Origin of the sequence: Shewanella hanedai (genome assembly GCF_007197645.1) — a bacterium.
In the GTDB taxonomy this organism is placed as follows: Bacteria; Pseudomonadota; Gammaproteobacteria; order Enterobacterales; family Shewanellaceae; genus Shewanella; species Shewanella hanedai.
Genome location: NZ_VKGK01000012.1, coordinates 56,768 through 114,438 on the forward strand (window position 1 = coordinate 56,768; position 57,671 = coordinate 114,438).

The 57,671-nt window shown below is 42.3% G+C and carries 52 protein-coding genes (2 of these 52 running past the window's edge); 41 read left to right on the top strand and 11 right to left on the bottom strand.

Translation table 11 applies throughout. The features are described from left to right. The 4 genes from FN961_RS11540 to FN961_RS11555 all read left to right on the top strand — a co-directional run. On the top strand, positions 1–369 hold the final stretch of the coding sequence (locus FN961_RS11540; RefSeq protein WP_144040326.1) for a DUF2804 domain-containing protein. Its footprint begins 699 nt before the window's first position; the window shows 369 of its 1,068 coding nt (coding positions 700–1,068); the start codon falls outside the window, past its left edge; the stop codon is at positions 367–369. 58 nt (positions 370–427) lie between these two features. Continuing rightward, entirely contained in the window at positions 428–1,288 is an 861-nt protein-coding gene (locus FN961_RS11545) for a sterol desaturase family protein (RefSeq protein ID WP_144040327.1), read from the top strand. Positions 1,289–1,414: 126 nt separating this feature from the next. Continuing rightward, entirely contained in the window at positions 1,415–2,431 is a 1,017-nt protein-coding gene (locus tag FN961_RS11550) for an adenosine deaminase (RefSeq protein WP_144040328.1), read from the top strand. Positions 2,432–3,060: 629 nt separating this feature from the next. Beyond that, the gene (locus tag FN961_RS11555; protein WP_144040329.1) at positions 3,061–3,624 is read left to right on the top strand and encodes a porin family protein; all 564 of its coding nucleotides are present in this window, start codon (positions 3,061–3,063) and stop codon (positions 3,622–3,624) included. A gap of 133 nt (positions 3,625–3,757) precedes the next feature. On the opposite strand, the gene FN961_RS11560 is transcribed toward FN961_RS11555, so the two are convergent. Further along, positions 3,758–5,005, bottom strand: a complete 1,248-nt coding sequence (locus FN961_RS11560; protein WP_144040330.1) for a methyltransferase — start codon at positions 5,003–5,005, stop codon at positions 3,758–3,760. 96 nt (positions 5,006–5,101) lie between these two features. Between FN961_RS11560 and FN961_RS11565 the strand changes: the two genes are divergently transcribed. From FN961_RS11565 to dinB, 20 genes are all read left to right on the top strand, one after another. After that, entirely contained in the window at positions 5,102–5,740 is a 639-nt protein-coding gene (locus tag FN961_RS11565) for an alpha-ketoglutarate-dependent dioxygenase AlkB family protein (RefSeq protein WP_144040331.1), read from the top strand. A gap of 107 nt (positions 5,741–5,847) precedes the next feature. After that, on the top strand, positions 5,848–6,351 hold the full coding sequence (locus FN961_RS11570) for an ACT domain-containing protein (protein ID WP_144040332.1): 504 nt from the start codon (positions 5,848–5,850) through the stop codon (positions 6,349–6,351). Between the two features lie 86 nt (positions 6,352–6,437). Beyond that, entirely contained in the window at positions 6,438–6,737 is a 300-nt protein-coding gene (locus FN961_RS11575) for a BolA family protein (RefSeq protein WP_144040333.1), read from the top strand. 198 nt (positions 6,738–6,935) lie between these two features. Next, on the top strand, positions 6,936–7,460 hold the full coding sequence (locus tag FN961_RS11580; RefSeq protein WP_144040334.1) for a TRAP transporter small permease subunit: 525 nt from the start codon (positions 6,936–6,938) through the stop codon (positions 7,458–7,460). After that, positions 7,460–8,824, top strand: coding sequence for a TRAP transporter large permease (locus FN961_RS11585; protein WP_144040335.1), 1,365 nt, complete (start codon positions 7,460–7,462; stop codon positions 8,822–8,824). Before FN961_RS11580 ends, FN961_RS11585 begins: the two co-directional genes overlap by 1 nt. A 77-nt stretch (positions 8,825–8,901) precedes the next feature. Next, a complete protein-coding gene (locus FN961_RS11590) occupies positions 8,902–9,993 on the top strand; it encodes a TRAP transporter substrate-binding protein (protein ID WP_185972777.1) in 1,092 nt (363 codons plus the stop codon). 145 nt (positions 9,994–10,138) lie between these two features. After that, positions 10,139–10,648 carry an S-ribosylhomocysteine lyase gene (gene luxS / locus FN961_RS11595; RefSeq protein WP_144040336.1) on the top strand — a complete coding sequence of 170 codons (510 nt, stop codon included), beginning with the start codon at positions 10,139–10,141 and terminating at the stop codon, positions 10,646–10,648. 531 nt (positions 10,649–11,179) lie between these two features. Then, on the top strand, positions 11,180–12,514 hold the full coding sequence (locus tag FN961_RS11600; RefSeq protein WP_144040337.1) for a Na(+)-translocating NADH-quinone reductase subunit A: 1,335 nt from the start codon (positions 11,180–11,182) through the stop codon (positions 12,512–12,514). Then, a complete protein-coding gene (locus FN961_RS11605; RefSeq protein ID WP_144040338.1) occupies positions 12,514–13,716 on the top strand; it encodes an NADH:ubiquinone reductase (Na(+)-transporting) subunit B in 1,203 nt (400 codons plus the stop codon). Before FN961_RS11600 ends, FN961_RS11605 begins: the two co-directional genes overlap by 1 nt. Further along, positions 13,709–14,506, top strand: a complete 798-nt coding sequence (locus FN961_RS11610) for a Na(+)-translocating NADH-quinone reductase subunit C (RefSeq protein ID WP_144040339.1) — start codon at positions 13,709–13,711, stop codon at positions 14,504–14,506. Before FN961_RS11605 ends, FN961_RS11610 begins: the two co-directional genes overlap by 8 nt. Continuing rightward, entirely contained in the window at positions 14,506–15,138 is a 633-nt protein-coding gene (locus FN961_RS11615; RefSeq protein WP_144040340.1) for an NADH:ubiquinone reductase (Na(+)-transporting) subunit D, read from the top strand. The genes FN961_RS11610 and FN961_RS11615 overlap by 1 nt, the downstream gene beginning before the upstream one ends. Positions 15,139–15,143: 5 nt before the next feature. Next, positions 15,144–15,752 (top strand): NADH:ubiquinone reductase (Na(+)-transporting) subunit E, encoded by a 609-nt coding sequence (gene nqrE, locus FN961_RS11620; RefSeq protein WP_144040341.1) that lies wholly within the window; start codon positions 15,144–15,146, stop codon positions 15,750–15,752. Positions 15,753–15,797: 45 nt separating this feature from the next. Then, positions 15,798–17,045: an NADH:ubiquinone reductase (Na(+)-transporting) subunit F gene (nqrF, locus tag FN961_RS11625; RefSeq protein WP_144040342.1), complete on the top strand. Its 1,248-nt coding sequence runs from the start codon at positions 15,798–15,800 to the stop codon at positions 17,043–17,045. Positions 17,046–17,172: 127 nt separating this feature from the next. Next, entirely contained in the window at positions 17,173–18,189 is a 1,017-nt protein-coding gene (locus FN961_RS11630; RefSeq protein WP_144040343.1) for an FAD:protein FMN transferase, read from the top strand. A 343-nt stretch (positions 18,190–18,532) separates the two neighbouring features. Next, positions 18,533–18,757: a (Na+)-NQR maturation NqrM gene (gene nqrM, locus FN961_RS11635; protein WP_144040396.1), complete on the top strand. Its 225-nt coding sequence runs from the start codon at positions 18,533–18,535 to the stop codon at positions 18,755–18,757. A 418-nt stretch (positions 18,758–19,175) separates the two neighbouring features. Continuing rightward, the gene (locus FN961_RS11640; RefSeq protein WP_185972778.1) at positions 19,176–20,060 is read left to right on the top strand and encodes a GGDEF domain-containing protein; all 885 of its coding nucleotides are present in this window, start codon (positions 19,176–19,178) and stop codon (positions 20,058–20,060) included. Positions 20,061–20,458: 398 nt separating this feature from the next. After that, the gene (bfr, locus tag FN961_RS11645; protein ID WP_144040345.1) at positions 20,459–20,929 is read left to right on the top strand and encodes a bacterioferritin; all 471 of its coding nucleotides are present in this window, start codon (positions 20,459–20,461) and stop codon (positions 20,927–20,929) included. Between the two features lie 9 nt (positions 20,930–20,938). Then, positions 20,939–21,406, top strand: a complete 468-nt coding sequence (gene bfr / locus FN961_RS11650) for a bacterioferritin (RefSeq protein WP_144040346.1) — start codon at positions 20,939–20,941, stop codon at positions 21,404–21,406. A 205-nt stretch (positions 21,407–21,611) separates the two neighbouring features. Then, positions 21,612–21,800 (top strand): hypothetical protein, encoded by a 189-nt coding sequence (locus tag FN961_RS11655; protein ID WP_144040347.1) that lies wholly within the window; start codon positions 21,612–21,614, stop codon positions 21,798–21,800. A gap of 215 nt (positions 21,801–22,015) precedes the next feature. Further along, the gene (gene dinB, locus FN961_RS11660) at positions 22,016–23,098 is read left to right on the top strand and encodes a DNA polymerase IV (RefSeq protein ID WP_144040348.1); all 1,083 of its coding nucleotides are present in this window, start codon (positions 22,016–22,018) and stop codon (positions 23,096–23,098) included. 43 nt (positions 23,099–23,141) lie between these two features. Here the strand turns inward: dinB and FN961_RS11665 are convergent, their stop codons facing one another. Then, a complete protein-coding gene (locus tag FN961_RS11665) occupies positions 23,142–24,602 on the bottom strand; it encodes an aminoacyl-histidine dipeptidase (protein ID WP_144040349.1) in 1,461 nt (486 codons plus the stop codon). A gap of 356 nt (positions 24,603–24,958) precedes the next feature. Between FN961_RS11665 and FN961_RS11670 the strand changes: the two genes are divergently transcribed. The 4 genes from FN961_RS11670 (at position 24,959) to FN961_RS11685 (ending at position 31,840) form a co-directional block, all read left to right on the top strand. Further along, the gene (locus tag FN961_RS11670) at positions 24,959–26,494 is read left to right on the top strand and encodes a M17 family metallopeptidase (protein WP_144040350.1); all 1,536 of its coding nucleotides are present in this window, start codon (positions 24,959–24,961) and stop codon (positions 26,492–26,494) included. A 1,375-nt stretch (positions 26,495–27,869) separates the two neighbouring features. Further along, the gene (locus FN961_RS11675) at positions 27,870–29,159 is read left to right on the top strand and encodes an NCS2 family permease (protein WP_144040351.1); all 1,290 of its coding nucleotides are present in this window, start codon (positions 27,870–27,872) and stop codon (positions 29,157–29,159) included. Positions 29,160–29,381: 222 nt separating this feature from the next. Continuing rightward, positions 29,382–30,500, top strand: coding sequence for a glutamate 5-kinase (gene proB, locus FN961_RS11680; protein ID WP_144040352.1), 1,119 nt, complete (start codon positions 29,382–29,384; stop codon positions 30,498–30,500). Between the two features lie 65 nt (positions 30,501–30,565). Then, the gene (locus tag FN961_RS11685) at positions 30,566–31,840 is read left to right on the top strand and encodes a glutamate-5-semialdehyde dehydrogenase (RefSeq protein WP_144040353.1); all 1,275 of its coding nucleotides are present in this window, start codon (positions 30,566–30,568) and stop codon (positions 31,838–31,840) included. Between the two features lie 111 nt (positions 31,841–31,951). Here FN961_RS11685 and FN961_RS11690 read toward each other — a convergent pair whose 3' ends face one another. Next, complete coding sequence (locus FN961_RS11690; RefSeq protein WP_144040354.1) at positions 31,952–32,233, bottom strand: hypothetical protein; 282 nt, start codon at positions 32,231–32,233, stop codon at positions 31,952–31,954. A gap of 283 nt (positions 32,234–32,516) precedes the next feature. Between FN961_RS11690 and bla the strand changes: the two genes are divergently transcribed. Then, positions 32,517–33,338, top strand: a complete 822-nt coding sequence (gene bla, locus FN961_RS11695) for a subclass B1 metallo-beta-lactamase (RefSeq protein ID WP_144040355.1) — start codon at positions 32,517–32,519, stop codon at positions 33,336–33,338. 77 nt (positions 33,339–33,415) lie between these two features. On the opposite strand, the gene FN961_RS11700 is transcribed toward bla, so the two are convergent. The 6 genes from FN961_RS11700 to FN961_RS11725 form a co-directional block, all read right to left on the bottom strand. Next, positions 33,416–33,703: a hypothetical protein gene (locus FN961_RS11700; RefSeq protein WP_144040356.1), complete on the bottom strand. Its 288-nt coding sequence runs from the start codon at positions 33,701–33,703 to the stop codon at positions 33,416–33,418. A gap of 177 nt (positions 33,704–33,880) precedes the next feature. Beyond that, positions 33,881–35,857 carry a S1 family peptidase gene (locus FN961_RS11705; protein WP_144040357.1) on the bottom strand — a complete coding sequence of 659 codons (1,977 nt, stop codon included), beginning with the start codon at positions 35,855–35,857 and terminating at the stop codon, positions 33,881–33,883. A gap of 64 nt (positions 35,858–35,921) precedes the next feature. Continuing rightward, a complete protein-coding gene (locus FN961_RS11710; RefSeq protein ID WP_144040358.1) occupies positions 35,922–36,128 on the bottom strand; it encodes a helix-turn-helix domain-containing protein in 207 nt (68 codons plus the stop codon). Positions 36,129–36,144: 16 nt separating this feature from the next. Continuing rightward, positions 36,145–36,867, bottom strand: a complete 723-nt coding sequence (locus tag FN961_RS11715) for a hypothetical protein (RefSeq protein ID WP_144040359.1) — start codon at positions 36,865–36,867, stop codon at positions 36,145–36,147. Between the two features lie 711 nt (positions 36,868–37,578). Beyond that, positions 37,579–38,928, bottom strand: coding sequence for a methyl-accepting chemotaxis protein (locus tag FN961_RS11720; RefSeq protein ID WP_144040360.1), 1,350 nt, complete (start codon positions 38,926–38,928; stop codon positions 37,579–37,581). A 39-nt stretch (positions 38,929–38,967) separates the two neighbouring features. Continuing rightward, positions 38,968–39,687 carry an MCP four helix bundle domain-containing protein gene (locus FN961_RS11725; RefSeq protein ID WP_185972779.1) on the bottom strand — a complete coding sequence of 240 codons (720 nt, stop codon included), beginning with the start codon at positions 39,685–39,687 and terminating at the stop codon, positions 38,968–38,970. A 443-nt stretch (positions 39,688–40,130) separates the two neighbouring features. Between FN961_RS11725 and FN961_RS11730 the strand changes: the two genes are divergently transcribed. After that, positions 40,131–40,796 (top strand): hypothetical protein, encoded by a 666-nt coding sequence (locus FN961_RS11730; protein WP_144040362.1) that lies wholly within the window; start codon positions 40,131–40,133, stop codon positions 40,794–40,796. Positions 40,797–40,876: 80 nt separating this feature from the next. On the opposite strand, the gene FN961_RS11735 is transcribed toward FN961_RS11730, so the two are convergent. Continuing rightward, positions 40,877–41,797: a DMT family transporter gene (locus FN961_RS11735; protein ID WP_144040363.1), complete on the bottom strand. Its 921-nt coding sequence runs from the start codon at positions 41,795–41,797 to the stop codon at positions 40,877–40,879. A 350-nt stretch (positions 41,798–42,147) separates the two neighbouring features. Between FN961_RS11735 and dnaK the strand changes: the two genes are divergently transcribed. The 8 genes from dnaK (at position 42,148) to FN961_RS11775 (ending at position 55,066) form a co-directional block, all read left to right on the top strand. Then, complete coding sequence (dnaK, locus tag FN961_RS11740) at positions 42,148–44,061, top strand: molecular chaperone DnaK (RefSeq protein WP_144040364.1); 1,914 nt, start codon at positions 42,148–42,150, stop codon at positions 44,059–44,061. A 112-nt stretch (positions 44,062–44,173) separates the two neighbouring features. Next, complete coding sequence (gene dnaJ / locus FN961_RS11745) at positions 44,174–45,304, top strand: molecular chaperone DnaJ (RefSeq protein ID WP_144040365.1); 1,131 nt, start codon at positions 44,174–44,176, stop codon at positions 45,302–45,304. Between the two features lie 324 nt (positions 45,305–45,628). Then, positions 45,629–46,429: a M48 family metallopeptidase gene (locus tag FN961_RS11750; RefSeq protein ID WP_144040366.1), complete on the top strand. Its 801-nt coding sequence runs from the start codon at positions 45,629–45,631 to the stop codon at positions 46,427–46,429. Positions 46,430–46,512: 83 nt separating this feature from the next. Further along, positions 46,513–47,130, top strand: coding sequence for a BamJ family beta-barrel-assembly machinery protein (gene bamJ, locus FN961_RS11755; protein ID WP_144040367.1), 618 nt, complete (start codon positions 46,513–46,515; stop codon positions 47,128–47,130). Positions 47,131–47,224: 94 nt separating this feature from the next. Further along, entirely contained in the window at positions 47,225–48,037 is an 813-nt protein-coding gene (gene dapB / locus FN961_RS11760) for a 4-hydroxy-tetrahydrodipicolinate reductase (protein ID WP_144040368.1), read from the top strand. Between the two features lie 176 nt (positions 48,038–48,213). Further along, positions 48,214–49,371 (top strand): glutamine-hydrolyzing carbamoyl-phosphate synthase small subunit, encoded by a 1,158-nt coding sequence (gene carA, locus FN961_RS11765; protein WP_144040369.1) that lies wholly within the window; start codon positions 48,214–48,216, stop codon positions 49,369–49,371. A 19-nt stretch (positions 49,372–49,390) separates the two neighbouring features. Next, the gene (gene carB / locus FN961_RS11770; protein ID WP_144040370.1) at positions 49,391–52,609 is read left to right on the top strand and encodes a carbamoyl-phosphate synthase large subunit; all 3,219 of its coding nucleotides are present in this window, start codon (positions 49,391–49,393) and stop codon (positions 52,607–52,609) included. Positions 52,610–52,747: 138 nt separating this feature from the next. Further along, the gene (locus tag FN961_RS11775; RefSeq protein WP_144040371.1) at positions 52,748–55,066 is read left to right on the top strand and encodes a methyl-accepting chemotaxis protein; all 2,319 of its coding nucleotides are present in this window, start codon (positions 52,748–52,750) and stop codon (positions 55,064–55,066) included. 114 nt (positions 55,067–55,180) lie between these two features. On the opposite strand, the gene FN961_RS11780 is transcribed toward FN961_RS11775, so the two are convergent. After that, positions 55,181–55,834: a TorF family putative porin gene (locus FN961_RS11780; protein ID WP_185972780.1), complete on the bottom strand. Its 654-nt coding sequence runs from the start codon at positions 55,832–55,834 to the stop codon at positions 55,181–55,183. A 422-nt stretch (positions 55,835–56,256) separates the two neighbouring features. Between FN961_RS11780 and greA the strand changes: the two genes are divergently transcribed. The 3 genes from greA to secD form a co-directional block, all read left to right on the top strand. Beyond that, positions 56,257–56,733, top strand: coding sequence for a transcription elongation factor GreA (gene greA / locus FN961_RS11785; RefSeq protein ID WP_144040373.1), 477 nt, complete (start codon positions 56,257–56,259; stop codon positions 56,731–56,733). Between the two features lie 208 nt (positions 56,734–56,941). After that, on the top strand, positions 56,942–57,433 hold the full coding sequence (locus FN961_RS11790; protein ID WP_144040374.1) for a hypothetical protein: 492 nt from the start codon (positions 56,942–56,944) through the stop codon (positions 57,431–57,433). A gap of 188 nt (positions 57,434–57,621) precedes the next feature. After that, positions 57,622–57,671 carry the start of a protein translocase subunit SecD gene (gene secD / locus FN961_RS11795; RefSeq protein WP_144040375.1) on the top strand. Its footprint extends 1,765 nt past the window's final position, so only the first 50 of its 1,815 coding nucleotides appear in the window; the start codon lies at positions 57,622–57,624; its stop codon lies beyond the right edge, outside the window.

The following is a 57,671-nucleotide window of genomic DNA, read 5'->3' on the forward strand; positions in this document are numbered from 1 at the left end:
GACAAAGGCGTTATCGGATTAAACTTAGCGGCAGGGGTTAATGAAACTGGCTGTAATGAGAACGTATTTTGGGTTAACGGAGAGCGGCATTTACTCGGGCCAGTGCATTTTGACTTTGCCAGATCACGTGGCGACAAAGAGGGAAGTAAGCAGGGGCAATTGTGGCGAATATATTCTGATAATGGCCAAATCGATCTCTCCTTTAAGTCACTGAACTGCCGTCAAGAAAAGCTCAATTTACTTTTGCTAAAAAGTAACTTTAGGCAGTATATCGGGCGCTACTCAGGTTATATCATCGACAATTCAGGCGTTAAGCATACGCTGGATAAAGTGTTGGGCTTAACGGAAGATCACTTTGCTCGTTGGTGATATACCCAAACCTATCTCTGAATAACAATAATAACAACACGTAGATTAGGAACTGGATATGGATTTCAATGCGCTTATTGCTCACCCAGAATTATTACTCATTGGGTTAGCGCCGCTTTTTTTTATCAGCATTTTATTGGAATGGTATTTAGGAGATCGGCGAAACAAGTTACCTGCCAATGCAAAATATCGTTTGCCTGAGGTCCTGTGTAATCTCTCTCTTGCAGGGTTACATCAAGGGGCTGATATTCTCACTGGTTTACTTATCGCTAAGGTGTACTTGCTCTTTTTTGGTTGGCATCTCTTTGATATCAAAATGGGGCTTTTTACCTTCATACTGCTTATGGTCGCACAGGACTTTTGTTATTACTGGTTTCATCGAGCCAGCCATCGGATCCGTTGGATGTGGGCTGCGCATGTGGCTCACCATAGTTCAGAAACCATGAATTTTAGCACTGCATTTCGTCAGTCTCTAATGTATCCGCTCGCAGGTATGTGGGTATTTTGGCTACCTTTGGTAGTGCTTGGTTTCGACCCTAATTGGGTTGTATTCGTCGTTTTACTCAATCTTGGTTTGCAATTTTTTGTTCATACGCAGGCGGTTAAATCATTGGGTCCTTTAGAATATATCTTCAACACTCCCTCACATCATAGGGTTCATCATGGTCGCAATCCGCAATATATCGATAAGAATTATGCAGGTGTGCTGATCATCTGGGACAAGATGTTTGGTACTTATGCCAAAGAGGAGGAGACGGTTGAGTATGGGATCACTAAACCTGTAAACAGCTTTAATCCCTTAGTCGTCACCTTTAGCGAGTGGCGAGATATGTTCAGAGAAGCGTTCGCATCGAGGCTTACTTTAAAGCAACGGTGGGGTTGTTTGTTTTCACCACCTCAGACTCGAGATCGTGATTAATTTGTTACCTACTTTCTGTTTTAAGTGATATATAAAGTGGAGTTTTGGCTGGGCAAAGTTAACTTTTTCAATATGATAAGGTGTGCTAAGGTTGATACTCCAATGTAATCATATAAGAGGTTGACTATGAAAGCATTTATTTCAGAATTGCCCAAAGTGGAATTACATCTTCATATTGAAGGAACCTTAGAGCCTGAGTTGATGTTTGAATTGGCGCGCCGTAATAAGGTGGACATTCCTTTCGATACCCCAGAGGCTGTGAGGGCCGCCTATGATTTTCATAATCTGCAGTCATTTCTAGATATTTATTATCAAGGTGCAAATGTGCTCATTCATGAGCAGGACTTTTTTGACCTGACTTGGGCATATTTACTGCGTTGTCAGCAAGACAATGTGATGCACACTGAGATCTTTTTCGATCCACAGACCCATACAGATAGAGGGGTCCATTTCAGCACTGTCGTTAATGGGATTCAAATGGCGTTGTCGCAAGCTGAAAAGGAACTTGGGATCAGCAGCCAGTTGATCATGTGCTTCCTGCGTCACCTGGATGAAGACGCCGCTTTTTCTACCTTGGAAATGGCCTTGCCTTATAAAGATAAAATAGTGGGCATAGGCTTAGATTCTTCAGAGCAGGGAAATCCACCAGAGAAGTTCAAACGGGTTTTTGAGAGGGCGTTGGAATATGGTTTTTTGACTGTAGCCCATGCAGGCGAAGAGGGGCCAGCTCAGAATATTTATGATGCTATGGACATGCTCAAAGTAAGCCGTATCGATCATGGGGTCAGTTGTTCTCAAGATGCAACTCTGATGAATAGATTAGCCACAAGCCAGCTGCCATTGACTGTTTGCCCTCTGTCAAATACTCGTCTTAAAGTGTTTGATAGCATGGAGCAACACAATATAGCAGCGCTTTTGCATCATGGCCTGTGTGTCACCATTAATTCTGACGATCCTGCGTATTTTGGCGGCTATATGACCGATAATTTTAATGCTGTAGCTGAGGCATTACCATTAACTAGATCTGAGCTGACACAATTTACCCTTAACGCCATCGAAGCGAGTTTTATCAATGATGATGCTAAAGCAGTAATGAGAGAACGAACTCAGGCCTACCTTACAGCCAATCAGGATGTTGAGTAGAGAGATCCTTGTAAGCTTACAATTATGTGAAGTTTGCAGTCGTATAATTCGTTAATTCTAGGTAAGTAAAGAGTTCTATTCGGCTTTGTTGGTAGAGCTTTGTAACTCGTTAATGACTTCAAGTTAGCTAGGCTTTGAATGAAGGCTAATTACATTTCTGTTTAAGCCCCGTTAATTTGGTATTTGGTTGGTGTAGTCCATATCTTCATGGTCATTTATAGCCTGCTGCTTGCTAATTTACTGCTATTTACTGCGAATATATTCCTATACGCTCTGCTGTTTTTAGTAAATTAGAAGTTAAACAATTGGTTTAACTTGTTTAACACAGCAAGCTTCAATGCCGTAAAGGATAGGAGTCCGATGAACAACCCTGCGTCTGGTTCAAAGAGTATCATTTTGCGAGATCCCATCCTGAAACCAAAGTCCGCTACGATACCCCCTTTTAGAGGTTTGCTCATCATTTAAATACTTAATGTTAGTTCATACAGCTCTAATACAGCTTCTTACTATATTGTTGTTGATTATGTTGCTAACTTGAGAGGGTAATGTAATCTTTGCCCTCTTTGATAATTGATGTTTAGTTTTTTACAGTGAGTTAAATTTTATTATAGAAATATAGGGAAATGATCATGAGAAAAGCATTGTTGGTGGCTATTAGCCTGTTAAGCGCTGGAGCTTACGCCGGTGAATCAAATCATGTTGTAGGTGGAAGTATCGGCTACGGGGTTCAGGATTTTGAATCCAATGACGGCAAGGAGTTTAGTGTTGGAGATAGCTTTGCGAGTGATATCTATTATCGATATATGCTAAATGAGAACTTTGGTATTGAAGCCGGGTTGATGGCTGGTACCGGTGGTGTAGCAAGTGCAATATCTGGCATTTTTGCCAGTGTTGATAACATTAGCTACAAAGGTGCTCGAGCGGTTGTATATGGACAAGTTCCGCTTTCGGAAAGCAATCATCTCTACGCTAAAGCCGGCATGAGCGCGAACCAACTAAACTATGATGTTTCAGGTTTTTTTAGTAGTGATGTAATAAAGAGTATTGAAAGTGATGGCAGCGACTTTTATGGCGCTGTGGGCTGGGGGATTCGTTTTCAATCCGGGCTAGGGTTGAACATAGAATATCAATATGTACCGGTTCAAGAGCTCAAAGTACAAATTTTCAGTATCGGTATGAGTTACCGCTTTTAATCTAGCGAAATATGCAACATAGCCTTCGAATGAAGGCTGGTTACATCTTATCGTTCAGTTCATTGGTATTCAGCCCGCAAACTAAATACCAACTTAATGAAACCCTAGAACTTAGAACTTGTTATTCAACAAGCTACTTTTTGGCACCATAAAGTGAACTTTGTGGGTGTGGCTCACTTGCTACCATTTCTGCTTCTGTCGTATGAGTCTCAAAAGGCTCGGCTTTCTTGCTGATTTTTTGTGCTTGCAAGATAACGAATTTTCCGTTTGATGCCACCGTGGTACAATTTTTAAAGATGCGTTGCAGCTTCACGTGGTATGCCAAGTGACGATTACCAACGACATGTAAAATGCCGCCATTTTTAAGCGAACGCCATGATTGGAGGAACATCTGCCAAGCGATATGATCGGTGATGGCTTCGCCTTGATGGAAAGGCGGATTACATAAGATTAGATCCGGACGTACGCCATCATCCAAGTGGGTTAAACAATCATCCCAGCCAAATGTCGCTTGTTGACCGACTAAGCCATCAGTGTCTAGCTTATTGAGTTGCCAGTTTTGTTTGGCTGATTCAATCGCCATTTCTGAATCGTCAACGAAGTGAATATAAGCCTCTGGAAATAGCTGTTTTGCGTGTAAACCTAATATGCCATTTCCGCAGCCTAAATCGATAATCGATTTGAAATTACCTTTAGGCATGTTTTCCAGCATAATTTCAGCGCCGATATCCAGTTTATTCGCAGCGAATACATTGCTTAGATTACGTATTTCTAGGTTTAACTTAGGAACTGACCATTGAACTTCATTAGGCAAGCTTCGCACTTTACCATCGCTGACACAGGTGATCACACGGGTCTTTTTCCAGGTTAAACTCGCACTGGCTGAGCCTAGGTGTTTGCTAATTAACTCAAGTACAGACTTATTAATTGATTTGGCTTTGGCACTGATGAGCACTTGTGTGTTTACTGGAAGAACTTGAGATAGACGATTAAGCTGGTGGGCAAAATAGGTTAAGTTCTTCGGTAGCTTCATTAGTACAAGTTCAATTTTACTAGGTAGGTCATCACGGCTGTTAAGCCACTCAATGGCTTCGCTAGGGAGCTTATTTGTAGCCAGATTTTGCTGGATGCCTAATTGACTGGTTTTGGCATCGGTTTCAACCATTAGTGGCCAAGCTGGATCCATAGAGCGAAGGCAAGTGGTTAATGCACCAAAATTGTCATTGAGGATTGCCGTTGTAACAGACACTTGTTCAGTCTCTTTAAGATGTTTTATCAGGTGCTCATCGGCAGCATCCCATGCCTGTAAGTTTGATTCCTGATCTTTAGGGTAGCGTGCTAGTTCTAGCTCGATATCCGCGACTGAAAATTGTGTTGTCATATGCCAAAATGTACCAATAAAATAAGGGCACGCATTATCGCAGATCTACCTGACAAGATATATAAGTTAAAGGGTGTACGTCTATTGGAGAGAATAATGAAGCAACAAGGCTTAGGTTTTGAGTCATTTGAGGCGTTATCTCATGACGCTGGTTCTCAAGGTATTCAAGCGCCGGTTCAGTTGATCTCTGGTTATCTAAATGCTGACCAGCAGGCGGCTTTGCTCAATGAAGTGGACACTTACCCATTAACCCGTCCTGAAATTCATGTTTATGGTCAAAATCACGCTATCCCGCGGACACAAGCTTGGTTTGGAGATTCTGGTTGTGATTACCTTTATTCAGGTCTATTTGTTAAGGCGCTATCTTGGCCTAAATATGCAGGCAAGCTAAGAGAAAAGCTGCGTCGTGATTTTGGTATAACAGCGAATGGGGTGCTGGTGAATCGATATGCTAATGGCCAAGATTCAATGGGCTGGCACTGTGATGATGAGCCTGAAATCCTTGCCTGCAGTGATATTGCTTCTATTAGTATTGGTGCTAGTCGCGACTTTGTTATTCGACACAAAGCAAGTCAGCAACAGTATCGGATACCTCTTCATAGCGGTGATCTACTTATCATGCATGCCCCCATGCAAGATGAGTGGGAACATTGTGTACCTAAGCGGTTGAAAGTGTTGGAGCCTAGGGTTAATTTCACTTTTAGAGAGTTAATTAAACATTACCACGGTGCTTGATTGATGGTTATTTATCCTGAAATAGGCGTGTATTATGTTAGTCAGCTCTCAATTTGGTGTAGAGAAACACGTTAAGCTAAATGCTAAATAGTTTGTTGGAGTGTCAGATGAAAAACTTATTTATTGCTAGCGTTATCGGCCCAATCGTTCCCGGTATTATCAAGTCTCTGGCTGAAGTCACTCGCCGATTTGAGGGCGAATGGGTGACGAGTAAGGTGATTAAACTTGATGGTCATTTCTCGGCAATGATGAAAATAGCGATAGCAGCAGAAGCTGAAGGTGAACTTAAGTCATGTTTTGAAGCTGAGTTCAGTGGATTACGTTTTTTCTTCGATGAAGTGCTGGCTGATAAAGATACCGCTTTTACTTCACTGCACTTGAGAGTTGACTGTCAGGATCGTTCAGGACTCACCCGTGATATCGTCAATATTCTCACCGATCTGGATCTTGTGATTGAACATATGGAGTTTAACCGAGTGGCAGTGTCTACCATCGGGCAAACAGTATTTTCATCAACGTTGAATTTAGCGGTTCCACAAGGTGTGAGTACTGAGAGCGTTGTCGAGTTACTCGAAGGCGTGACAGAAGGAACAAGGGTTAAAGTGTTGTAGTGACTTTATACGTCTGAAGAGGGTTGACCTATTCTTCCCTAAACAGTAATCTGCGGCCATGAATTTAGGCTGAATAGAGAAACCATATGTCAGTTGCACAGAACATTATTGAAAAACTAACCGAAGCCTTGGCACCTGCCCACCTTGAAGTGATTAATGAAAGTCATAATCACCATGTGCCGCCAAATTCAGAAACTCATTTTAAGGTTATTATTGCCTCTGAATTGTTCGACGGTAAGCGTTTGTTAGCTCGTCATCGTGCTGTAAATGAAGCATTGGCTACTGAGTTTGCTAATGGCCTACATGCGCTTTCTATGCACACTTATTCACCAAGTGAGTGGGAAGCTCAAGTCGCGGTTCCTGATTCACCTAAGTGTAAAGGTTAAGATTTAATTTAAGGAGTTTGAACGCGAGTTTCAGACTCCTTTACGTTGATGTTCTATCAGTATCCTCCTCTTCGTTTTTAGCTTTCTTCATAACATTCCCTTTCTAATCTATATTTGGCTCTATCAACCCTCTTTTTGTTTATCTATCGTGTCGTTTCTGTTATCAATAAGTTACTTGGTAATCTGTGATAGAAATTGATGAATCGAATAGAGAAGCTCACTGAATTGATCGGTAAAGGGGCAAGCTGGTTTACATTGTTAATTGTATTGTTAACTTTAACGGTCGTCGTATTACGTTATGCTTTTAATATCGGCGCTACAGCGGTGCAAGAAAGTGCACTTTATCTTCATGGTGCCATATTCACATTAGCGGCAGGCTACACCCTTAAACACGATGGCCATGTTAGGGTTGATATCTTTTATCGTCATTTCTCTAATCGTGGTCGACATTTGGTCGATCTGCTGGGCACACTCTTCTTACTTTTTCCCGTTTGTATTTTTATCGCTTACTCTTGTTTTGATTATGTTTTGGCATCTTGGCGTTACTCTGAGTCTTCAGTTGAAGCCGGAGGATTACCCTTTGTTTATTTACAGAAAAGCCTCTTACTGTTGCTGGTGGTGAGTCTATTACTTCAAGGTTCTGTCGAGCTTGTACGTCATACTTTGGCGTTGCTCACAAAAGAAGTGATTGAAGATAAAGACGCAGTGGGAGATAAGCTGTAATGGCCATTTTACTCTTCTTGGCTGTCTGCCTTGTGCTGATGTTAGGTTATCCCGTTGCGTTAACGCTTGCTGGTGTCGCTTTGATGTTTGCCGCAATAGGCACGTTAACAGGGACGTTTGATAGTAGCCTACTTGGTGTATTACCTAACCGTTTATACGGGGTCATTAATAATCCAATTCTAATGGCTGTGCCACTCTTTGTATTTATGGGCGTAGTGCTGGAAAAATCTAAAATTGCTGAGCAGCTTCTGACCAGCATGGCAGAGCTCTTTGGCCGCTTTCGAGGAGGTTTGATTTTTAGTGTCTTCTTTGTGGGCATGTTGCTCGCTGCCAGTACCGGTATTGTGGGGGCTACAGTTGTGACGATGGGGTTAATGTCACTGCCAACATTATTGAAAAGAGGCTTTGACCCAGCTTTTAGTGCTGGGGCTATTTGTGCAACTGGTACTTTAGGTCAAATTATTCCTCCCTCTATTGCCTTAGTACTGCTTGGCGATGTGCTTTCAAATGCCTACCAACAAGCCCAGTTACAGATGGGAATTTTTAGTCCCAAATCAGTCTCTGTGGGAGATCTGTTTGCCGGTGCATTAGTCCCAGGCTTACTCCTGCTGACCATGTATTGTCTCTACACCTTGATTTTGATTAAACGTAAACCAGAGCAGTTCCCTGCTGTTGTCGATCATCGACGGTTAGATTGGGAGTTTGCGTTGCAAACTCTGGGGGCTTTAGTGCCACCCTTATTGCTCATTTTTCTTGTGTTGGGGTCGATATTATTTGGAATCGCAACACCAACTGAAGCCGCATCCGTTGGCGCTTTTGGTGCTTTAGTGATTGCTTTGATAAAAAGGCAGATGAACGTAAAGCAGTTAAAAGAGGTGATGATTAGTACAACCAAGATCACCTCGATGGTGTTTCTTATCTTGATAGGCGCTTCTATCTTCTCCCTTGTCTTTAGAGGACTGGGTGGAGAAGTGCTGATCCATGAACTCTTTAACAATATGCCTGGCGGACTTATCGGGGCAACGTTATTGGTTATGGTCGTGATTTTCTTGCTTGGGTTTATTTTGGACTTTATTGAGATCACATTTGTGGTCGTGCCTTTAGTCGCTCCGATTTTGCTTACCATGGGGCTCGATCCCATTTGGCTCGGAATTATGATAGCGGTTAATTTACAAACCTCGTTTTTAACCCCTCCTTTTGGTTTTGCCCTCTTCTATTTAAGGGGCGTGAGTAAAGAGTTAATTACAAGTGGTCAGATCTATAAAGGGGTCATTCCCTTCGTGGTTATCCAGCTGCTGTTGATGTTGATATTGAGTATTTGGCCCGAATTGATCACTTGGCTGCCTTCTCAAATATATGGTTAAGGCTTCCTGCGCCAAGATAGTGTTAATTCGGTGTAGTTCAGTTTTCTAAGGAAAGTATGGAAAAGGAAAAGGAAATAATGAAAAGAGTAACCGTTATTTTTCTCTCATTGGCAGCGCTGTTTATGACAGGCTGTCAGGAGAAGGAAAGCCAAGCAGTGCAAACTAGCATTGCAGATGTTGAAACCATTGAGTGGAAGCTAGTGACCTCATGGCCCAAAAACTTTCCCGGTCTTGGTATGGCTCCTGAACGTTTTGCCAAATTGGTTGATGAGATGTCTGCTGGTCGACTAAAAATTAACGTCTATGGTGCTGGTGAGTTGATGCCTGCATTTGAAGTTTTTGATGCGGTGAGTCAAGGCACTGTTCAGATGGGGCACAGCGCTGCATATTATTGGAAAGGCAAAACACCGGCTGCCCAGTTTTTTACCTCGATTCCATTTGGCTTAAATGCCCAAGAGATGAATGGTTGGCTACATTATGGCGGCGGATTGGAGTTGTGGGAGGAGGTATATGAGCCTTTTGGAATAAAGCCGCTTGCTGGTGGTAATACTGGCGTACAGATGGGAGGTTGGTTTAATAAAGAGATCAACTCAATGGAAGATCTTAAAGGCTTAAAGATGCGCTTACCAGGTTTAGGTGGCGAGGTCTTAAAGCGAGTTGGTGGCGTTCCTGTTACTTTGCCCGGACGTGAGCTGTATACCGCTCTGCAAACCGGGGCTATCGATGCCACTGAGTGGGTGGGACCATTTAACGATCTCGCGTTTGGTCTGCACAAGGCGGCTAAATTTTATTATTACCCAGGATGGCACGAGCCTGGTTCTACTTTAGAGTTTCTTATCAATAAAGAGGCCTTTGCAACATTGCCCGCCGATCTTCAATCAATCGTTACGGTTGCTGCTCGGGCCATTAATCAAGATATGTTAGATGAGTACACGAGCAAACATATCATCGCCCTTGAGTCTTTGATTAATGAACATGGGGTGATTATTAAGCCTTATCCTGATGAGGTGATGAGTGAGTTAGGAAGAGTCTCTAAGGTCGTGATAAAGGAGCAGTCAGTTAAAGATGCGACAATGGAGAAAGTCTATAAGGCATATATGGAATATGAAGCTGGTGTACGCAAGTATCATAAAATTTCGGAAGATGCTTATAGCCGGATAAGAGAATAGAGTGTTGTCAAATTAAGTATCATCAAGGTGCATAAATCTTGTTAATCTTGTACCAAAGTGATTCGTGGCAATAGTATTAAAAATAATCTCTTTACCGACTTAGCCTATGCTATGTGGTGAAGGGGAAATAACTTGGAGAGCTCAGATGCCGTTACTGGATAGTTTTACCGTTGATCATACCCGTATGAATGCCCCCGCTGTGCGAGTAGCAAAAACCATGAAAACCCCTTCAGGTGACACCATTACTGTGTTTGACCTGCGCTTCTGTGCGCCAAATAAAGATATATTAAGCGAGCGTGGGATCCATACCTTAGAGCATCTTTATGCCGGGTTTATGCGAAATCATCTCAACGGGGAGCAAGTTGAAATTATCGATATCTCGCCTATGGGCTGTCGTACTGGTTTTTACATGAGCTTGATAGGTACGCCAACAGAATCGGATGTGGCAGCGTCTTGGCTTGCGGCAATGAACGATGTGCTCACGGTAGAATCTCAATCTGAGATCCCAGAGCTTAATGAGTATCAGTGCGGTACATTTAATATGCATTCACTCGATCAAGCAAAAAGCATTGCTCGCGCAATTATTGATGCGGGTGTCAGTGTTAACAAAAACGATGAGCTGAAACTCAGTGATGAGCTTCTTAAAGGGCTTTAACCGTTAATTCATCATTAGAAAAGGCCGTTGTTTCGACGGCTTTTTTGTATCCGTTGAAAAATATGGCAAGTGTCTGTGGTTTGAATGCGGTTTAAGCTTATTGATTTTAATAATTATTCAGCTATACATTAAGGCACGCCGAGTTTAATTGATGCTTAAATTTTAGTCGGTTGGTTTTTGTGTTTTATTTGTTGTTTTTTGCAATCCATATGTTTGATTTATGATTCGATATTGGTGATAACCTTGCTGGATCAAGGAAGGCTATTGGTTAAGTAGAGTCTAAATCAAATAAAAAGCGAAAATGTGAGAGACACCTAACTCTATAAAAGCGACATATACTATGAAATGGCTCACATTTTTCATGGCGATGCATTAATATTTACGGTAAAATGCGCGCGAACAGCGTGATTGCAGTCGCAATTCTGTAATAAACCTGCGCTAGCTCAACGAGATGAGCTTGGCATTTTCCTTGTCAATTTATTGCAGGAACGCGGCGCATTATCTTTCCTTCATAACGTAGTGCTTGTGGATATGATTACAATAAAGAAAGGATTGGACCTGCCCTTAAGTGGCGGGCCAGAGCAAGTCATACATAATGGCCCGGCCATTAAACGTGTAGCTACTTTGGGTGAAGAGTATATTGGCTTACGTCCCACGATGAAAATCAAAGTGGGCGATAAAGTTAAGAAGGGTCAGGTTATCTTTGAAGATAAGAAGAACCTTGGTGTTAAATATACGGCTTCAGCCAGTGGTACAGTAGTTGAAATTAACCGAGGAGCACAGCGTGTTCTTCAGTCAGTCGTCATTGAAGTTGAAGGGAATGAGTGTGTCTCTTTCGATAAATATGATGCTGCCCAGCTAGATTCATTAGATTCGCAGCTAGTTCGTAACAACCTGATCGAATCAGGCTTGTGGACTGCATTGCGTACTCGCCCCTTCAGTAAAGCGCCAGCAGTAGATTCTACCACTGCTGGTATCTTTGTTACTGCGATAGATACTCAGCCTCTTGCTGCCAACCCTGAAGTGGTTATCGGTGAGCATAAAGATGATTTTGCTAATGGACTTAAAGTCCTGTCGAGATTAACCGAAGGCAAAGTCTATTTATGTAAAGCACCCGGCGCTGATATTCCTGCTGCTAACGCACAGGTTGAAGAGTTCGCTGGCGTACACCCTGCTGGTTTACCTGGTACACATATTCACTATCTTTTATCTGCATCAGCAAACAGAACTGTTTGGCATGTGGGTTATCAAGATGTGATTGCGATAGGTCAACTGTTTACTACTGGTGAGCTTAATTCTCAACGCGTAGTGGCACTTGTTGGACCTAAAGCGGTAAAGCCAAGATTGGTTCGTGCTCAGGTCGGTGCGTCAACAGATGAGCTTTCAGCTGGTGAAGTAGCTGAAGGTGACGTTCGAACTGTTTCAGGATCAGTGCTTAGTGGTCGTAAAGCCGTTGGACCTTATGCTTATTTAGGTCGTTTCCATCAGCAAATATCTTTCCTTGAAGAGGGCAGAGAACAAGAGTTTATCGGTTGGGCTATGCCTGGTGCTGACAAATTCTCTATTACTCGCACTTTCTTAGGTCATTTGTCATCTTCTCGTTTGTTTAATATGACGACAAGTACAGGTGGGTCAGATAGAGCTATGGTACCTATCGGTAACTATGAGCGTGTTATGCCACTGGATATTCTTCCTACTATGTTACTTCGAGATCTTGTCTCTGGTGATTTTGATGGTGCCGTTACATTAGGTGCACTTGAATTGGATGAAGAAGATTTGGCACTGTGTACTTTCGTATGTCCTGGTAAGTATGATTATGCAACTTATCTTCGTGACTGTTTAGATACGATCGTGAGGGAAGGCTAATGAGCTTTAACGATTTTTTTAAAAGTATTGAACCACAGTTTGAAAAGGGCGGTAAATACGAAAAGTTTTACGCCATTTTCGAAGCTGCTTATACGGTTTTCTACACCCCAGGTCATGTGAACAAGGGTCAAACCCAAGTTCGTGATAATTTAGACCTGAAACGTATGATGATCATGGTATGGGCATGTACTTTCCCAGCCATGTTCGTGGGTATGTATAACGTCGGTTTACAGACCCAAATTGAACTTATGAACTCAGGTGTATCACTTCCTGATGTATGGCAAGTTAGCCTGTTCGGTATGTTTGGAACTGAGCTTACTGCAAACTCAGGGATCCCTGCTTTACTCTGGTATGGTGCTTGTTTCTTCCTGCCTATATACGCCGTGACATTTGTTGTCGGTGGATTCTGGGAAGTTTTGTTTGCCTCGGTTCGAGGGCATGAAGTTAACGAAGGCTTCTTTGTTACCTCTGTGCTTTTCGCATTAACCCTACCAGCAACCATTCCTTTGTGGATGGTAGCCTTAGGTATTACCTTTGGTGTGGTCGTAGCGAAAGAGATCTTCGGCGGAACAGGACGTAACTTCCTCAACCCTGCACTGGCTGGTCGTGCTTTCCTATTCTTTGCTTACCCGCTAAGTATGTCAGGCGACACTACTTGGGTTGCTGCTGATGGTTACTCTGGCGCGACAGCGCTGAGTCAAGCCGCACAAGGCACACTAGAGTATGGATTTAGCCAAGATTGGTGGAACGCTTTCTTCGGTTTCATTCCAGGTTCTGTTGGTGAAGTGTCTACTTTAGCTATCTTGATTGGTGGCGCGGTTATCGTATATACCCGTATTGCATCATGGCGCATTGTTGCTGGTGTTATGGTTGGTATGATTGCGATCTCTAGCCTACTTAACTTTATTGGTAGTGACACAAACCCAATGTTTGCTATGCCTTGGTACTGGCACTTAGTCCTTGGTGGCTTTGCATTCGGTATGATGTTTATGGCTACTGACCCAGTTTCGGCTTCGTTTACGAACTCAGCTAAATGGGGTTACGGGATTTTGATTGGTGCAATGGCCGTGTTTATTCGTGTCGTTAACCCAGCGTTCCCAGAAGGTATGATGTTGGCCATCTTGTTTGCCAACTTGTTTGCTCCACTATTTGACCATTTTGTAGTACAGGCAAATATCAAGCGGAGGATTGCACGTGGCTAGTAATAAAGATTCGTTCGGCAGAACTCTCTTCGTTGTAGTGGGTTTATGTTTTATCTGTTCAGTATTTGTCTCTACTGCAGCGGTATTACTTAGACCTATTCAAATCGAAAACAAGCTGCTCGATAAACAAAAATACATTCTTGAAGCTGCAGGTCTTACTCAAGCCGATGAAGCACCTATGTCAAAAGCAGAGGTACTTGCAACATACGATAAATTTGTTGTTGCTAAGCTTGTTGACCTTAAAACGGGTGAATGGGTTGAAGGTAATGCAGACTTGTTTGATGCCGATAAAGCATCACGCGATGTCGCTAACTCTTTTAAACCACAAAATGATATCGCATCAGTAAAGCGTGTAGCTAATACTGCTGTTGTGTATGTGGTCAATGATGAGCAAGGCAAGCCGAGAACCATTATCTTACCGATTAAAGGTTATGGTCTGTGGTCAACCATGTATGCATTCCTCGCGATTAAACCTGACATGAATACCATTGAAAGTTTGGTTTATTATGCCTTTACCGGTTCAGGTGAAACACCTGGTCTTGGTGGTGAAGTTCAAAATCCTCAGTGGATGGCGAAATGGCATGGTAAGAAGCTTTATGATGCGCAAGGTAATTTAGTGATTAGTGTCACTAAAAACCCAGTTGTAGCAGCATCTGAACACGGTGTCGATGCGTTGTCTGGTGCAACATTGACGGGTAATGGTGTTCAAAACTCACTCGAGTTCTGGTTAGGTGATGAAGGTTTTGGTCACTTTATCGAGAAATTTCGCCGTAATGGAGGATTGAGCTAATGGCTAACGCAAAAGAACTTAAACAGGTTCTGTCGGGACCCATTGTCAATAACAACCCGATTGCTCTACAGGTACTAGGTGTTTGTAGTGCACTTGCTGTAACCAGCAAGCTGGAAACAGCTTTGGTGATGACAATTGCTTTGACTGCTGTAACGGCATGTTCAAACCTATTTATCTCTATGTTACGTAACCATATCCCAAGCAGCGTACGTATTATCGTTCAAATGACGATTATTGCGTCGCTGGTTATCGTTGTTGACCAAGTGCTACAGGCTTATGCCTATGATGTCGCTAAGCAACTTTCGGTATTTGTTGGTTTGATTATTACTAACTGTATCGTGATGGGGCGTGCTGAAGCCTATGCGATGAAAACACCACCAATGATGAGCTTTATGGACGGTATCGGTAATGGCTTAGGCTACGGTGCTATCTTAATGTCTGTTGGTTTCGTCCGTGAACTTTTCGGTAACGGTTCGTTATTCGGTGTTGAGATCTTAAGCAAGGTTTCAGACGGTGGTTGGTATCAACCAAATGGTCTGTTATTGCTTCCTCCAAGTGCGTTCTTCTTAATTGGTACTTTGATCTGGATCATTCGTACTGTTAAGCCAGAGCAAGTAGAAGCAAAAGGGTAAGCGTAATGGAACATTATATAAGTTTGCTAATTCGCTCTATTTTTATCGAGAACATGGCACTCTCTTTCTTCCTAGGGATGTGTACGTTCCTAGCGGTTTCAAAGAAAGTGACCACGGCGATGGGGCTAGGTATTGCAGTTGTTGTTGTATTGGCGATATCTGTACCTGTTAACCAGATCATCTATCAAGGGCTTTTAGCTCCAGGTGCTTTGGCTTGGGCTGGTCTTCCTGATGCTGATTTGAGCTTCTTGAAATTTATTACCTTCATCGGTGTTATTGCTGCATTGGTACAGATCCTTGAGATGGTGTTGGACAAGTTCTTCCCACCACTTTATAACGCTCTAGGGATCTTCCTTCCACTCATCACCGTTAACTGTGCCATTTTTGGTGCGGTATCTTTCATGGTTGAGCGTGACTACAACCTAGCTGAAAGTATGGTATTTGGTGTGGGTTCGGGTCTAGGTTTTGCGTTGGCTATCGTCTTGTTAGCTGGTATCCGTGAAAAGCTGAAATATGCTGATGTGCCTGATGGACTTCGTGGCTTAGGTATTACCTTTGTTACTGCTGGTCTTATGGCGCTTGGATTCATGTCGTTTTCTGGTGTGTCCCTATAAGCGGGGCCCTCTGGGTTCCTGTTTCGGACTTATAAGGATAAGTTGATGGATATTCTTGAATCTACTCCACTCGAGGTTTATCTCGGTGTGAGTATGTTTACTGCAATAGTCTTAGGCTTGGTTTTGGTGATTTTGTTCGCTAAATCTAAGCTTGTAAATAGCGGTGACGTTACAATTGGGATTAATGATGATCCTGAAAAAGGGATCAGCTTGCCTGCTGGTGGTAAGTTACTTGGCGCATTAGCTGAGAAAGGTATATTTATATCAAGCGCCTGTGGCGGCGGTGGTACTTGCGGTCAATGTAAAGTACACGTTAAATCAGGTGGTGGTGATATTCTGCCGACTGAGCTTGGTCATATTAGTAAAGGTGAGGCTCGTGAGGGTTGTCGTTTATCTTGTCAGGTAAACGTGAAAACCAATATGGAAATTGAGCTTGAAGATGAAATCTTCGGTGTGAAGAAGTGGGAATGTACTGTTATCTCTAACGATAACAAAGCCACCTTCATTAAAGAGCTTAAGTTACAGATCCCTGATGGCGACTCTGTTCCTTTCCGTGCTGGTGGTTATATTCAAATTGAAGCGCCAGCTCACCACGTAAAATATGCAGATTATGATATTCCTGCAGAATACCGTGGTGATTGGGATCATTTTGGTTTCTTCAAGCTTGAGTCTAAGGTTGATGAAGAGACAATCCGTGCATATTCGATGGCGAACTATCCTGAAGAGGAAGGTATCATCATGTTGAACGTGCGTATCGCTTCGCCACCACCACGTGATTTATCTTTACCTTGCGGCAAGATGTCTTCATATATCTTCAGCCTAAACGCTGGTGATAAGGTGACAATCTCTGGTCCATTCGGAGAGTTTTTCGCAAAAGATACCGATAACGAAATGGTATTTGTCGGCGGTGGTGCTGGTATGGCACCAATGCGTTCACATATCTTCGATCAGCTTAAGCGCCTTCATACAAGTCGTAAGATGAGTTTCTGGTACGGTGCACGTTCGAAGCGCGAAATGTTCTATGTTGAAGATTTCGATGGCTTAGCGGCTGAGAATGAAAACTTTGATTGGCATGTCGCTCTTTCAGATCCTCAACCTGAGGATAACTGGGAAGGTAAAACAGGTTTCATTCATAATGTTCTTTATGAAAGCTACCTGCGTGACCATGAAGCCCCTGAAGATTGTGAGTACTACATGTGTGGTCCTCCAATGATGAACGCGGCAGTTATCGGCATGCTTAAAGATCTTGGCGTCGAAGATGAAAATATCTTACTCGATGACTTCGGTGGCTAATCGCTTCTTATAAAGCTAAAATCCGCAGATAGAGTCGTCATCTAGTGTGGAAAGTGGAAGTTGATAAGCTCATGCCACTTTCCTTTATTACTAGATAGTCTTAAGTGGAATATAAGGATTCAGGTCAATGCAAAAGACCTCTGTAAAATGGTTAGCTCTTATCGGGCTAGCCTTTTTCATTTCAGCCTGTTCTAAACCTGCTGAAATCATCTCCCTTTCCGGTAATACCATGGGAACGACTTACCACATTAAAGTCGTGCCTAATGAGCAGCTTCCGGAGCCTAATTTATTACAAGCTGAAATCGATCTTGCCCTTGAAAAGGTCAATGACCAGATGTCGACTTACCGCCCTGATTCAGAGCTATCTCGTTTTAACTCATCGGGTTTTGAAGAGACAGTTACGGTATCTGCTGATACTGCAACCGTGATAAAAGAAGGTATCCACCTTTATCAAGTGACGGGGGGCGCGTTAGATATTACGTTAGGACCCTTAGTGAATTTGTGGGGGTTTGGTCCCGATAAGCGTCCAACTCAAGTCCCATCGAAAGAAGTGATTGCTGAGGCTAAGGCGAGAACAGGGATAGAGTTTCTTGATGTAGACGGTACTCGTTTGAGTAAAACCAAAGCTGATCTGTATGTTGACCTTTCATCCATTGCCAAAGGTTTTGGTGTTGATGTGGTTGCTGGGATACTGAATAAGTACAATGTTGCCGGCTATCTCGTTGAAATAGGCGGTGAGCTTAGTGTTTTCGGTTATAAGATGGATGGCTCAGCTTGGCGAGTTGCCATAGAACAGCCTGATGTTGATGACCGTGAGGTGCAACAAGTGATCGCACCTGGTGATATGGCGATTGCAACCTCAGGAGATTACCGAAATTATTATGAGGAAGAAGGGCAACGGTTCTCACATTTAATCGATCCTCGTACAGGCTATCCCATCGATCATAGATTAGCTTCTGTAACAGTGCTTCATAAGCAATGTATGGTTGCTGATGGATATGCAACCGCCATGATGGTTTTGGGGACAGAAGCTTCATTAGCCCTTGCTCAACGTGAGGGTTTAGCTATTATGCTAATAGAGAAGCAAGATGAAGGTTTCAAAGTGTTCTACAGTGACGCTTTTAAACCTTATGTCGAAAACTAATCAGGTAGAATGTTGGTATATACCCAAACAACTTCAAGATTCAGCATGTCGAGAAGTGACAGAGTTCAAGGCATGAAATAGTAGGACTAGTTATTCTAATTCAATATTTCATAACACAGAAAAATGTAGCTTCTCGCCATGCCCTTCGGGAGTGCCCGTAGAATCCCTGCACTGCGTTAGTGATATCGACAAGGGAATGACCATTATCCTCAATCACTGCCTTGTTCAGCTATCCTACGGGAGCTCTGAAACGAGTATCTTAAGGTAGCTTGGGTATACGTCTAGTGCAAGCTTACTCTTGCACACAGGCTTTGATGATATAACGCTATAGTTGGAGTTTATGATGAGTACTTTTATTGCGGCTTTTGTTGTTTTACTGCTGTTTTTTCTTTTGATGTCTATAGGTTACATTGTTAAACGTACTGCGGTGGCAGGAAGTTGTGGTGGATTAGGCACTTTGGGTATTGAAAAAGCATGTGATTGTGATGATCCGTGTGATAACCGCAAAGCTAAAATGGCTGCTGAAGAGGCAAGACGTGAAAAGCTAGAGAAGAACCGTATTCTTTAAGGTTACTTCTTTGATGAAGATTAGCGTTAAATAGGGCATGACTAGCGTCATGTCCTTTTTTGTGTCCGGAACACTTATGCCGTATCCCATGGATGGATTAGAGGAGGTATTTGTGTCTAAAGACCTACGTAAAGTTACCTGGATATAAATTTGTTTTGTGGGCTGTTCAAAAAGATTTGCTGTACAGATTTACAATTTTTCTTGTTACTCCCTCTTTTCCTGCTTTTCTGTCAACTATACTAAAAATCTCAAGTAGTAATGTATTTGTCGATTACTTCATTCACCTATCTAGTTAACTCACTATGAAAGTTCCCATATGACTAATGAGCCGGAAGCTGTTTTAGAATCAATAGTGCAAATGACTGAGCGGTGTCAACTTGATTCGTTGGCGGAAAGCTTAGTATCAACGGTGAGGGAGATGGTCAATGTTGAGCAGGTTGAGATCTTAAAAGTGGATAGTCATCTTGAACCTGATGAGGTAATTAATAACCTAATTACTTTGAGCGCTGAGTCTGCTGCTGACGTTTTAGTCGAATGCTTAAAGAGTTGCTCAACGGTGAAGCTCTCTTCGGGAGTATTTGAGCAAATCGCTATTCCTATTTTACTAAAAGATGCCGTTGTCATGATCTTGTGGATCACGAGTGAGCATTTTTCAGCTCAAGATGTTCAGATGCTTAAGGGGTTTTCTAAAGTCTATGAGAATTTCCTATCCATTGTCATTGAGAGTGAAACAGATCCTCTTACCGGACTTCTTAATCGAAAAGCCTTCCTGCCACGCTTGATTAAAGTTGCTAGGTTGATAAAAGAGGAGTTAGATGATTATGCTGTAACTCCTCAAGAATCAGCACTTAGTTCAAAGCGTTATTGGTTGTGTATTTTTGATATCGATAAATTTAAGGTGATCAATGATACTTTCGGCCATTTATATGGAGACGAGATTCTCATCGATTTTGTTAAGATGATGAAAGCAACGTTTTCCGAGTTAGATAGTATGTTTAGGTTTGGTGGTGATGAATTTGTCATCATTATGTCGAAACGGAACAAGGCAGAAATGATGAAATTGTGTGAGGAATTTTCACATAAACTGTCAATTCATCATGGTAAGGAAGTGCAGGTGACCATCTCTATGGGGATTATTGAAATTAACAGTGTCGAAGAGTCTAGTGAGTTGCTAATGAAGGCTGATAAAGCACTTTATTACGTAAAGGAAACTGGTAGAAATAATATTGGTATTTACGAAGATCTGATTCAAGACGGTTCTATTGTTCCACTTAAAATAGAGGATGATATAGAGATTTTTTAACTTTATACTTCGTTCATAAACAGCCCCGCCCCATTTTATAGCCTTGCTCTTTAAGCGCATTTAGACATTACCTATGAAACCGCACTTTGATACCGATAATGTAAGTTGTCATTTCACATCGATATATTTATTTTCCAGCTAATTCTCTTTTGATCCGACCAAAATCCGTGATGGATATCGTGGTGAGTAAATTAGAAACCCTAACTTTTCAATGCTTTCGATTAATAATGTGGTTGGTAAACTTAATCTAAATGATAATGCTTCTTCTTTATTAAATCTTTGATGTATAAGGCTATTTGTCTTTGTGTTTAATATGTATTAGTCTGTTTTATTGATATAGATCAAGTTTACTAATTCCATATTTTTCTTTGCCAGTGTTTAATTTTGGAGACAACGAGATGAAAGGCCAACCTAAGGTTCTCAGTTTGCTTAATAAGGTACTCACCTTTGAGCTGACTGCAATAAATCAGTACTTCCTCCATGCCAGAATGTTTAAAAACTGGGGGCTAGACGGACTTGATAAAGCAGAATATAAGAAATCAATCCAAGACATGAAGCATGCTGATAAGTTGATCGAGAGAGTCTTGTTTCTGGAAGGACTCCCTAATTTACAAATGCTGCTTAAATTACGCATTGGTGAGCACTGTGAAGAGATGCTGGCCTGCGACAAAGAGATGCTAGAGGAAGAGTTGGTTGTGCTTCGTGAAGCGATTGAGCTTTGTGAAACTGAGCGTGATTACGTCAGCCGAGATATTCTTGAAGATATTTTGGAAGATGAAGAGGAACATTTAGATTGGCTTGAGTCGCAACAAGAGTTGATTGGACTTACAGGTATCCAAAATTTCTTACAAACAAAAATGGGCGAATAAGAGGCTAGTATGAAAGGTAATCAAGAAGTTATCGACACACTCAATCAGTTGCTCACAGGTGAGCTCTCGGCGATGGATCAATATTTTGTCCATGGATTGATGTATGAAGATTGGGGATTGAACGAGCTACATGTACGTATTTCCCACGAATCAGATGATGAACGTGTACATGCCGGAAAACTGGTTCAACGTATTTTATTTTTGGAGGGTACTCCGGATGTTGCAAGCCGTGAAGCACTCAATATCGGTAAAAATACACAAGAGATGCTGCAAAACGATCTCAACTATGAATATCAAGTCGCCGATAACCTTCGCAAGGCGATAGCACTATGTGAAGAGAAGAAAGATTATCAGACCAGAGAGATCCTAGAGGTCTTACTCGATGAGACAGAATCCGATCATATGCATTGGCTTGAAAAGCAGTTAGGTTTGATTAGTAAAGTTGGATTGCAAAATTATCTACAGTCAAAAATGTAACTGTTAATATAATATTTAAAAATGAAGCCTAGTTTTTAACTGGGCTTTTTTATGAAAGATATTATGACCTATTAATCCTTGTAACAGTAATAATGTTCTGCTCGATACAAATCGATGCAATATTGTACAAATAAGTCATTCTTCATACAGCTTGAGTTCAGTCAAATCCTTTATTCTAAATGAGTAGCATTGTGGGAGGATTGATATGAACACAACCAAGCAAATAGAGTTAATGCCAGATAGCTTTGGTGAGCAAATCTCAAATCTGCAATTGCGGATAAAGTCACTCGAGTCTGAGTTGGTCAAAGCAAAACATCAGTTATCAAACTCGAATAGCTGTGAAACCATTGCCCTAACCGAAGATGAGATTAATATGATCTATGCGCAGTTTTAAGCTTTTTCTCCCTTTGTTATTGGTGGTCAGGCGTAAATAGTCTTTACGTTTTCAGCTGTTCCTCACTGTTATCTGTGAGTCAGCGATCTTGCTTTCATTTCTACTTTCAGGTGACAATAACTTGAGTACTGTTTAAATATACAGTATCTTGATTGAAAGAGATAAATTGGTGTGCTCGTGTGTGAGTGACACTCAAATTAAGAAATTAGCTAACCGTGAAAAAAATTATTCATATCGATATGGATTGTTATTTTGCCGCCGTGGAAATGCGAGATTTCCCCGAACTGAGAGGCAAACCGATTGCTGTGGGAGGACGTAGTGATCGTCGTGGGGTGATCAGTACTTGTAACTACGAAGCTCGCGTTTTTGGCGTACGTTCAGCAATGGCTTCCGGCTATGCATTAAAACTGTGTCCGGACTTAATATTAGTTCCCGGACGCATGTCAGTTTACAAGGAGGTATCAAACCAGATCCGTGAGGTTTTTGCTCGCTATACCGACTTAATAGAACCCCTTTCTCTCGATGAAGCCTATTTAGATGTCAGTGATTGCGCTCAATGTCAGGGTTCGGCTACGCGTATTGCTGAAGCGATTCGGAAAGAGATATTCGAGCTAACAGGATTAACGGCTTCAGCTGGTATTGCCCCCGTGAAGTTTCTCGCCAAAGTCGCCTCCGATCTTAATAAACCCAATGGACAATATGTGATAACACCAGAGATGATAGCCCCTTTCGTAAAAACCTTACCTTTAACTAAAATTCCTGGAGTCGGTAAGGTAACAGGTAAAAAACTTGAAGATATTGGGCTCGTGACTTGTGGTGATTTACAGGATTATCCGAAAGATGAGCTGATAGCACGTTTTGGCAAGTTTGGTGCCGTCTTAATCGAACGAGCTCAAGGCATCGATTTACGTGAAATTAGCTCTCACAGAGAAAGAAAGTCGGTTGGAGTTGAAACAACGCTACCTAAAGACATCTACACATTGGAGCAATGCCAAGGCGTGATGCCACAACTTCTGCAAGAGCTTTCGACACGTATTCATAGAAGTGCCAAAGAGAGAAAGATACATAAACAAGTGGTGAAGCTTAAGTTTAATGACTTTAAGCAGACCACCATCGAGCACAGAAGTGATGAGGTGTCGGTGAAACTGTTTTATGATCTTTTGGTTCAAGCATTGGAGCGACAAGAGGGGAGGGGAATACGTTTGCTGGGAGTGTCTGTTGGATTAGCGACTCAAGCAGAGGTTGAAAAAACGGAAAAAAGCGAAGCTAGCATATCTCAGCTGGATCTGGGCTTTTAGAATAAGACCTTAGGTGTTACAGCCTAAGGTCTAGAGGTATTGTTTATGCTTTCTCTGGAATTCGTGCCAGTACAGCTAACAGCAGTTTGTAATACTGAACCACTGTTTTGATTAGTACTTTTTCATCAGGGCTGTGTGGGTAGCGAATGGTTGGTCCGATAGAGACCATGTCCATTTCTGGGTAGGGCTTCTTAAACAGTCCACATTCCAGACCTGCATGGATAACCATAATAACAGGCTCTTTTTTGTAGATGTCATCATAGGTTTCACGCACAAGCGCCATGACTGGGGAGCTATTGTCAGGCTTCCAACCTGGGTAAGCACCACTTAATTCAATCTCGACACCTGCTAAGTTAGCCAATGACGTTAATACACCTTCAACTTCTTCACGGCCTGAGTCCAGTAGTGATCGAATCAAGCAAAGAATCTCAACACTTTCAGTCTCAGTGCTGATAACACCAACATTCAGTGACGTTTCCGTTACACCTTCAACTTCATCACTCATGCGGATCACGCCATTAGGACAAGCGTTAAGCAGGTCGATAAGCATGTTCTGTGCATCTTCGCTCATGACTTGCGTTGCGGCAGGTATCTCTGTTAGCTCAAGAAGCATCATAGGATCGGCAATAGCGAGTTCTTGACGAATTAAGCTCTGGTACTCAGCGATTAAGACTTCAAGTTGAGGGACATTCTCACCAGGTAACATAAAGCTGACATTGGCTTCACGTGGTATCGCATTACGCAAAGATCCACCCGTGAAGTTCGTCAGTTCAATTGCTAACTCATCAGCATAATTAAACAGGAAACGAGCCAGCAGTTTATTGGCATTACCGCGTCCAAGGTGAATATTGACACCTGAGTGACCGCCCTTTAAACCTGACAAGGTTAAGGTATAAGTCGAGTTTGACTGCTCTGGAGATTGCCACACCATAGGAACACTGATTTGTGCATCAACGCCACCGGCGCAGCCCATGTAGATCTCGCCCTCTTGCTCGGAGTCTGTGTTGATTAAGATCTCTGCATCTAAATAACCAGCTTCGAGGCCAAAAGCGCCTGTCATGCCAGCTTCTTCGTCAATTGTCAGCAAAACTTCAAGCGGTCCATGGGGAATGTCATCAGAGCCTAAAACGGCTAATGCTGATGCCATCCCTATGCCGTTATCAGAACCTAAGGTTGTGCCAGTTGCTTTGACCCACTCACCGTCGATATAAGGAATAATCGGATCTTTTTCGAAATCATGAACTTTGTCTGCATTTTTCTGAGGCACCATATCAATATGTGCTTGCAGGGCGACAACTTTGCGGTTTTCCATGCCTGGAGTGGCAGGTTTTTTGATGATGAGGTTGCCGACTTTGTCTTCAACTATATCGAGCTGCTTATCTTTGGCCCAAGCCTGAATGTGCGCGCTTAATGCTTGCTCGTGCTTAGACGGGTGCGGAATCGCACAAATTTGTTCAAACCACTGCCATAGGGCTTGAGGTTGTAATTGGCTTATTGCAGTCACGGATAGTTCCTCTTTTATAATGTGTAAACCCAAACTACTAAATCTCTGCTCTGTTCAGACCGCCTATCAGGGAGCTGAAACGCACATATTGAGATTGATTGGGTGTGCGAGGTTAGAAATGCGGATAGTCTATCACAGAGTCTGTAGGACTTTTTATCTGTGCTTTCACTCTGTTTTAACTGTTATGGCTTAAGCTGTCATCGAAAGTTGCCAGCGGACAGTTTCCAATCAAAAGAGGTTGGCATTGGCATGAGTAAAAGGCATATTGTTTGCCAAATAATAAAATTAAAACAAACAATAAAATCATTACCTCTTCTTTTTACACTGGTAAGTTTTTACAAGCAAAAGGATGACACATGGCTCAGGTTAACTTTATTGATGTATGCGATGAAGATGCAATTTTTGAAGGAAGTGGCTGGGACGCACTGGTTGTCGTCGCCACAGATATGATGCAAACGGGGATCGATGAGATCGCTTTGTTGGCGGATCACGGCGGCAAGGTCGATCATCGTGTTGGTAAGTCAGCAACCTTGTTGTTTGCACCTGGCTTGGCGGGTGGTCGCTTGATCTTATCGCCAGTATTAAACAGTCAAGATGATGTTGAAGATGTCAGGGTATTTGCCGATGCTGCAAGGGCTGGCATAAAGTTAGCGTGTCAGGTTGGTGCTAAGCGTCCACTATTACTGGTGGGTAAAGACAGTGATCTTCGCTATCAGTTTAGTGGTGAAGTCGCTGCTCTTGCCTGTGGTCAGGAGATATGGCAAGCGCTTGAGGCGCGTGAAGCGACAGGAGATATTGCCGCTTTTGATGCAATAGGTTTACTGCACTCATCTGAGGTGAGTCAAAGTTTGAATGCGCTAGAAGCGGGTCGCATTCTAGCGAGAGATCTTTGTGGTACTGAGCCTGAACGTATGTCGGCTGCTGCATTTGCCGATTACTGTGTGGCGGCATATCAAGATTCAGGTCTTAAGGTTAGCGTCATTGAAGACAGAGATGTTTTGGAACGTGATTACCCGCTGCTAAGCGCGGTTGGGCGTTCATCGTTTGCGGTATCTCGTCACCAACCTCGCGTCGTCAAGCTTGAGTATGTGGGAGAGGGCGAGACTGAACGTACTTACTTCTTTGCTGGTAAAGGAGTGATCTACGATACCGGTGGTGCTGATATTAAAGTTGCTGGTGGCATGGCTGGCATGAGCCGAGATAAAGGTGGCGCTGCTGCAGTAGCGGGGTTGATGAAAACCCTGTCTATGCTCAAACCCAAAGGTATTCGTGTTGTCTCTGAATTGGGCTTAGTTCGAAACAGTATAGGCAGTGAAGCTTTCGTGACTGATGAGATCATTACTAGTCATGCTGGCGTGCGAGTACGAATAGGGAATACCGATGCTGAAGGGCGTCTAGTATTGGCCGATCTCTTATCTCACCTTCGAATAAAGGCTGACAAAGCGATCAAACCTGAGTTGTTCTCCGTGGCAACCTTAACGGGTCATGTGGTGCGCTGCTATGGCGGCTATACTGCGACGGTTGAAAACAGTGTGGCTAAACAAGCTGGTGTGGCATTAAGCATTGCAACCCAAGGTCAAGCTTGGGGAGAGCCGATAGAGCAGTCGGTATTACGACGTGAAGACTATGCCAAAATTATCGACCCATCGGGAGCGGCTGATATTGTCTCCTCCAATAATGGCCCTTCGTCGGTGACCGCACGTGGTCATCAATATCCTGCAGCTTTTTTATTGAAAGCATCTGGCTTGAGTGCTCATGGTGTTCATGACAAGAAACCGATGGCTTACACACACGTTGATATCGCCGGAAGCGCCACTGAGGGTCACCCATTCTATGGCAAGCCAACAGCGACGCCTTTGGTCGGCCTGTATAAGCATATGACTGAAAAATAATTAGTTGAGCCTCTACCCACAAACTTTCTCTCTCTAGTTTGTGGGTAGAACTCAAGGGGCGTGCTGATATTTTCCCTAACATTCACGTCACCGGCATTTGAGTCATGGTCATATTAGGGGAGGTATCTATGAGTTATATCTAAAATGAGTTTTGTAACTTTTAGTTCATCGTTATGCTGAACGTGAGGTTTTTATGCTCAACTTTTATGGCTTCATGGATCAATATACACAAATAGGTAGTTTAATTACGTAATTTGACTATTTTAAAATATTTTTAAAAAAATACTTGTAATAAAATTACTCAGGTCTATACTCCCCCCCTTCGATTTAGCACAGCACTGACGCTAGGCTAAATCACGAAAGGTTTTCCTTTCACGAATTGCAGGGCTAACTACCCTTATACCAGTCAGTTATTGATTGGTATTTAGTTTCCATCATCCATCATCCATCAACCTTTATCCCTTTGGGGATGTTTAGACTCAAGTAGCATCTTGTTTGGTTAATTAATCTAAATGAATGCTTGTGTAACTGTTAGCGCGGAAACTCTTTCCTTTTAGGAACGCTTGAAATTAGTCTTTGCCTGCTCATTGAGCAGGCTTTTTTTTCTTTGTTACTTTCATAAACATCAAATAACTTACTAGTAGCGCACAGATCCTTCAATGGGTCTTTATCTTTTGGTAGTAAAATTACCAAATAAGCTGGTTTTATGACTTATTAGCTCATTTTATAAGATAGTTGTTGTAATAAACTTTCATAATGGTTATAGTTATCTCGTTGGCTAGGCAATGACGTCTTCCATCTTTAAGTCTATCCAGGAAGGATAATTCTCCAAGGAATCGAGCGACAAGTTTCTTATAACTTTGTTAGGAGTATTGATTATGTCTTATACCGGAATTCAGCACACTTATTGGCAGAATAATTGGTTTTGCACTGATTCATTACGTGGCGGACTATTCGCCATGAGCTTTAAGGCTTAACCCACCTTTTAGTGTTTGTTGTAACGATTATTAGGGTTTACTGCCCCTACTAGATGTTCTTTGAGCTATAGAAAGCTAGTTACCATCCATAGACCCTTTATCCCCTTTGGGGAGTGTAGACTCAAGTTGTAGTTTGATAAGATCAATTATCGAATTGCAGTGTAACTGTTAGCGCAGAAACTCTTTTACTTGAAATTAGTCTTTGCCTGCTCATTGAGCAGGCTTTTTTTTGGCTGTAATTTAGTGTTATCGCTTGCTGCTAGTTTCTAATGTGTAAATTCCCTATAATCCCATAAATGTTAATTTTTTGTAGCGTCACAACACAGCTTAATTTAGCTGTTGGTTTGCGTCAGCTTTGTACTTATGGCGATGATAAAAATAATAAAAAGGGTCTGTCTATGTTAGAACGTCTATTCAAACTTGAAGAAAATCAAACCAGTATCAAGCAAGAGCTGGTGGCTGGACTAACCACTTTCTTGACCATGGCTTACATTATTTTTATTAATCCGATGATGTTGGCAGATGCAGGAATGGATCATGGCGCTGTATTTGTAGCAACGTGCTTAGCTGCGGCAATCGGCTGTTTAATCATGGGGATCGTCGCAAACTACCCGATAGCACTTGCTCCTGGTATGGGATTGAATGCCTTTTTTACTTATACGGTTGTGGGGGAAATGGGCTATAGCTGGGAGACAGCATTAGGGGCTGTTTTTCTATCGGGTATTTGTTTCCTAATTCTATCCTTAGTGAAAATTAGGGAGTGGATTGTCAATAGTATTCCTATGTCGTTGCGCTTAGGCATTGCTGCTGGCATCGGATTGTTTTTGGCCTTGTTAGGACTAAAAAGTGCGGGCATTGTTGTCGCAAGTCCTGCAACGTTAGTCACTTTGGGCGATATCACTGCTTTTCCGGCTGTGATGGCGGCTTTAGGGTTCTTTTTGATCATTGCGATGGTGAACCGAGGGATGAAGTCGGCGGTGATAGTGAGCATTCTGGCGGTAACATTACTTGGACTTCTTTTTGGCGACGTGCAATACCAAGGTGTGGTTGCGTTACCTCCTTCTATTTTACCCACGTTTATGAAGATGGATCTTTCAAGTGTGCTTGAGATCAGTATGTTATCAGTGGTGTTTGCCTTTCTCTTTGTCGATCTGTTCGATACATCAGGTACGTTAGTCGCCGTCGCGCAGCGGGGAGGTTTCTTAGACGATAAGGGGCGCTTACCAAGATTAAACCGTGCATTAATGGCCGACAGTACAGCGACTGTCGCTGGTGCCATGTTAGGCACTTCAACGACGACCAGTTACATAGAGAGCACGGCGGGTGTGAGTGCTGGTGGTCGCACCGGGCTGACAGCTGCGGTGGTTGGAATATTATTTCTCTTATCGCTGTTTATTTCACCTTTAGCTGCGATGGTGCCAGCTTACGCTACGGCGGGAACATTATTCTATGTGGCAATCTTAATGATGTCTGGACTCGTGCATGTTGCGTGGGAAGACTTAACTGAGGCAGCGCCTGTTGTGGTGGTTTGTATTTTGATGCCACTGACTTTTTCTATCGCCACCGGCATAGCGTTTGGTTTTATCTCCTATGCCGTGATCAAATTGATGAGTGGTCGCTACAAAGATCTCAGTTTCGGAGTCGTCATTCTCGCGGCGTTGTTCATCGGCAAATTTATGTACGGATAACAGTTCATTTTTTGGGATCAATTCTAAACAACAACAAAACTGGCTGTTTTGATTGATCAACAAATATGTATACGAATAGGTTAAAGGTCACACTCTATGTGGCCTTTTTATTGTCATATCTTTATTGTTTGAGTAAAAAGCCCTTTCTTTTACACTCATCGCTACCATTTAGCCTCAGGATTGGGTATAACGCTAAGTTCGGCTTTATTTACTATTTTGAACATGAATTTAAGTGAGATTGGTTACCGCCGTGTGGTGGTCAAGTTGGGAACGAGTGTACTGACCTCCGGCAGTAAAAAGCTGGATAAAGCGCATATGGTTGAATTAGCGAGACAGATGTCTGTACTAATGCAAGCGGGGGTTGAGGTGGTTTTGTGCACGTCAGGCGCAATTGCAGCTGGCCGAGAGCATCTTGGCTACCCGGAACTTCCCGATACTGTTGCCAACAAACAACTTTTGGCAGCCGTTGGCCAGAGTCAACTTATCTTAGCTTGGTCTCAACTGTTTAGTATCTATGGTTTACATGTCGGCCAACTATTGCTGACCAAAGCTGATCTTCATGACAGAGAGCGTTATTTAAACGCACGTGACTCACTCAATGCATTGCTAAAAAATGGCATCGTTCCCATTATTAATGAAAACGATGCTGTAGCCACGAATGAAATTAAAGTCGGTGATAATGACAATCTATCGGCGCGCGCTGCACTGCTTTGTCATGCAGACCTTTTAATATTACTGACGGATCAATTAGGCCTGTTTGACTCAGATCCTCGCTCAAACCCTGAAGCCAAATTGATTAAGCAAGTGGTTAATATTGATGACAGCTTACGCCAGCTTGCCGGTGGTGCAGTTTCTGGTTTAGGGACGGGTGGTATGGCGACAAAGCTTGAAGCTGCTGACATTGCTAGACGTGCTGGTATAGAGGTAGTGATTGCATCAGGTCAACGAACCCAAGTGATACTCAATGCCGTGTGTAAAGAGGCTGTCGGTACTCACTTTACAGCGCTTGAAAATCCGTTAGAGAGTCGTAAACAGTGGATTTTAGCGGGCCAGTCGGCAAAAGGTAAATTGGTACTTGATGCTGGTGCTATCAATGCGGTGACGCAAAAAGGTCGCAGTCTTCTTTCTAAAGGCATTATATCCGTGGTGGGGGAATTTGGTCGTGGCACAACTTTGCAGCTTATCGATAGTGAAGGCCGTGAACATGCACGTGGCATAAGTCGTTATAGTGCGGCAGATCTGAATAAAATCGCGGGTAAGCACTCGGATGATATAGAGTCTTTACTGGGGTATGACTATGGTGATGCTGTTGTACACCGTAATGATATGGTTGTGCTTTAAAACGAAGATAACTTGGCCCTAGCCTTTAGGTTCTAGGGCGTTAAAAAAATTTAGGGTGATGTGACGTGATTGAAAGTAACGAACAATATCTGCAAGCGCTGGGTCAAAATGCTAAACAAGCAAGCTACGCTTTAGCGAACTTAACCGGCACTCAAAAGCAGGCTCTATTATCGGCGATTGCGGCCAACTTAACCGCAAGAAGCCAAGATATTTTAGCCGCCAATAGTAAAGATGTGGCAGCTGCGCGTAAAAATGGCCTTAATGAAGCCATGATTGATAGATTGTTATTAGATGAATCTCGCTTAAAAGGCGTGATCAGTGACATTGATAATGTCATTAGCTTAGCTGATCCCGTAGGGACAGAGTTAGAGAGTAAACTATTAGACAATGGGCTGCGATTATCACGTCGTCGTGTCCCGTTAGGTGTGATCGGTGTTATCTACGAAGCGCGCCCAAATGTGACTGTCGATATTGCCGTACTTGCACTTAAAACCGGTAATGCAGTGATTTTGCGTGGCGGTAAAGAGACCCTGCAATCTAATTTAGCGCTCAGTGAAGCAATACGCAGTGCTGTTGTTGAGCAAGGTTTGGATGCAGATTGTGTTCAGTTGATAAAAAGTCCCGATAGGGCGTTGGTTTCTGGCTTATTAAAGTTGGATCAATTTGTCGATATGATCGTGCCTCGTGGTGGTCAGAATTTACAGCGTTTGTGCGCTGAACAAGCGACGATTCCGGTTATTCTTGGTGGGATAGGGATCTGTCATCTGTATGCGGATAAAGATGCAGATATTGCCAAATCAATCGATGTAATAGCCAATGCGAAAGTGCAACGACCTACGGTTTGTAATGCGCTGGATACAGTGCTTGTACATGAGTCACTTAGCGACGCATTATTACCGAAACTTTTCTCTACGCTTAGCGCTCAAGGTGTGAGTTTTTATGGTTGTGAAAAGACTAAAGCTATTGCCGATAAACTTGGGGTATCGATTTCATTAGCAACTGATGAAACCTTTGGTCAAGAGTGGTTGTCACTGACGTTAGGGATCAAGCTAGTATCAGATATTGATGCGGCGATTAAGCATATCCGCACTTACTCAAGCGGACATTCTGAGGGGATATTGACCGACAATATTCATGCGTCAGCGCATTTCATTAATCACGTTGATTCGGCGGCTGTGTATGTTAATGCAAGCACTCGCTTTACCGATGGCGGCCAGTTTGGGCTGGGTGCAGAAGTCGCAGTGAGTACACAGAAATTGCATGCTCGCGGGCCTATGGGATTAGAAGCCTTGACCACTTATAAGTGGATCGGAGTAGGGGATTACACCGTAAGGGGGTAATTGCCTATAAGCCAAAAAAGGAAGCTCATTAGCTTCCTTTTTTGTTTTTTAAGCTTGATTAGATGAAGAGCAGATCAATTATGAAAGATGACGATGAGCAGGGAAAAGGGCTTAAGCTTTAAGTATGTTATTGCGAACCAGCCCGCGGCGTACATTTTTACATAATTTGCCAAAGCGAGTTATTTCATCGAAGTCAGGAGTGACTCCTCTTTCGATTGCAGATTCCCAATAGGTCAGTTCAGTATCGACTAACTCAAGTAGCTTTTTAGGGCAACCTTGGCAGCTATTATCTGGGCCGCAGACGAAAGTTTCTGATTCATAAAGAGGAAGTTCATCCTTGACCTGCTCAATTATCCCCAGCATTGCACTTTTTCTATCTGGCTTTTTACTCATGTGCTATTCCTGAATCTATTGGTTATGTAGACAAGAAGGTGAATGATAAGTGATTTTATTTTAATCGGAAGGCAATGGCGAATTAATTACAATTAATCATTCAGTTTTAATCACAGTAGACTGGTCGTTAAGTGATAAATACAGCTAACTTATGGGAATGATAAGGCTGTATATTTCGTTAGTGAATAGCTCGGGTCATTAACCCTAGATTGTCATTATCTTGCTATATTTTTGCCACTATTGCTCTGTATATTCAGAGCAATTTTATTTACAAGGTCCTGTTATGTCAAAATACCTAAGCTCATTGGCTTCAACATACGCTTTTTCTGTTGCTTCTTTTGTCGCTAGTTTGTTTATATCATTGCTAGGGGGAAGCTCCATTTCAGCTCATGAGTTGCCCAAGCCTAATCTTGAAGAATGGGCATCAGAGGTGATAAAAATAAAGGAAGTGTCACCCACATTATATTTGGTTAAGTCTTACAAAGAGGTTAAATTCTCCGAAGATAAACCCGCGATGACTTTTGATTCAAATTCATTTATCTATCTCGATAAACAAGATGCTTATCTTATCGATACCCCGTGGAGTGAATCAGATATGCCAGACTTGATGCGTTGGCTGAAGATGAAGAAACTGCAACTTAAGGGCACCATTGTCACTCACTACCATGATGATAGAGCTGGTGGATTGGGTTATCTCGATAAATATGGTTTTGCGACTTACGCATCAGACATGACTAATGAGTTACTGGTTCTGGATAATAAGGCAATAGCAAACCACAGTTTTTCAGGAGATAAATTTGAGCTGCTTAAAGGCCAAATTGAGACTTTTTATCCGGGGTCAGGACATAGTATGGACAACCTGGTTGTCTGGTTACCGGAGGACAGAGTATTGATTGGTGGCTGTTTACTGAAAGACAACGAAGTTAATCATCTTGGTTGGACGGGAGATGCGGATCTAGCGAATTGGTACCACAGTATCAGTAAGGTCAAAGCAGAGTTCCCTAAAGTTGAATTTATCTTCCCTGGACATGGAGAGGGGGCCAAAGGTCAATCGATATTAGATCACTCCTTATCTGTTACAAAGGAAGTCGCTAGTTTTGAGTGACGGCTATAAGAGCTGTATAAGTGACAATTGAGTGTTAAAAAGGAGTTTTAATGAAAACCTCCTTTTTAATTGTTCGCTTAGTTTCTATAAGTACTTTTTAAGGAGTGTTTGTTCTTGAAGGGATTGGTAAAAATAAATTCAGGATACAAAATATCTGAAAATGGTATTGCTACTTTGATATTGATTAACCAAGGCAGTGCACGGCATAGATCTTGTTTAGTGCGGATTAGCTGTACCGAAACCTGGTAGTCATTAAGCTGATTGGTTTGCAGTTTGAAATGATCATTATGGGTACAGCCATTAGATAAAACTTGAAATTCAAAGCTGTCGCTATATATCTCTATGCCATACAATACTTCAATCATCTCCCTCTCTTCACTTATGTCTATATTTTCATATTTGCTTTGACTCCCCGCGCTGAAGAGTAGCAGTAAGGTAAAAACTAATGGGGAAAATATATTAAATTTTTTCATAATTTTACTCGATATTAAAAACAACGCGAGGCTATTAGCTTCGCGTTGTACTTCTTATATTGATTGGTATTAATATTTGATTATGGAGTTTGCACTTTCCACTTTCCTTCTTGAGAGCTGAATAGCAAGAGCAGCTAATAGGAGTAGCATAAAGTCGGTGCTACCTCCCTTATCTTTTTCTCTAACATCTATCATGGTTTTGCTAACGGACTTTTCTCCATATTTATCCGTTACTGTCAGTTCAACTTCGACTTTCCCCGCTTTATCTCCAGCTTTAAATTTTGCAATTTTATTGGATGTGTCAGTCAAACTCGCGCCATTGCCTTTTCCTATTAGCTTCCAGCTAAAGGTTAAGGTGTCTCCATCGGGATCTTTAGTGCCACTTGCGTCAATCGTGGTGCTTTGACTTACCTCAATCGGCTTAACTTTTTTAATGCTGATAACTGGTGCTTTATTGGTTATAGTCAGCTGAACATTGTCCAGATAAGCTTTGTCATCACCTTTAGAGCCGGCAGCGTCTTTAGTATAAGCAAACAGTACTCTGTCTTTGCCTTTAGCCAGTGGGAGCTTGACATGCAGGAACTTCTCCTGAGTATTACCACTGGCGAACAACTCTTCATTCTGATTTACCGCTACTCGCAACCCATCCTTATTGGCCTCGGAGCTGACAAGATAGCTGAAGCTTAGTTCAGTGACTCTGTCACTGCTGATAATACCAAGCAATGCTGCGGCATTTCTATCCTCAACAGAATCAGTTTCTATGCCGCTGTCACCTGCGTATGTACGGCTAGACTGGGGTTGCCACTTACCTTTTCCTCCGCTGTGCCACTCGATAAAGCCTGGATAATTGATATCCAGCAGTTTCTTCAGGTCAAGATTTGATTTCTCAGCAATTTCAACAGAGACAGTGGACTTTGCTTGTTTAAGGTGTGGGTGGTTGGTTTCTAGCGCCATCTCAAGACTGGCCGCCCCTGCATTGTTGGTGGCAAACTTAAATTTAATATCGCACTCTTTGCCCGGTTCAATATTCGTTGTGTTACAACTGTTATTGGTAACTTGTGGCGATGCAAGATTATTAAGCTCATTGAACTCCACTTTATTTACAATAAATCTCTCACTGCCTTCGTTCTTGATATTTAAGTTATGAACGACATCCTGAGCCATTTCTAAATAGCCCAAATCGAGTGTTTTGTTGAATGTAACCCCGGAGGATTCCCCATAAATCCAGTCAAGCATCTTGGAGACTCTGACATAGACCCCAGGGAGATTATCGCTGGCACAAACTTGGGCGCCCCAACTGACAATACCTGTTTGGTAAAACTGGCCACCTTTTTTCATAAACAGAGGCCCACCGCTGTCGCCATTACAGGAGTCTTTTTTTATTGTGGCGTAGCCAGCACAGATCATAGTGTCTGTTATTTTTGCATTAGCACCCAGCAGTTCTGCATAGTTTTTACGACATAGGGCTTGATTAAACTGTGGCACATCTGCTTTTTGTAATATTTTAGCCGTGGGTCGTTCGTCATTCTCTACGGTGACGCCAAAACCTATGACTGTCATCATATCACCATCTTTTAACTGTGCAGCCAGCTCAGGCGTAATAAGCTTGATGGGAGTGACCCCTTCCACTGGTTTTTGCAACTCCAGCAGAGCGGTATCTGATTCAGGGTCAGCATATATAGCCTTGAGCTTATGGCGCTTAGCTTCACCTGGTTTTTTTACATCATGGAGCCCGATAATAACATCAACTGAAGCTGGATCTGCATTTCCATATCCAACACAGTGAGCAGCAGTGAGGACATACTTTTTAGCCATTAACGATCCACCACAAAAAGGTTGGACTGCATCTGTTGTAGCTGTGGATGAGCCGATAAGAGAGACCATAAAGGGGAACTCGCTTTTTTGCGCGTCTTCGCCCCCTATAACTCTTGGTGTAGGATTGTTGGTTTTATATTTTGCTATTTTGTCGTATGGATTGGCGAGACAGGCGCCGCTAACTGTTACCGCTAGCGCGATAAGCAGGGTTGTCATTCTAGGGTTGTACATTGTAAACTCCAAGATGTTTAACTGTGTAGTTAAATAAAAAATCCTACCTGAAATAGATTGCCGTCTATTCAGGTAGGTACTCAAGCAAATCACCGGGTTGACAGTCCAGTGCCTCGCAAATCAGTGCTAATGTAGAAAACCTAATTGCTTTAGCTTTTCCTGTTTTTAATATGGATAAGTTTTGAATTGAAATACCGATCTTTTCTGAAAGTTCATTTAGGCGCATATTCCGTTTCGCCAGCATCACGTCAAGATTTACAACTATTTTCATAACCAGTCCTGGTGGATTAGATCAAGGTATCAACTTCTTTTTTAAGGTTTTCTGCATAGCTCATAATTCTCGCCACCACAATTAGAAAAGAACCAAATAGCAGTAGCGTTAAGTTGCTATAAATTCGTGTTCCCATCTCTTGTAACGGGGGAAACTCTAAGTCCGCCATCTCTGGTGGCATGCAATCCAAATCAATGATTTCATGTTCGTTAATCGGACCCATGGGAATCATATTTGGCTGATTTTCAACAACAATGAAGCCATTGGATGTATGAAGAAATAGCGTATCTAATGTCATTGAAGCGATGGCATCAGTGAAGTAGAGGCTAACTAAAAGCCAGCCAATAATCGCAAGCCCTTTAGTGTTACTGCTGTGGAAAACAACGCCCTCGGAATATGATTTAAACAGCTTATCCAGTCGTAATATGATGAAAAGAGTAATAATCAAACATGCGGGCGTGCTTATGTACCATAACCATTTAACGAATAGATTGGGGGAGTCATGAATACTGACTTGGATAGGATATGGAGAATCTGTGGGGATGGTTAACTCATCAAGCATCACTTGAAAACCAAAAATACTTGCTCTGGAGAAGAACTCAAAATCTAAGTTAAAAAAATCATAAAACAAAAAGAAACCTATATTTGAAATCACAATCCCACCGCATATGATCCAAAGCAGTCCCCGTATTGTGATGCCGAGTTTGCGGATTTTTTTTATATCTGAATTAATTTCCATAATTTGAATACCAACAATCACATGTGAAAGTGTTGTTAATGAATATCGTTAATTATTCAATGATAATCATTAAATATTAAAAGTCAAGAGTGCTTGATGTTGAGGTTTATATTTATGATTTTAATAGAAATTATATTTTATTTGGTCATGAGTACGGTATCCTTTTTATTTAGTTACTCGTACGGTATTTTGTTCGCTATTAAATAACAAATTAACATATCTATGTTGATAGTATGTATGCTATTGATTTTTAATTTTAAAATGAAACTAATGGGTCGTTTACTTTTTGTTAGTGTGTAGTATCTATATTTTTAAATGAAGGTTATCTATATTTATATGTTGATTGAACAAACTAATTTATTGATTAGGTGGCTTCAGGTTCCTATATTTAGTTTTGTTTATAAATGTCTTCTTGCTTGTCTGTCTTTAATGATGTTTCATGATGAATAATACCAGTAAGAAATCGTACATAGAGTAAAGACGGGATCTATTTTTCTGGTGAAAAATGATGGGAAGTAGAAAGTCGTATTTATATTGTTTCATCTGAAGTGAGTGCTTTGGAGGGGGGGGGCAACGCGTGAAGCAGGGTCTGTCATGTGTCTATATTCAGAGGGGCTAGATAATAAAATGCCATTAATACTGCTGCATTAATGGCATTATTCCTTAAGTGACAAATTCTCGTAAAGGCATCAGTTTTTTAGAACAATAGGCCTACACCTTAAACTGTTTAACCAAGCCATTTAACCTATCGACAGACTTACTCATGTGTACAGTATTCTCTTGATTTTCTATCGAGGCATTCAAGCTTTCTTCAACGACCGTTTTCACATGACTCACAGACTTTGTTGCTGAGTTTACTATTGATCTTTGTTCCTCTGCGGCTGTAGCAATCTGCTCATTCAATTGGTTTAGGTTTGTGATAGCCATTGATACTCTATCGAGTGCGACTCCAGCTTGATTAGCAATGGTTACCGTTTCCTCACCACCTTCTTTGGATCTCGACATTGAGGTCACTGCTGCACTCGCTCCTTTTTGGAGGTTCTGAATCATGGTTTGAATTTCATTGGTGCAGTTCTGGGTCCGTGAAGCCAGAGTACGAACTTCATCGGCGACGACGGCAAAACCTCGTCCTTGCTCGCCGGCTCTCGCTGCTTCAATCGCGGCATTGAGTGCAAGTAAGTTAGTTTGTTCAGCAATGGCTTGAATAACATCAAGAACAGAAGCAATGTTATCAACTTCTTTATTTAATTCATTGATGACATTTGAACTGTCGTCAATGTGTCCAGCGAGTTCGCCGATAGAGCTGATAGCTTGCTGAACGGTTGTACGTACCGCTTCACTGTCATTGTTTGCATCTTTTGATGCACCAGAACAGTTTTGTGCATTACTGGAGATACTCTCTGCGGCATCATTGACTTGAGCAATATATGAAACCACTTGTTGGACTTCCTTGCTTTGCATATTGACCCGTTCACACACCTTCTCGCTTATATCACTGATAGAGACAATGGAGTTATCAAGGCCATTTGATTCGGTGCTTATTTGTGAAATTAAAGATTGGATTTTCACTACAAACAGGTTGAACTCAACACCGAGTGCAGCCAGTTCATCTTTACCGTCTTCGTCGACTCTTTGGGTCAAATCGCCTTCACCTTCTGCGATATCTTTGAGTCTATTCACTAGGTTATCAACGGGGATGATGATTGCTTTAATAAGGGCAATGATGGTAACAAAGCCAAATACGAGTGCAGTTAACCAAACTACACCAACGGTAGTCACCGCTGTTTTAAGCGCCACTTCAGCCTCGTCATTTGCTAAGTCTGCAAGGGTATCAGCTGCTGCAGTTAACTGTTCTAATAATGCATCAGCTTTTGATATCGATATTTCAAGGTGGTTAGTATAGTCATCTGCCTCCGCTTCATAACGGAGCTGCTCTCGGTAGGTATCAAAAAGTTTTTCATCATTTAGAGCAAGGGCCTGCCATTGAACAAAGTTATATTTAAGATCTTTGGCATCTTGTTTGTCTTCTTCACTCTCAGCTAAGTCAAACAATATTGTCATATGACTTTCGACTTTTTCAGCTAAGACATCAAAGTTCTCTCAGATGGCAGGAAGGTTGCTAGGCTCCTCTTCAGCAAGATACTCTCCTGCAGTATCTTGCATTTCAATAATATAACGCTGTAACTTTAATGCCGCTTCTACCACAGGGTAATCGCGTTCAAAAAGCTCACCTAACACATCATTAACATCGCTTGCGGTTGCTGTTCCTGATTCAGCCAGTATGTCGCCTCGGTCTTCAGCCTTGGCCATTTCAGCTTCATTCTCAATAGCAAATTCATCTAGTGAAGTGATGAGTACACCACCCAAGCCATCAAACTCATTAAGTAATTGTTTTGCTTTCAACTCAAACTCTAACTCTAAGTAATGAGATTGGTACATTTTCTTGGTATCAATTTGCAGTTCCTTGTTGGCTGCCACCGCTTCATTGGCTATCTCTTTCTCTGAAGGATCGAGTAGTTTTTCTAGTTCTTCATAAGAGCTTGTATATACGCCATTTAATGGGGCGATAAAAGTGAACAATTCAGTAATTTCACTGATATCTTCAGAAGCCATTATCTCATTGGCAATTTTTCCTCTTTCCCATAATGATGCGATCATGTCGTCAGTGCTTTCAATGGTTGGTGTAATATCTTCACTTAATCGCTTAATGTTGTTATCAAGCTCATAGACATAGAATAAACCGACACCTGCAGTACCAGATAAGAGCAACAAAAGAAAAATGATAGCTGTAATTAACTTAAGTCTAATCGTTCCAAACATCGTGTATCTCCATGTGTACTTTGAATAGCAATTGCGGTACATGTAAGGGTTAATATGTGTTCAATTTAAGTACGCTCAAAACAAGCTTAATTGACTGATTGATTTAGCTTGAGAAATTGACGTAAATTAAGCTTAGCTAAAGAATTCAGATACTGCCTGAAAGTATAAGTCTCTATTCGGAGTCCTTGATTTATCCTGTTTTCTTTGTGATTAACCCTATCTAAAAACCTTGGTAAACGAAGACTCTGCAGCAGGTTTATCTTTGCGATTAGCAAGCTCGTATTAATCTAACCAAGCATGAGTAAAATTGACCAAAATATAGGAGAGTGACTTTGATTTTATAAATGGATTTACATAAGTGGCTGAAGTGTAACCTTATTATTGTTGGCCTGTATTTTGCTTTATTAAATCCATATCAGGATTTCAATGACAGGATGGCCTTTATGAACATGCTCATAAAAAAAATAACCACAGCAACGCTTAGCAGCATGCTAGTGATCTCTGCAGCATTCTCTACTTTGGCTATTACGCCAGTTCAGGCGGATGCAGATAGAAGCTTGAGCCAGACCTTTGGTTACAATGGTCAGCAAGTGTTATTAGATATGGATGTCGGATCTGCGGAGGTGTTTGCGACTGATGAACAAGAGATTCGAGTTGAAGTGGTGGTTTCTAACGCCGATAGTAGCTGGTTTTCACTCTGGAGCAGTTCAGAACTTGATGATGTCGAATTCGATGTCGATCTGGAATCTAAACGGATTACGCTAAAATTAAACGAGCAAGATGATATTAAGCAGGAGTGGAAAATCTACCTACCCCGCCAGGCTGCGGTCAACCTTAATGTTGGTGTGGGGCAAGTTGAAGTCACTAACATGGAAAGCGATGTTGATATTGACTTGGGTGTTGGTCATGCACAAATAAAACATAGCATTATCTATAGCTCTGTTTCGCTTGAATCTGGTGTCGGTGAAGTAACTGTTGAAGATGGTGGCCACGCGCTAGCTATTGAACGTAACTTTGTCAGACAAGCTTATCATGATGAAGACAGCAGCGGTTTTGGTGAGTTGAGTGTTAATGTTGGTGTTGGCCAAATTGACGTTGAACACTTTTAACGCTCAGCTTAAACACGAGGTTTGCGAACACATAAGCCCATATTGATGGGCTTTTTTGTATCAGAAATTCAGAAGCTTCACTAATGAGAATGAGGTGTTCCACTCTTTAGCTTTATTCTGTTCAGTAATGGCAGTAACTGCTGCAGTGCTAGTGCCATCAAGATAAGACCTAAACCAACGTAAGTGGAACGGGCTATCTCTTCTTGTAAAATCCAAGCAATAAAACCTATGCTCATGACTGGCGACATAAAGGCCATGGTACTGATACTTGCGGTGCGCTCTGCTTTTTTAAGTGCGATTAACCAGAGCACGAAGGTAACCCCCATTTCGAATAACCCCACATAAACACCAGCGGCAAAAGCTTGCAGATTCCAGCTTGGCAGCGTTTGGGTGAATAATAGTGTGCCAAGTATAAAGGGAAACCCCACTAAGAAACTCAATAGTAGGCTGACAACAGGATCCCCTTTATCTTTGGTATTGATGATCCAGTAGAGAGACCAGAGTAAGGTACTGGTAAGCGCTAAGATGACCCCGGTGCCACTTTCAAATGAAAATCCAGTGAGATTGCCATTGGTTGCGATAACGAAAACACCAAAGTAGGCGACAATGGCTGCCACCATGTCACTTTTACGGAGTTTCTGAGCCAGCATTGGAACAGAGAGCAGGGGCAGCAATATGGCCCAAGTATAATTGAGCGACAGTGCCTGTTGTGCGGGCAGCAGATCATAGGCCTTAAAGAGCACAAGGTAATAGAGGAAAGGATTAATTAATCCTGTCTGCAGGTAGAAATAGGGGCGTTGAATAAACTGCGTCTTAATTAGATGGAGTTTTCGCTGTGCAACAAGAATGATGCCGAGAGCAAAGATCGAAGTGACGACAGCGACCAATACTAGCTGTAAAGGAGTGAAGTGTTCCAGTGCAAGTTTAAATGCGGTGGCAACGGTTGACCATAGGCATACCGCACCAATGCCGTAAACATAAGCCTGATTAGATGGTTTCAATTTTTATTACTCACAAGAGACGACTAAATAGCGAGTTGTAGTTTTATCTAAAAACCTGATTCAACCGACTACACTTCTTAATTGCATGCATTATACGGTATCCAGATTTTGATAGTGCGCCAAAGATCAAAAAAATGAGGGTTTATTTCTTTTTTGTATTTCCCCCCTTGTAATCGTTACCCAAGACCCAATATAGGGTGTAAGGAAAGATATTGAGACACTTTGGACCTAGTGCTAACGCTTTAAGCAAAGCAATAAAAGTTTAGCTTGAAATTAGTTTCGTCCGTCCCCATATCTCCATCAGATGACAAAATTAGCTTTTATATAGAAAAGATTTCAGGAGCACCACAATGGGTAAAATTATTGGTATCGATTTAGGCACAACTAACTCTTGCGTAGCTGTACTAGATGGCGGCGTAGCACGTGTATTGGAAAATGCCGAGGGCGATCGTACGACTCCTTCAATCATCGCTTACACCGGTGACGAGATATTAGTGGGTCAACCAGCAAAGCGTCAGGCTGTTACAAACCCAACTAACACTTTCTTCGCGATTAAGCGTCTTATCGGTCGTCGCTTTAAAGATGACGAAGTTCAGCGTGATGTTGACATCATGCCATTCAAAATCATCGGCGCTGATAACGGTGATGCATGGGTTGAAGCTCACGATAAAAAGATGGCTCCGCCACAAGTTTCTGCTGAAATCCTTAAAAAGATGAAGAAGACAGCAGAAGACTTCCTAGGCGAAGAAGTAACTGAAGCAGTGATTACTGTTCCTGCATACTTCAACGATTCACAGCGTCAAGCAACTAAAGATGCTGGCCGTATTGCTGGTCTAGAAGTTAAGCGTATTATCAACGAGCCTACAGCAGCAGCACTTGCTTATGGTATCGATAAGAAGCAAGGCGATAATATCGTTGCAGTATACGATTTAGGTGGTGGTACATTTGATATCTCTATCATTGAAATCGACAGCGTAGATGGCGAGCAGACGTTTGAAGTACTTGCTACTAACGGTGATACCCACTTAGGTGGTGAAGATTTTGATAACCGTATGATTAAGTATCTTGCTGATGAGTTCGAAAAAGAACAAGGCATGAACTTACGTAAAGATCCTTTGGCTATGCAGCGTCTAAAAGAAGCGGCTGAAAAAGCGAAGATTGAACTTTCAAGCACAACTCAAACTGAAGTGAACTTACCATACATCACTGCAGATGCATCAGGTCCTAAGCACTTAGTGGTTAAGATCACTCGTGCCAAGCTTGAGTCTTTGGTTGAAGACTTGATCACTCGTACTCTAGAGCCTCTAAAAGTAGCGCTTGCTGATGCTGACCTAAGTGTTTCAGATATCAACGAAGTGATTCTTGTTGGTGGTCAGACTCGTATGCCTAAAGTACGTGCTGAAGTTTCTGCTTTCTTCGGAAAAGAGTTACGTCAAGACGTTAACCCTGATGAAGCAGTTGCAATCGGTGCAGCAGTTCAAGCTGGTGTACTTTCTGGTGACGTGAAAGATGTACTTTTACTAGACGTTACGCCTCTGTCTCTAGGTATTGAGACTATGGGTAGCGTAATGACTAAGCTTATCGAGAAGAACACCACTATCCCGACTAAAGCTAGCCAAACATTCTCGACAGCAGACGACAACCAAAGTGCGGTAACCATTCACGTACTTCAAGGTGAGCGTAAGCAGTCAAGCGGTAACAAGTCTCTAGGTCAATTCAACCTAGAAGGTATCGAGCCAGCTCCACGTGGCATGCCACAAGTCGAAGTTTCTTTCGATATCGATGCTGATGGTATCTTGCATGTTTCTGCAACCGATAAGAAAACCGGTAAAGCGCAGAACATCACCATTAAAGCCTCTTCAGGTTTAAGTGATGAAGAAGTTGAAGCAATGGTTCGTGATGCTGAAGCACATGCTGACGAAGATGCTAAGTTCGAAGAGCTAGTCGTAGCACGTAACCAAGCTGATGGCATGGTTCACTCGACTAAGAAGCAGATTGAAGAAGCCGGTGATGCATTACCAGCTGAAGACAAAGAAAAGATTGAAGCTGCGATGGCTGCTGTTGATACCGCTACTAAAGGTAAAGACAAAGAAGCAATCGATAAGTCAACTCAAGAGCTAATGGAAGCTTCTGCTAAGTTGATGGAAATTGCTCAAGCTAAAGCTCAAACAGAGCAAGCTCCTGAAGGTGAAGCGAAAGCTGAAAAGCCAGAAGAAGATGTTGTTGATGCTGAGTTTGAAGAAGTAAAAGATGACAAGAAATAATAGAGGCTAACCCCTATATTATAGAGCACGGGCGTTAGGGGAAACTCTAACGCCCGTTGTCACATGATAAGCTAAGTGATTAGCGGTAACTTCAGCAAAAAAGCGTGAGATTATGTCAAAGCGAGATTATTACGAAATATTAAGCGTCGAGCGTGACGCTAGCGAACGTGAAATAAAAAAGGCGTATAAGCGTCTGGCCATGAAATTCCATCCGGATCGCAATCCTGGTGACAAACAAGCTGAAGCCAATTTCAAAGAGGTGAAAGAAGCCTACGAAATTTTGACCGACAGTGATAAGAAAGCAGCCTATGATCAATTTGGTCATGCTGGTGTTGATCCTAATCGTGGTCATGGCGGCGGCAATGCTGACTTCGGTGATGTATTCGGTGATGTGTTCGGCGACATCTTTGGTGGTGGCCGTCGTGGCGGTGGACAGCGTCAAGCTGCTCGTGGCAGCGACCTGCGTTACAACTTAGAGCTGTCTCTTGAAGAAGCGGTTAAAGGGCTAACCAAAGAACTGCGCATTCCAAAACTGACAACCTGTGATACATGTGATGGTAGCGGTGCTAAGAAAGGCACAACTCCTACGACTTGTGGCACGTGTCACGGTCAAGGCCAAGTTCAGATGCGTCAAGGCTTCTTTGCTGTTCAGCAAGCCTGTCCTACCTGTCATGGTCGCGGTAAAATCATTAAAGATCCATGTAATAGTTGTCATGGTGAAGGTCGCGTTGAGAAAAGCAAAACGCTATCAGTTAAGATCCCTGCTGGGGTTGATAACGGCGATCGCATTCGTCTCTCTGGCGAAGGTGAAGCGGGCGAGTTTGGTGCACCTCCAGGTGATCTTTATGTACAAGTTAGTGTGCGTGAGCATGCTATTTTTGTCCGTGACGGTAATAACTTGTATTGTGAAGTGCCAATTTCATTCGGTAAAGCTGCCCTTGGTGGTGAGATTGAAGTACCTACACTTGACGGTAAAGTGAACCTTAAGATCCCAGCAGAAACACAAACAGGACGTATGTTCCGCATGCGCGGCAAAGGCGTTAAGTCTGTACGAAGCCATGCTGTTGGTGATTTGCTGTGTAAGGTTGTGATGGAGACGCCTGTTAAACTTAACGATCGTCAAAAAGAACTGCTTCGCGAATTCGATGAGACCTTAACTGGTTCATCATCTAAGAAGCACAGCCCTAAGGCTGAAGGTTTCTTCGACGGTGTGAAGAAGTTTTTTCAAGATTTGAATAGCTAAATTTAATTTCCAACAGCGAAATTGAATTGATAAAGCCCCGTATTGCTAACGCAAACGGGGCTTTTCTATATAGGGATATATTTATCCTCGGTGGTAAGGATGCCTATATAGAGAGGGTTTTCACAAAGAAAATAGAATGTGCTGTTTCACCTAGAATCAGTCGATCACAGGGACATCGATGGAGGGGATTTATATAGGGATGTCTCTTAATTCCGAAGACATGGCACCTGAAATACTCTCTGAACCAGCAGCACAAAAGTTAATCAAAGTTTGATAGAATATTGCCTAGAACTTAGACGTATTTACATAAAGGATTATCACCCAATGAAATTGCTACCTGTATTATTTGTTTCAGCTTTGGCGTTAACGGGCTGTGCTGCTACGGAGTCGCCAACAGGGAGAAATCAGATATTGCTTTTCTCCTCTCAAGAGATAGATCAAATGGGGGCGAGTTCGTTTGAGCAGATAAAGAAGCAGGAAAAGGTGAGCCAAGATGCCAATCTGAATCGTTATGTGGATTGTGTGGCTAATCGGATCACCAGCGTACTGCCTACATCGAATTTACCTTGGGATGTTGTTGTATTTGAATCGCCTCAAGTTAATGCATTCGCGCTGCCCGGTGGTCATATTGGGGTGTATACGGGATTGTTGAAAGTGGCTGAAAATGAAGATCAACTTGCCACTGTCATTGGCCATGAAGTGGCACATGTTTTGGCCAATCATAGTAATGAGCAAGTTTCTCGCTCTCAAATGACTGGGGTGGGGATGCAACTGGCTGATGTGGCACTCGGTGCTGGTGGAGTGAGCAATAAAGATCTCTATATGGCTGCACTGGGTTTAGGAACTCAAGTGGGCTTTATTCTTCCTTATGGTCGTGAACAGGAAAGTGAAGCCGATGTTATGGGGGTTGAGTTGATGGCAAGAGCAGGCTTTGATCCGAGTCAGAGTATGGTGCTTTGGCAGAATATGGCTAAACAAGGTGGCGGGCAGAGCCCTGAACTTCTTTCTACGCATCCTTCCCATGACCACAGAATTGATGATTTGAGTAATATGCAGGCTCAGGTAGTGCCTTTATATAAGGCAAGTCAGGCTCAGCTTAAACAGGCTTGTCGAATTGATAAATAATTAACATCATTTAAAGAAACTAGATTGTGGTTATGTTAAACTGCTGCGCGAAAATTAATTGAATAATTGAGAGTAGAATCATTATGTCTGACAAGTTTACTACTATTGAAACACAAGCAAGTTACGGCGTTGGTCGTCAACTTGGTGAGCAGTTAGCTGCTAACTCTTTCGAAGGTATCGATATCTCAGCTGTACAACTCGGTCTATCTGATGCATTTGACGGTAAAGAGAGTCAAGTTGCTATGCAAGATCTCCAGGTTGCATTTACAGAGATCAGTCAGCGTATTCAAAAAGTACAGGAAGCTGCTGCTGAAGCTGCTTCAGCTGAAGGCGAAGCATTCCTTGCTGACATCGCAAAGCGTGATGGCATTTTGACATTAGAGTCAGGCCTACAGTATGAAATTCTTAACGAAGGAACTGGTGATAAGCCAGGCCTAGATTCGACAGTTCGTACTCATTACCACGGCACATTCATTAATGGTGATGTGTTTGATAGTTCAGTTGCTCGTAATCAGCCTGCAGAATTCCCAGTATCTGGTGTTATCGCTGGTTGGACTGAAGCACTTCAGCAAATGCCTGTTGGATCTAAGTGGAAGCTTTATGTACCGCATCACTTAGCCTACGGCGAGCGTGGAGCTGGCGCATCTATCCCGCCATACTCGGCACTCGTGTTTGAAGTCGAGTTACTCGATATTCTGTAATATTAAAAGCCTAAGCTAATGTTTAGGCTTTTTTTTGCAAAGATTAGAGTGCGAAGGGCATCAGTACAGTTCGAGTTATTTTAAGGAAGTTATGATGAGTGAAAAAGTAAGAGTGGCAATCACTGGTGGTAGTGGCCGTATGGGGCGTACTCTTATTGAAGCCGCTAGACAACAACCTATTATTTATTTAGGTGCTGTTATCGAACGAGCCGGTTCTACTTTGATTGGTGTTGATGCGGGTGAACTTGCCGGTGTTGGCTCAATGAATGTTCCTATTACCGACTCTTTGGATCTCGCGGTTGATGATTTCGATGTTCTCATCGATTTTACTTCTCCCGAGGCCAGCTTAATTCACACCGATTGGTGTGCTCGTCATGGCAAAGCCATCGTGATTGGTACGACAGGTTTTAATCATTCTCAGAAAGAACTTATTTCAGCTTATGCTGAAAAAATCCCTGTGGTGATGGCGCCTAATATGGCTGTTGGTGTTAACTTGCTTTGGAAACTGCTTGAGATCGCTGCTGAGGTAATGGGAGATTACTCCGATATTGAAATTATCGAAGCTCATCATAGGCATAAGAAAGATGCCCCCTCAGGCACAGCACTTAAAATGGGTGAAGTGATCGCAGAAACCTTAGGCCGTGATCTTGATAAGTGTGCTGTGTATGGTCGTGAAGGAATAACGGGTGAGCGAGATCGTGAAACCATTGGCTTCTCTACCATACGTGCCGGTGACATTGTCGGTGAACATACTGCCATGTTTGCAGATATCGGTGAACGTATCGAAATAACTCATAAAGCATCCAGCAGAATGACATTTGCCAATGGTGCTATGAGAGCCGCTTCTTGGCTCGTTGATCAAGATTCGGGTCTTTATGATATGCAGCAAGTCTTAGGGCTTAAGTAGCTATTTTGTTAAACCGTCAAATTGACGGTTTTTTTTCAAATTTTAAAAATTAAATTAATAGACCAAGTGCACTAACTCATATATAGTTGTCCGAATTTGTCAAAATTTCGTATTTTAACGGATATTGGTATTTTAAAAGCAAGAAAAAACATTATATTTTAGTGGCTTGGCTCTTTTTGGAGGTCGCGTTGACAAAGTCTGCCTTACTCGTACTCGAAGATGGAACTGTATTCTCTGGCACAGCTATTGGTGCCGATGGACATGCTGTTGGTGAAGTGGTTTTTAACACTTCAATGACAGGTTACCAAGAGATCCTTACGGATCCATCATATTCTCGCCAAATTGTAACTCTAACCTACCCTCATATTGGTAATACTGGCACCAATGATGAAGATAAAGAATCTGATAGCGTGCATGCACGTGGTCTGGTTATTCGAGATCTTCCTTTAATTGCTAGTAACTTCCGTAATCAACAATCTCTCAGTGACTACTTAAAAGCACATAATATTGTGGGTATTGCTGATATTGATACGCGTAAGTTAACCCGTATTTTACGAGAAAAAGGCGCACAAGCTGGGTGTATCCTAGTTGGTGAGCAAGACGTGGCTAAGGCGCTTGCTGAAGCAAAAGCTTTCCCAGGTCTAAAAGGCATGGATTTAGCCAAAGAAGTCACAACAGAAACACAGTATCAATGGCGCAGTGGAAGCTGGCGTTTAGTCGGTGGATTGCCTGTTGATACCCCAGAGTCAGATCTTAAGTATAAAGTCGTCGCGTATGACTATGGTGTAAAACGTAATATATTACGTATGCTCGTTGACCGTGGTTGTGATGTGACCGTTGTTCCCGCTCAAACACCAGCATCGACAGTGCTAGCCATGAATCCAGATGGTGTGTTCCTGTCAAATGGTCCCGGCGATCCTGAACCATGTGATTATGCGATTACCGCCATTCAAGAGATCTTAAAAACAGACATTCCAGTCTTTGGGATCTGTTTGGGTCATCAGTTATTAGCGTTAGCGTCTGGTGCTAAGACCTTGAAGATGAAGTTTGGCCATCATGGTGCAAACCACCCAGTAAGTAATATCGAACAAGGTAATGTGATGATCACCAGTCAAAACCACGGTTTTGCTGCTGATGAATCTAGCTTGCCAGCCAACATTAAGGTGACACACAAGTCACTCTTTGATGGTTCTTTGCAAGGTATTCATTTGACGGATAAGCCTGCATTTAGCTTCCAGGGACACCCTGAAGCGAGTCCAGGACCCAATGATGCAGCTCCTTTGTTCAATCATTTTATTGAACTTATTGAATTGTATCGTCAGAACGCCAAATAGTCGGGAGAAGGTTTAAGCAATGCCAAAACGTACAGATATAAAAAGTATTCTTATCCTAGGTGCTGGGCCGATTGTTATCGGTCAAGCATGTGAGTTTGATTACTCTGGTGCCCAGGCTTGTAAAGCACTGCGCGAAGAGGGTTATCGAGTTATTTTGGTTAACTCTAATCCAGCAACGATTATGACCGACCCTGAGATGGCCGATGCAACTTATATCGAACCTATTCACTGGGAAGTTGTTCGTAATATTATTGCTAAAGAGCGCCCAGACGCGATACTTCCGACCATGGGCGGTCAGACAGCACTTAACTGTGCTCTTGAATTAGAGAGCAAAGGCGTTCTTAAAGAGTTCAATGTCGAGATGATCGGTGCAACTGCCGATGCGATTGATAAAGCTGAAGATCGTAGCCGTTTCGATAAGGCAATGAAGGCAATTGGTCTAGAGTGTCCTCGTGCGGGTATCGCCCATACGATGGAAGAGGCAAATGCTGTTGTCGCTGAGCTTGGGTTCCCTTGTATTATTCGTCCGTCATTCACTATGGGTGGCAGCGGTGGCGGTATCGCCTATAACAAGGAGGAGTTTGAGGAGATCTGTTCTCAGGGTCTTGATCTCTCACCGACAAACGAACTGCTTATTGATGAGTCTTTGATCGGTTGGAAAGAGTATGAGATGGAAGTGGTACGTGATCGCAATGACAATTGCATCATCGTCTGTGCTATCGAAAACTTCGACCCTATGGGCGTCCACACAGGTGACTCAATTACTGTTGCACCAGCGCAAACTTTGACTGATAAAGAATATCAGTTGATGCGTAATGCATCTCTTGCTGTATTGCGTGAGATTGGTGTTGAAACAGGTGGTTCAAACGTACAGTTTGGTATCAATCCTGTTGATGGCCGTATGGTTATCATCGAGATGAACCCACGCGTATCACGTTCATCGGCATTAGCATCTAAAGCAACTGGTTTCCCGATTGCTAAAATAGCGGCAAAGTTAGCCATTGGTTACACGCTAGATGAGCTTAAAAATGATATCACTGGCGGTAATACTCCTGCATCATTTGAGCCTGCTATCGATTATGTCGTGACCAAACTTCCACGCTTTAACTTTGAGAAGTTTGCTGGTGCCAATGACCGACTTACGACTCAGATGAAGTCGGTGGGTGAAGTCATGGCGATTGGGCGTACTTTCCAAGAGTCGCTTCAAAAAGCGCTTCGTGGACTTGAAGTTGGCATGAATGGCTTAGACCCAATTATCGATATTGATGAGCCGGATGCGATGACGCGTATTCGTCACGAACTTAAAGAACCTGGTTCTGACCGTATTTGGTACATTGCTGATGCGTTCCGCTCAGGCTTATCTGTTGAAGACATCTTTGGGTTGACGAACATTGACCCTTGGTTCTTGGTTCAAATCGAAGAACTGATTAAGCTTGAATCAGACGTTAAAGATTCTGGTATGTCAGGCATGAATCAAGACTTTTTACGTAAGTTAAAGCGTAAAGGTTTCTCTGATATCAGGTTGTCATTATTGCTTGGGATTAGTGAGTCAGAGATGCGCAAGTTGCGTCACAGACATGAAATTTTCCCCGTTTATAAGCGTGTCGATACGTGTGCTGCTGAATTCTCAACTGATACGGCTTATATGTACTCTACTTATGAAGAGGAATGTGAAGCCAACCCATCAAATCGTGAAAAGATCATGATTTTAGGTGGTGGTCCAAACAGAATCGGCCAAGGTATCGAATTTGATTACTGTTGTGTTCATGCGGCGTTAGCGCTTCGTGAAGATGGTTATGAAACTATTATGGTTAACTGTAATCCAGAGACAGTGTCTACAGATTACGATACCTCTGACAGACTCTACTTCGAGCCAGTCACTCTTGAAGATGTGCTAGAGATAGTGCGTATTGAAAAGCCGAAAGGCGTTATCGTTCAATACGGTGGTCAGACTCCACTTAAACTTGCTCGTGAATTAGAAGCTGCAGGCGTGCCGATTATTGGTACTAGTCCTGATGCGATTGACCGCGCTGAAGACCGTGAACGCTTCCAGCAAGCGATTCAACGCCTTGAGATGAAGCAACCTGAAAATGATACCGTAACAACGGTTGAAAGTGCGGTTATTTCAGCTGCGCGTATCGGTTATCCATTGGTTGTTCGTCCATCTTATGTGCTAGGTGGTCGTGCGATGGAAATTGTTTATGATGAGCAAGACTTGCGTCGTTATTTTAACGAAGCAGTAAGCGTATCAAATGCATCTCCAGTTCTACTTGACCGTTTCTTAGATAATGCGATTGAGATTGATATCGATGCGATATGTGATGGGGAAACCGTGGTTATCGGTTCTATCATGGAGCATATCGAGCAAGCAGGTGTTCACTCTGGTGATTCTGGTTGTTCACTCCCACCATACAGTTTGAGCGATGATGTTCAAAACCGCATGCGCGAGCAGGTGGGTAAGCTGGCAATGGAGTTGGGTGTTATCGGTCTGATGAATGTTCAGTTTGCCGTTAAGGATGATGAGATCTACATGATTGAAGTCAATCCACGTGCTGCACGAACAGTCCCATTTGTCTCTAAGGCAACAGGGGTTCCTCTTGCTAAGATTGCGGCGCGAGTGATGGCAGGTCAAAGCCTAAAATCACAGAACTTCACCGAAGAAGTTATCCCACCTTATTACTCTGTGAAAGAGGTGGTATTGCCTTTTAACAAGTTCCCTGGTGTTGATCCTTTGCTTGGCCCTGAAATGCGCTCAACGGGTGAAGTAATGGGTGTGGGTGACACATTTGCTGAAGCTTATGCCAAAGCTCAACTTGGTGCGACTTGTGAAGTACCTAAGTCTGGCCGCGCATTATTGTCTGTTCGTAACAGCGATAAGGCACGTGTTGTCGACTTAGCGGCTAAGTTAATTGCTTTAGGTTATGAGATTGATGCAACCCACGGTACTGCAGTTATCTTAGGTGAAGCGGGGATTAATCCTCGTTTGGTTAATAAAGTCCATGAAGGTCGCCCTCATATTCTTGACCGTATTAAGAATGATGAATACACCTACATTGTCAACACGACCGAAGGACGACAGGCGATTGAAGATTCACGTCAACTTCGACGTGGTGCCTTGCGTTATAAAGTTAACTATACGACAACGTTAAATGCTGCATTTGCAACATGTATGGCTCACGCAGCTGATGACAGAACCAATGTCAATTCAGTACAAGAGTTGCATAAACGTATTAAATAAATTGTTAGTTAATCTTTTTAAAAGGCCGCATTCGCGGCCTTTTTTATTTTTATTACCACAGACTTAAGTTGGGAACGCGAGTTTTCTTATATCGACTAGACTTTATATTATTTACTGTAACTTAGTTGGTGGGTTGGCATGAAAATCTCGAGTAAGATTATTTTAGCGACCGTTCTATTGTCTGGAATTGGGATACTTACAGCAGGATCACTGGTGGGGTGGAAGTCCTCATCGATTGCATCAACAGCGTTAGAAAAAAGAGCATTCGATAGGCTTGTCGCGATAAGAGAGGTGCAGAAGAACCAGATAGAACGTTATTTCTCGACCATAGAGAAAGAGGTGATGACCTTGTCTAATGACCGCATGGTTATGGATATGATGGAGGAGCTGCCGCAGTCATTTTCTCAATATGCTAAGCAAACAGAACTCAAAGAGAATGGCGAGTTGAAAGGGTACTATACCCAGATGTTTGATGAAGAGTACAAGTCACAAAACCCCTCCAGCTCATCAAGCTCGACCACTAAACTGGAGCAATTAAGCGATAATGCTAAATCAATCCAACATGCCTATATTAGTGGTAACCCAAACCCTTTGGGTGGTAAAAATGAGCTTGTTTCTGCAGACGATGGCACTCGTTATAGTGAGCTACACAAGAAGTATCATCCTCATCTCAACCAGTATTTAACCTCGTTTGGCTTCTATGATATTTTTCTTGTTGAGCCGGAAACTGGAGTTGTGGTGTATTCCGTTTTTAAAGAGCTAGATTTTGCGACTTCACTCTTAACGGGTCCCTACAAAGAGACCGGACTCGCCGAAGCGTTTAGATTGGCTAATGCCAGTACGCAAAAAAATGATACCTTTTTAGTCGATTTTAAACCTTACTTTCCCTCATATGAGGCTGCTGCTGCATTTATCTCTTCTCCAGTATATTCAAGCGAAGGTAAGAAGTTAGGTATTTTGATATTTCAGATGCCAATCGATGAAATTAACAGCTTGATGACGTTTGAAAGCGAATGGAACAAGGTTGGTATGGGGAGTTCTGGTGAAACTTATTTAGTGGGTGAAGATCATCTACTGCGAAGCCAGAGTCGTTTTTTACTTGATGATAAAGATGGATACCTCGAGGCATTAACTGCAGTGGGCACTGAGGCTAAAATTGTTGAGAAAATTGCAGCAAGTGGTTCTGCAATAGGTTATCAAAAGGTAATGAGTGAAGGGGCAAACGCTGCTTTATCCGGTCAGACAGACATTAAGACAATCAAGGACTACCGCAATGTCGACGTGTTATCAGCCTTTGCACCGTTGAAGATTAAAGGGGTTAACTGGGTCATATTGAGTGAAATAGATGTCGCTGAAGCGATGCAAGATAAAGATGAAATGCTCAAAGCTATTTGGCAAATCATCATGTTAATCATGCTTATCTTAATGCCTTTGACCTTGGTTGCAGGCATTTTTGTTGGTAGGGGAATATCCAATCCTATTAATAACTTTATCTCTCAAGTGAATAAAGTTGCAGATGAAAAAGATCTCACAGCGAGAATTGATTATAAAGGTAATGATGAGTTGTTCTCATTAGCGACCTCCTTTAACCAGTTAATGCAAGGATTGCAGGGAGTTTTAAACAGTGTTGAAGAACTTGCTGCTACATTAGTGGCATCAACAGACAAAATGTTAGTCAATATAGGTGAGACAACAGATCAAACTAAGCAGCAGTCTAATAGTGCCGATAGTGTCGCTGTGGCGACTAATCAGTTACTGGCGACGATTCAAGAGGTCGCTCAGAATGCGTCAAGCGCGTCTGATTCGGTAAGGGACACCGAACAGAAATGTCAGGAGACCAGTCAGGTTGCAGGGCGATTAGAGAGCGACATGTCTGAATTGAATGTTCAAATGAATTCAGCGTCAGCTTCAATTGAGAAGTTAGCTCAAGAAAGTGAATCAATCGGTTCAGTTTTGGATGTGATCCAAGCGATTGCGGAGCAGACTAATTTACTGGCGCTCAATGCTGCCATTGAAGCAGCTCGAGCGGGGGAGCAAGGACGAGGTTTTGCTGTTGTTGCCGATGAAGTCAGAACGCTTGCTTCACGAACCCAACAGTCAACAGAAGATATCAGAGAGAAAATAAACTCTTTGCAACAAGAGACACAAACGACGGTTAAAATGGTGAACTCATCGAGCCAGATGGCGAATGCCAGCATTAGTGCCTGTGAAGAGAATCGTAAGATATTGGCTGAAGTGTTGGCCTTAGTTTCCCAACTGAGTAATATGAATATGCAGATAGCCACTGCATCAGAGGAGCAAAGTTCAGTGGTGGGGGAGATAAATAAGAACATTACAGAGATAGCCAGTACATCACTCAATATATCAAGTAAAGCGGAGCTGAGTAAATCTGATGTCCATGAATTAAGTTCTTTGGTTATCAATCTTGAAGAGAAGATGAGAGAGTTTAAGCTGTAGTAGATACTGTCTAGTACTTCTATGAGTTTAAGTTGCTAGCCGGTTGAACTCACAAAAAAGAGGCTTTAAAGCCTCTTTTTTTATACCTTTAACTTGTCATTAAAGGTCTATCTATTAAAGGTCTATCTCATGGGTGTAACTCATGACGACTTTATAGTCCTCATCAATTTCATCTTCGCTAACCTGACTTAGCATAAAGCTAAACCCACTCTTACTTAGGCTAACGTTGTAGTCTTGATAGTCGAGACCATCATCAAAGTTATAGCTGCCTACATGTAATCCTAGTTCAATATCACCTAAAACTTCGAAGGTAAGGTTAGCTTCTATGTAAATATCATCACCGAAATCTGAAGACCAGTCAGAATGGGCTGTGGTGGAAATACCGACAGAGATAAAGTTCCATCCTATAGAACCATAGACCTCACCGAAGTCTATGTCGTCTCCATCCGGATAGCCGTAGTAGACATAACCGAAGTCATAGCTAAACTCACCAACTTCATTTGCAAAACCGAGGTATAGGTCTAATTCGGTGGAGGCATCACCACCAAAATCAACGTTTGATGCCCAAGTGCCGACGTAAATACCGGTATCAGTAGCGTAATCAATACCTGCTGAAACTGCTGGTTTATCATCGGCTTGAGTAACTCCTCGCCAGATATAGTTATTCGTTACACCTACATTAGCCACTATCCCTTCATCGGCATATGCCGCTGAAGAGTAGTTAAATGCTGCTGATAGCCCTACGGCTAGTACAAGATACTTATTCATCATTATTCCCTATATTATTGTTACTCAGATTATTTGAATGCTGTCTAAAGTCGCTAGTATTCAAATAGCTAGAGCATTTACATTTCAATTTAAGTCTAGTGCAGATCCTATAAGTTGCAGGGAATGGCTTTTTATAATGTTTTTTGATGGGAATTTGTTGATAAGTCTCTTTAGAGGTGAGTCAGTTTAATTTTAGAGGTAGGCTAATTAGATTAGTGATGATTTAATCTTTAAATAGTGGATTTTTCGATAGGAAAGCTAGAAACTGTGTGACAGGTTATGCAGCTTGCTTCGTTCACCACTGGCATCATCGACACTCTATGTATAGAATGTGGTATTCCAAGATAAATATTTATTTACTGTGTTGACTCTTAATTGGTCAGCATAGGCTGCTTTTGTTTTAAAGGAGACGAAAGAGTACTATGAACAAGGTTCCTATGACGGTTGTTGGTGCAGACCAACTTCGTAAAGAGTTAGATTACTTAAAGTTTGAGAAGCGCCCTAAAATTGCAGAGGCAATCGGTGAAGCAAGAGAACTTGGCGATCTAAAGGAAAATGCCGAATATCACGCAGCACGCGAAGAGCAAGGTCTATGTGAAGCTAGAGTGCGTGACATCGAAGGTAAACTGTCAAATGTTCAGATTATCGATGTGACTAAAATGCCAAACACTGGCCGAATTATCTTTGGTACTACAGTGACTATCTTGAATATTGATACTGAAGTCGAAGTGACCTATAGAATAGTGGGTGACGACGAGGCTAATATTAAAGACAATCTACTTTCTGTTAGTTCACCAATCGCACGAGGTCTAATAGGCAAGAGTGTTGATGATGAAGTGACCATCAAAACTCCAGGTGGTTTGACAGAGTACGAGATTACGGCAGTTCAATATATCTAATCGATATAGCTGCTTATTTTACCTATTAAAACCGCATAATTGCGGTTTTTTGCATAATGACGTACTTACTCCTTTTACAGATTTAGGCTCTATGCCTTGTGTAGGTGAGCGATATTGTTTTAACCGTACCTCTCTTTATTTCTAAAAACTGTTTGTGTTTATTTGTATCTAGTTTTACTATCACTGAAAATAATGATTAGGAATGGATTTGTTGGCTTTTCTTCGCATGGGAATAATGTTGCTGTTGGCTTGGGGATTTTTTCTCAATCCTGCATATGCACATATTTCAGAAAGTGTGAGTGTTGTCGAACATGCCTTGCCTATCTCTGCTCATTGTCAGAGTGATGAATTTACCCCATCACAAGTTAGTTTTTGTGGCGATGATGGTATTGTTTTAGAGCATAAACCACAGCCAGTTCAAAGTAAGAGTTGGAAAGAAAAACAAGACGATGCAAGTTTTGTCGTTCTTACCTCACCACGTCGACTTGGCTTTACCCATCATGATCCCCATCAGTGTCGTCCCAACTACTTACTGGCCTACGAGTTTGTTTCTCCAGACTCTCCTTCGTTCTGCATTGGGTATCGGGAGGACTTTTTACCTTCACTTGATTGGCGCTTAAGTGCGACTCCTAAGCCATCCAAAATATCTGGCTGGAAGGAATCTAACCTGCTGTACAGCTTCTCACAACAGATCTCCTAAGCTAATTCCTGCATTTTTAGCTAAGTCATATTTCTATGGCTGGCTTAATTTTACCTGCTTGCCGTATGGCGTAGTTGTCCGTCTATGACTGACATCATGTTCATAGCATAACCACATTTTGAATGGGTTGAGCTCAATGGCTAAGCAGGAGGTTTTTATTAATGGATGCCCTATAGGCAATAATTCTTATGAGAAGAACTCAGAATAAAAAGCTGTTAAATCATTTTTCAGCTTGGAA

What these genes read in the sequence shown, in the direction of transcription:
- FN961_RS11545 (WP_144040327.1), top strand. Translation starts at nt 428, where the DNA reads ATGGATTTCAATGCGCTTATTGCTCACCCAGAATTATTACTCATTGGG.
- FN961_RS11550 (WP_144040328.1), top strand. Translation starts at nt 1,415, where the DNA reads ATGAAAGCATTTATTTCAGAATTGCCCAAAGTGGAATTACATCTTCAT.
- FN961_RS11555 (WP_144040329.1), top strand. Translation starts at nt 3,061, where the DNA reads ATGAGAAAAGCATTGTTGGTGGCTATTAGCCTGTTAAGCGCTGGAGCT.
- FN961_RS11560 (WP_144040330.1), bottom strand. Translation starts at nt 5,005, where the DNA reads ATGACAACACAATTTTCAGTCGCGGATATCGAGCTAGAACTAGCACGC.
- FN961_RS11565 (WP_144040331.1), top strand. Translation starts at nt 5,102, where the DNA reads ATGAAGCAACAAGGCTTAGGTTTTGAGTCATTTGAGGCGTTATCTCAT.
- FN961_RS11570 (WP_144040332.1), top strand. Translation starts at nt 5,848, where the DNA reads ATGAAAAACTTATTTATTGCTAGCGTTATCGGCCCAATCGTTCCCGGT.
- FN961_RS11575 (WP_144040333.1), top strand. Translation starts at nt 6,438, where the DNA reads ATGTCAGTTGCACAGAACATTATTGAAAAACTAACCGAAGCCTTGGCA.
- FN961_RS11580 (WP_144040334.1), top strand. Translation starts at nt 6,936, where the DNA reads ATGAATCGAATAGAGAAGCTCACTGAATTGATCGGTAAAGGGGCAAGC.
- FN961_RS11585 (WP_144040335.1), top strand. Translation starts at nt 7,460, where the DNA reads ATGGCCATTTTACTCTTCTTGGCTGTCTGCCTTGTGCTGATGTTAGGT.
- FN961_RS11590 (WP_185972777.1), top strand. Translation starts at nt 8,902, where the DNA reads ATGAAAAGAGTAACCGTTATTTTTCTCTCATTGGCAGCGCTGTTTATG.
- luxS (WP_144040336.1), top strand. Translation starts at nt 10,139, where the DNA reads ATGCCGTTACTGGATAGTTTTACCGTTGATCATACCCGTATGAATGCC.
- FN961_RS11600 (WP_144040337.1), top strand. Translation starts at nt 11,180, where the DNA reads ATGATTACAATAAAGAAAGGATTGGACCTGCCCTTAAGTGGCGGGCCA.
- FN961_RS11605 (WP_144040338.1), top strand. Translation starts at nt 12,514, where the DNA reads ATGAGCTTTAACGATTTTTTTAAAAGTATTGAACCACAGTTTGAAAAG.
- FN961_RS11615 (WP_144040340.1), top strand. Translation starts at nt 14,506, where the DNA reads ATGGCTAACGCAAAAGAACTTAAACAGGTTCTGTCGGGACCCATTGTC.
- nqrE (WP_144040341.1), top strand. Translation starts at nt 15,144, where the DNA reads ATGGAACATTATATAAGTTTGCTAATTCGCTCTATTTTTATCGAGAAC.
- nqrF (WP_144040342.1), top strand. Translation starts at nt 15,798, where the DNA reads ATGGATATTCTTGAATCTACTCCACTCGAGGTTTATCTCGGTGTGAGT.
- FN961_RS11630 (WP_144040343.1), top strand. Translation starts at nt 17,173, where the DNA reads ATGCAAAAGACCTCTGTAAAATGGTTAGCTCTTATCGGGCTAGCCTTT.
- nqrM (WP_144040396.1), top strand. Translation starts at nt 18,533, where the DNA reads ATGAGTACTTTTATTGCGGCTTTTGTTGTTTTACTGCTGTTTTTTCTT.
- FN961_RS11640 (WP_185972778.1), top strand. Translation starts at nt 19,176, where the DNA reads ATGGTCAATGTTGAGCAGGTTGAGATCTTAAAAGTGGATAGTCATCTT.
- bfr (WP_144040345.1), top strand. Translation starts at nt 20,459, where the DNA reads ATGAAAGGCCAACCTAAGGTTCTCAGTTTGCTTAATAAGGTACTCACC.
- bfr (WP_144040346.1), top strand. Translation starts at nt 20,939, where the DNA reads ATGAAAGGTAATCAAGAAGTTATCGACACACTCAATCAGTTGCTCACA.
- FN961_RS11655 (WP_144040347.1), top strand. Translation starts at nt 21,612, where the DNA reads ATGAACACAACCAAGCAAATAGAGTTAATGCCAGATAGCTTTGGTGAG.
- FN961_RS11670 (WP_144040350.1), top strand. Translation starts at nt 24,959, where the DNA reads ATGGCTCAGGTTAACTTTATTGATGTATGCGATGAAGATGCAATTTTT.
- FN961_RS11675 (WP_144040351.1), top strand. Translation starts at nt 27,870, where the DNA reads ATGTTAGAACGTCTATTCAAACTTGAAGAAAATCAAACCAGTATCAAG.
- proB (WP_144040352.1), top strand. Translation starts at nt 29,382, where the DNA reads ATGAATTTAAGTGAGATTGGTTACCGCCGTGTGGTGGTCAAGTTGGGA.
- FN961_RS11690 (WP_144040354.1), bottom strand. Translation starts at nt 32,233, where the DNA reads ATGAGTAAAAAGCCAGATAGAAAAAGTGCAATGCTGGGGATAATTGAG.
- bla (WP_144040355.1), top strand. Translation starts at nt 32,517, where the DNA reads ATGTCAAAATACCTAAGCTCATTGGCTTCAACATACGCTTTTTCTGTT.
- FN961_RS11700 (WP_144040356.1), bottom strand. Translation starts at nt 33,703, where the DNA reads ATGATTGAAGTATTGTATGGCATAGAGATATATAGCGACAGCTTTGAA.
- FN961_RS11705 (WP_144040357.1), bottom strand. Translation starts at nt 35,857, where the DNA reads ATGTACAACCCTAGAATGACAACCCTGCTTATCGCGCTAGCGGTAACA.
- FN961_RS11710 (WP_144040358.1), bottom strand. Translation starts at nt 36,128, where the DNA reads ATGAAAATAGTTGTAAATCTTGACGTGATGCTGGCGAAACGGAATATG.
- FN961_RS11715 (WP_144040359.1), bottom strand. Translation starts at nt 36,867, where the DNA reads ATGGAAATTAATTCAGATATAAAAAAAATCCGCAAACTCGGCATCACA.
- FN961_RS11720 (WP_144040360.1), bottom strand. Translation starts at nt 38,928, where the DNA reads ATGACAATATTGTTTGACTTAGCTGAGAGTGAAGAAGACAAACAAGAT.
- FN961_RS11725 (WP_185972779.1), bottom strand. Translation starts at nt 39,687, where the DNA reads ATGTTTGGAACGATTAGACTTAAGTTAATTACAGCTATCATTTTTCTT.
- FN961_RS11730 (WP_144040362.1), top strand. Translation starts at nt 40,131, where the DNA reads ATGAACATGCTCATAAAAAAAATAACCACAGCAACGCTTAGCAGCATG.
- dnaK (WP_144040364.1), top strand. Translation starts at nt 42,148, where the DNA reads ATGGGTAAAATTATTGGTATCGATTTAGGCACAACTAACTCTTGCGTA.
- dnaJ (WP_144040365.1), top strand. Translation starts at nt 44,174, where the DNA reads ATGTCAAAGCGAGATTATTACGAAATATTAAGCGTCGAGCGTGACGCT.
- FN961_RS11750 (WP_144040366.1), top strand. Translation starts at nt 45,629, where the DNA reads ATGAAATTGCTACCTGTATTATTTGTTTCAGCTTTGGCGTTAACGGGC.
- bamJ (WP_144040367.1), top strand. Translation starts at nt 46,513, where the DNA reads ATGTCTGACAAGTTTACTACTATTGAAACACAAGCAAGTTACGGCGTT.
- dapB (WP_144040368.1), top strand. Translation starts at nt 47,225, where the DNA reads ATGAGTGAAAAAGTAAGAGTGGCAATCACTGGTGGTAGTGGCCGTATG.
- carB (WP_144040370.1), top strand. Translation starts at nt 49,391, where the DNA reads ATGCCAAAACGTACAGATATAAAAAGTATTCTTATCCTAGGTGCTGGG.
- FN961_RS11775 (WP_144040371.1), top strand. Translation starts at nt 52,748, where the DNA reads ATGAAAATCTCGAGTAAGATTATTTTAGCGACCGTTCTATTGTCTGGA.
- FN961_RS11780 (WP_185972780.1), bottom strand. Translation starts at nt 55,834, where the DNA reads ATGAATAAGTATCTTGTACTAGCCGTAGGGCTATCAGCAGCATTTAAC.
- greA (WP_144040373.1), top strand. Translation starts at nt 56,257, where the DNA reads ATGAACAAGGTTCCTATGACGGTTGTTGGTGCAGACCAACTTCGTAAA.